59 protein-coding genes and 1 tRNA gene (1 of these 60 running past the window's edge) are annotated in these 57,671 nt (G+C 38.0%); 26 read left to right on the forward strand and 34 right to left on the reverse strand.

The window, feature by feature from the left end:
• Nucleotides 1-103: 103 nt before the first annotated feature.
• From hisC to J2756_RS04180, 3 genes are all read left to right on the forward strand, one after another.
• Nucleotides 104-1,201, forward strand: coding sequence for a histidinol-phosphate transaminase (gene hisC, locus J2756_RS04170; RefSeq protein ID WP_209583208.1), 1,098 nt, complete (start codon nt 104-106; stop codon nt 1,199-1,201).
• A gap of 16 nt (nt 1,202-1,217) precedes the next feature.
• Entirely contained in the window at nt 1,218-1,934 is a 717-nt protein-coding gene (locus J2756_RS04175; RefSeq protein WP_245315924.1) for an anaerobic ribonucleoside-triphosphate reductase activating protein, read from the forward strand.
• A gap of 113 nt (nt 1,935-2,047) precedes the next feature.
• The gene (locus J2756_RS04180) at nt 2,048-3,181 is read left to right on the forward strand and encodes a tetratricopeptide repeat protein (protein ID WP_209583212.1); all 1,134 of its coding nucleotides are present in this window, start codon (nt 2,048-2,050) and stop codon (nt 3,179-3,181) included.
• Nucleotides 3,182-3,227: 46 nt separating this feature from the next.
• On the opposite strand, the gene J2756_RS04185 is transcribed toward J2756_RS04180, so the two are convergent.
• Entirely contained in the window at nt 3,228-3,620 is a 393-nt protein-coding gene (locus J2756_RS04185; protein ID WP_209582867.1) for a tautomerase family protein, read from the reverse strand.
• Between the two features lie 315 nt (nt 3,621-3,935).
• Between J2756_RS04185 and J2756_RS04190 the strand changes: the two genes are divergently transcribed.
• Nucleotides 3,936-4,307 carry a hypothetical protein gene (locus J2756_RS04190; RefSeq protein ID WP_209582869.1) on the forward strand — a complete coding sequence of 124 codons (372 nt, stop codon included), beginning with the start codon at nt 3,936-3,938 and terminating at the stop codon, nt 4,305-4,307.
• Nucleotides 4,308-4,377: 70 nt separating this feature from the next.
• Here J2756_RS04190 and J2756_RS04195 read toward each other — a convergent pair whose 3' ends face one another.
• Nucleotides 4,378-4,617 (reverse strand): hypothetical protein, encoded by a 240-nt coding sequence (locus J2756_RS04195; protein ID WP_209582871.1) that lies wholly within the window; start codon nt 4,615-4,617, stop codon nt 4,378-4,380.
• Nucleotides 4,618-5,013: 396 nt separating this feature from the next.
• Here J2756_RS04195 and J2756_RS04200 point away from each other — a divergent pair, with 396 nt between their 5' ends.
• The 3 genes from J2756_RS04200 (at nt 5,014) to J2756_RS04210 (ending at nt 6,129) form a co-directional block, all read left to right on the forward strand.
• Complete coding sequence (locus J2756_RS04200) at nt 5,014-5,214, forward strand: hypothetical protein (protein WP_209582873.1); 201 nt, start codon at nt 5,014-5,016, stop codon at nt 5,212-5,214.
• Nucleotides 5,215-5,592: 378 nt separating this feature from the next.
• Nucleotides 5,593-5,769, forward strand: a complete 177-nt coding sequence (locus J2756_RS04205; RefSeq protein ID WP_209582875.1) for a hypothetical protein — start codon at nt 5,593-5,595, stop codon at nt 5,767-5,769.
• A gap of 183 nt (nt 5,770-5,952) precedes the next feature.
• Nucleotides 5,953-6,129: a hypothetical protein gene (locus J2756_RS04210; protein ID WP_209582877.1), complete on the forward strand. Its 177-nt coding sequence runs from the start codon at nt 5,953-5,955 to the stop codon at nt 6,127-6,129.
• A gap of 304 nt (nt 6,130-6,433) precedes the next feature.
• Here the strand turns inward: J2756_RS04210 and J2756_RS04215 are convergent.
• From J2756_RS04215 to J2756_RS04290, 16 genes are all read right to left on the reverse strand, one after another.
• Nucleotides 6,434-6,507: transfer RNA gene (locus J2756_RS04215), tRNA-Lys, on the reverse strand.
• Between the two features lie 513 nt (nt 6,508-7,020).
• Nucleotides 7,021-7,338, reverse strand: a complete 318-nt coding sequence (locus tag J2756_RS04220; RefSeq protein WP_209582879.1) for a hypothetical protein — start codon at nt 7,336-7,338, stop codon at nt 7,021-7,023.
• Nucleotides 7,332-7,700, reverse strand: coding sequence for a hypothetical protein (locus J2756_RS04225; RefSeq protein WP_209582881.1), 369 nt, complete (start codon nt 7,698-7,700; stop codon nt 7,332-7,334). The genes J2756_RS04220 and J2756_RS04225 overlap by 7 nt, the downstream gene beginning before the upstream one ends.
• A gap of 212 nt (nt 7,701-7,912) precedes the next feature.
• The gene (locus tag J2756_RS04230; RefSeq protein ID WP_209582883.1) at nt 7,913-9,946 is read right to left on the reverse strand and encodes a heavy metal translocating P-type ATPase; all 2,034 of its coding nucleotides are present in this window, start codon (nt 9,944-9,946) and stop codon (nt 7,913-7,915) included.
• 205 nt (nt 9,947-10,151) lie between these two features.
• Nucleotides 10,152-10,493, reverse strand: a complete 342-nt coding sequence (locus J2756_RS04235; protein WP_209582885.1) for a DUF3566 domain-containing protein — start codon at nt 10,491-10,493, stop codon at nt 10,152-10,154.
• Nucleotides 10,494-10,900: 407 nt separating this feature from the next.
• A complete protein-coding gene (locus J2756_RS04240; RefSeq protein WP_209582886.1) occupies nt 10,901-11,380 on the reverse strand; it encodes a DUF308 domain-containing protein in 480 nt (159 codons plus the stop codon).
• Nucleotides 11,381-11,436: 56 nt separating this feature from the next.
• Complete coding sequence (locus J2756_RS04245; RefSeq protein WP_209582889.1) at nt 11,437-12,984, reverse strand: MFS transporter; 1,548 nt, start codon at nt 12,982-12,984, stop codon at nt 11,437-11,439.
• A gap of 150 nt (nt 12,985-13,134) precedes the next feature.
• Nucleotides 13,135-13,452: a DUF1284 domain-containing protein gene (locus J2756_RS04250; protein ID WP_342593108.1), complete on the reverse strand. Its 318-nt coding sequence runs from the start codon at nt 13,450-13,452 to the stop codon at nt 13,135-13,137.
• A gap of 116 nt (nt 13,453-13,568) precedes the next feature.
• Nucleotides 13,569-14,195 carry a biotin transporter BioY gene (locus J2756_RS04255; RefSeq protein WP_209582893.1) on the reverse strand — a complete coding sequence of 209 codons (627 nt, stop codon included), beginning with the start codon at nt 14,193-14,195 and terminating at the stop codon, nt 13,569-13,571.
• A gap of 231 nt (nt 14,196-14,426) precedes the next feature.
• Nucleotides 14,427-15,791, reverse strand: a complete 1,365-nt coding sequence (gene phrB, locus J2756_RS04260) for a deoxyribodipyrimidine photo-lyase (RefSeq protein ID WP_209582895.1) — start codon at nt 15,789-15,791, stop codon at nt 14,427-14,429.
• A 24-nt stretch (nt 15,792-15,815) separates the two neighbouring features.
• The gene (locus J2756_RS04265; RefSeq protein ID WP_209582897.1) at nt 15,816-16,790 is read right to left on the reverse strand and encodes a YbgA family protein; all 975 of its coding nucleotides are present in this window, start codon (nt 16,788-16,790) and stop codon (nt 15,816-15,818) included.
• A gap of 99 nt (nt 16,791-16,889) precedes the next feature.
• On the reverse strand, nt 16,890-18,086 hold the full coding sequence (locus J2756_RS04270) for an MFS transporter (protein WP_209582899.1): 1,197 nt from the start codon (nt 18,084-18,086) through the stop codon (nt 16,890-16,892).
• Nucleotides 18,087-18,262: 176 nt separating this feature from the next.
• Nucleotides 18,263-19,258: a site-specific tyrosine recombinase/integron integrase gene (gene xerA / locus J2756_RS04275; protein ID WP_209582901.1), complete on the reverse strand. Its 996-nt coding sequence runs from the start codon at nt 19,256-19,258 to the stop codon at nt 18,263-18,265.
• A 38-nt stretch (nt 19,259-19,296) separates the two neighbouring features.
• Entirely contained in the window at nt 19,297-20,808 is a 1,512-nt protein-coding gene (locus tag J2756_RS04280) for an ATP-binding protein (RefSeq protein WP_209582902.1), read from the reverse strand.
• A 134-nt stretch (nt 20,809-20,942) separates the two neighbouring features.
• Complete coding sequence (gene dnaG / locus J2756_RS04285; protein ID WP_209583214.1) at nt 20,943-22,091, reverse strand: DNA primase DnaG; 1,149 nt, start codon at nt 22,089-22,091, stop codon at nt 20,943-20,945.
• Nucleotides 22,092-22,297: 206 nt separating this feature from the next.
• Nucleotides 22,298-22,705, reverse strand: coding sequence for a toprim domain-containing protein (locus J2756_RS04290; RefSeq protein WP_209582904.1), 408 nt, complete (start codon nt 22,703-22,705; stop codon nt 22,298-22,300).
• Between the two features lie 457 nt (nt 22,706-23,162).
• Between J2756_RS04290 and J2756_RS04295 the strand changes: the two genes are divergently transcribed.
• From J2756_RS04295 to J2756_RS04315, 5 genes are all read left to right on the forward strand, one after another.
• Nucleotides 23,163-23,453 carry a DUF211 domain-containing protein gene (locus tag J2756_RS04295; protein WP_209582906.1) on the forward strand — a complete coding sequence of 97 codons (291 nt, stop codon included), beginning with the start codon at nt 23,163-23,165 and terminating at the stop codon, nt 23,451-23,453.
• A gap of 133 nt (nt 23,454-23,586) precedes the next feature.
• Nucleotides 23,587-24,255 carry an RraA family protein gene (locus J2756_RS04300; RefSeq protein WP_209582907.1) on the forward strand — a complete coding sequence of 223 codons (669 nt, stop codon included), beginning with the start codon at nt 23,587-23,589 and terminating at the stop codon, nt 24,253-24,255.
• 28 nt (nt 24,256-24,283) lie between these two features.
• The gene (locus J2756_RS04305; RefSeq protein WP_209582909.1) at nt 24,284-25,342 is read left to right on the forward strand and encodes a UPF0104 family protein; all 1,059 of its coding nucleotides are present in this window, start codon (nt 24,284-24,286) and stop codon (nt 25,340-25,342) included.
• 135 nt (nt 25,343-25,477) lie between these two features.
• Nucleotides 25,478-25,753, forward strand: a complete 276-nt coding sequence (locus J2756_RS04310; RefSeq protein WP_209582911.1) for an H/ACA ribonucleoprotein complex subunit GAR1 — start codon at nt 25,478-25,480, stop codon at nt 25,751-25,753.
• A 56-nt stretch (nt 25,754-25,809) separates the two neighbouring features.
• A complete protein-coding gene (locus J2756_RS04315; RefSeq protein WP_209583216.1) occupies nt 25,810-26,745 on the forward strand; it encodes a transcription initiation factor IIB in 936 nt (311 codons plus the stop codon).
• Between the two features lie 299 nt (nt 26,746-27,044).
• On the opposite strand, the gene J2756_RS04320 is transcribed toward J2756_RS04315, so the two are convergent.
• Both J2756_RS04320 and pyrH read right to left on the reverse strand, forming a co-directional pair.
• On the reverse strand, nt 27,045-27,242 hold the full coding sequence (locus tag J2756_RS04320) for a DUF2116 family Zn-ribbon domain-containing protein (RefSeq protein ID WP_209582913.1): 198 nt from the start codon (nt 27,240-27,242) through the stop codon (nt 27,045-27,047).
• A gap of 116 nt (nt 27,243-27,358) precedes the next feature.
• Nucleotides 27,359-28,036 (reverse strand): UMP kinase, encoded by a 678-nt coding sequence (gene pyrH, locus J2756_RS04325; RefSeq protein WP_209582915.1) that lies wholly within the window; start codon nt 28,034-28,036, stop codon nt 27,359-27,361.
• Between the two features lie 247 nt (nt 28,037-28,283).
• Here pyrH and J2756_RS04330 point away from each other — a divergent pair, with 247 nt between their 5' ends.
• The 3 genes from J2756_RS04330 to prf1 all read left to right on the forward strand — a co-directional run bounded on the left by J2756_RS04330 (nt 28,284) and on the right by prf1 (nt 33,488).
• The gene (locus J2756_RS04330) at nt 28,284-31,028 is read left to right on the forward strand and encodes a PEP/pyruvate-binding domain-containing protein (protein ID WP_209582918.1); all 2,745 of its coding nucleotides are present in this window, start codon (nt 28,284-28,286) and stop codon (nt 31,026-31,028) included.
• Complete coding sequence (locus tag J2756_RS04335; RefSeq protein WP_245315927.1) at nt 30,994-31,923, forward strand: DUF7065 domain-containing protein; 930 nt, start codon at nt 30,994-30,996, stop codon at nt 31,921-31,923. The genes J2756_RS04330 and J2756_RS04335 overlap by 35 nt, the downstream gene beginning before the upstream one ends.
• A gap of 335 nt (nt 31,924-32,258) precedes the next feature.
• Nucleotides 32,259-33,488 carry a peptide chain release factor aRF-1 gene (gene prf1 / locus J2756_RS04340; RefSeq protein WP_209582920.1) on the forward strand — a complete coding sequence of 410 codons (1,230 nt, stop codon included), beginning with the start codon at nt 32,259-32,261 and terminating at the stop codon, nt 33,486-33,488.
• Between the two features lie 220 nt (nt 33,489-33,708).
• On the opposite strand, the gene J2756_RS04345 is transcribed toward prf1, so the two are convergent.
• From J2756_RS04345 to J2756_RS04375, 7 genes are all read right to left on the reverse strand, one after another.
• Complete coding sequence (locus J2756_RS04345; protein ID WP_209582922.1) at nt 33,709-34,308, reverse strand: orotate phosphoribosyltransferase-like protein; 600 nt, start codon at nt 34,306-34,308, stop codon at nt 33,709-33,711.
• A 77-nt stretch (nt 34,309-34,385) separates the two neighbouring features.
• Nucleotides 34,386-35,339 carry a Gfo/Idh/MocA family protein gene (locus J2756_RS04350; protein WP_209582924.1) on the reverse strand — a complete coding sequence of 318 codons (954 nt, stop codon included), beginning with the start codon at nt 35,337-35,339 and terminating at the stop codon, nt 34,386-34,388.
• Complete coding sequence (gene hemC / locus J2756_RS04355) at nt 35,336-36,208, reverse strand: hydroxymethylbilane synthase (protein ID WP_209582926.1); 873 nt, start codon at nt 36,206-36,208, stop codon at nt 35,336-35,338. The genes J2756_RS04350 and hemC overlap by 4 nt, the downstream gene beginning before the upstream one ends.
• 245 nt (nt 36,209-36,453) lie before the next feature.
• Nucleotides 36,454-37,962, reverse strand: coding sequence for a coenzyme F430 synthase (gene cfbE / locus J2756_RS04360; protein ID WP_209582929.1), 1,509 nt, complete (start codon nt 37,960-37,962; stop codon nt 36,454-36,456).
• Entirely contained in the window at nt 37,959-38,798 is an 840-nt protein-coding gene (locus J2756_RS04365; RefSeq protein WP_209582931.1) for an NAD(+) kinase, read from the reverse strand. Before J2756_RS04365 ends, cfbE begins: the two co-directional genes overlap by 4 nt.
• Entirely contained in the window at nt 38,798-39,703 is a 906-nt protein-coding gene (locus J2756_RS04370; protein WP_209582941.1) for a bifunctional fructose-bisphosphatase/inositol-phosphate phosphatase, read from the reverse strand. Before J2756_RS04370 ends, J2756_RS04365 begins: the two co-directional genes overlap by 1 nt.
• Nucleotides 39,704-39,779: 76 nt before the next feature.
• Nucleotides 39,780-40,223 (reverse strand): pyruvoyl-dependent arginine decarboxylase, encoded by a 444-nt coding sequence (locus J2756_RS04375; protein WP_209582943.1) that lies wholly within the window; start codon nt 40,221-40,223, stop codon nt 39,780-39,782.
• Between the two features lie 306 nt (nt 40,224-40,529).
• Here J2756_RS04375 and J2756_RS04380 point away from each other — a divergent pair, with 306 nt between their 5' ends.
• The 4 genes from J2756_RS04380 to ade all read left to right on the forward strand — a co-directional run bounded on the left by J2756_RS04380 (nt 40,530) and on the right by ade (nt 45,433).
• Nucleotides 40,530-40,922 (forward strand): translation initiation factor IF-5A, encoded by a 393-nt coding sequence (locus J2756_RS04380; protein ID WP_209582944.1) that lies wholly within the window; start codon nt 40,530-40,532, stop codon nt 40,920-40,922.
• 55 nt (nt 40,923-40,977) lie between these two features.
• Nucleotides 40,978-41,871, forward strand: a complete 894-nt coding sequence (gene speB, locus J2756_RS04385; RefSeq protein WP_209582946.1) for an agmatinase — start codon at nt 40,978-40,980, stop codon at nt 41,869-41,871.
• Nucleotides 41,872-42,181: 310 nt separating this feature from the next.
• Nucleotides 42,182-43,402, forward strand: a complete 1,221-nt coding sequence (locus tag J2756_RS04390) for an ornithine cyclodeaminase (protein WP_209582948.1) — start codon at nt 42,182-42,184, stop codon at nt 43,400-43,402.
• Nucleotides 43,403-43,813: 411 nt separating this feature from the next.
• The gene (ade, locus tag J2756_RS04395; protein WP_209582950.1) at nt 43,814-45,433 is read left to right on the forward strand and encodes an adenine deaminase; all 1,620 of its coding nucleotides are present in this window, start codon (nt 43,814-43,816) and stop codon (nt 45,431-45,433) included.
• A gap of 120 nt (nt 45,434-45,553) precedes the next feature.
• Here ade and J2756_RS04400 read toward each other — a convergent pair whose 3' ends face one another.
• From J2756_RS04400 to J2756_RS04410, 3 genes are all read right to left on the reverse strand, one after another.
• Entirely contained in the window at nt 45,554-46,174 is a 621-nt protein-coding gene (locus J2756_RS04400) for a DUF447 domain-containing protein (protein WP_209582952.1), read from the reverse strand.
• A 109-nt stretch (nt 46,175-46,283) separates the two neighbouring features.
• Nucleotides 46,284-46,745 carry a DUF2124 family protein gene (locus J2756_RS04405; RefSeq protein WP_209582955.1) on the reverse strand — a complete coding sequence of 154 codons (462 nt, stop codon included), beginning with the start codon at nt 46,743-46,745 and terminating at the stop codon, nt 46,284-46,286.
• Nucleotides 46,746-46,937: 192 nt separating this feature from the next.
• Nucleotides 46,938-47,117 (reverse strand): hypothetical protein, encoded by a 180-nt coding sequence (locus tag J2756_RS04410; RefSeq protein ID WP_209583237.1) that lies wholly within the window; start codon nt 47,115-47,117, stop codon nt 46,938-46,940.
• 237 nt (nt 47,118-47,354) lie between these two features.
• Between J2756_RS04410 and J2756_RS04415 the strand changes: the two genes are divergently transcribed.
• The 4 genes from J2756_RS04415 (at nt 47,355) to guaA (ending at nt 51,983) form a co-directional block, all read left to right on the forward strand.
• On the forward strand, nt 47,355-47,921 hold the full coding sequence (locus J2756_RS04415) for a GMP synthase subunit A (protein WP_209582957.1): 567 nt from the start codon (nt 47,355-47,357) through the stop codon (nt 47,919-47,921).
• A gap of 68 nt (nt 47,922-47,989) precedes the next feature.
• Entirely contained in the window at nt 47,990-49,369 is a 1,380-nt protein-coding gene (locus J2756_RS04420) for a DUF2142 domain-containing protein (protein ID WP_209582960.1), read from the forward strand.
• A 186-nt stretch (nt 49,370-49,555) separates the two neighbouring features.
• A complete protein-coding gene (locus tag J2756_RS04425; RefSeq protein WP_209582961.1) occupies nt 49,556-50,956 on the forward strand; it encodes a DUF2142 domain-containing protein in 1,401 nt (466 codons plus the stop codon).
• 100 nt (nt 50,957-51,056) lie between these two features.
• The gene (gene guaA, locus J2756_RS04430) at nt 51,057-51,983 is read left to right on the forward strand and encodes a glutamine-hydrolyzing GMP synthase (RefSeq protein WP_209582964.1); all 927 of its coding nucleotides are present in this window, start codon (nt 51,057-51,059) and stop codon (nt 51,981-51,983) included.
• A gap of 162 nt (nt 51,984-52,145) precedes the next feature.
• Here the strand turns inward: guaA and J2756_RS04435 are convergent, their stop codons facing one another.
• Nucleotides 52,146-52,475: a cupin domain-containing protein gene (locus J2756_RS04435; RefSeq protein ID WP_209582965.1), complete on the reverse strand. Its 330-nt coding sequence runs from the start codon at nt 52,473-52,475 to the stop codon at nt 52,146-52,148.
• Between the two features lie 170 nt (nt 52,476-52,645).
• On the opposite strand from J2756_RS04435, the gene msrB reads away from it, so the two are divergent.
• The 3 genes from msrB (at nt 52,646) to J2756_RS04450 (ending at nt 55,396) form a co-directional block, all read left to right on the forward strand.
• Nucleotides 52,646-53,110: a peptide-methionine (R)-S-oxide reductase MsrB gene (gene msrB, locus J2756_RS04440; RefSeq protein WP_209582966.1), complete on the forward strand. Its 465-nt coding sequence runs from the start codon at nt 52,646-52,648 to the stop codon at nt 53,108-53,110.
• 89 nt (nt 53,111-53,199) lie between these two features.
• A complete protein-coding gene (locus J2756_RS04445; protein ID WP_209582967.1) occupies nt 53,200-54,369 on the forward strand; it encodes an Nre family DNA repair protein in 1,170 nt (389 codons plus the stop codon).
• Nucleotides 54,370-54,406: 37 nt separating this feature from the next.
• Nucleotides 54,407-55,396, forward strand: a complete 990-nt coding sequence (locus tag J2756_RS04450; RefSeq protein ID WP_209582968.1) for a DegT/DnrJ/EryC1/StrS family aminotransferase — start codon at nt 54,407-54,409, stop codon at nt 55,394-55,396.
• A gap of 92 nt (nt 55,397-55,488) precedes the next feature.
• Here J2756_RS04450 and cgi121 read toward each other — a convergent pair whose 3' ends face one another.
• The 3 genes from cgi121 to J2756_RS04465 form a co-directional block, all read right to left on the reverse strand.
• Nucleotides 55,489-55,998: a KEOPS complex subunit Cgi121 gene (gene cgi121, locus J2756_RS04455; RefSeq protein ID WP_209582969.1), complete on the reverse strand. Its 510-nt coding sequence runs from the start codon at nt 55,996-55,998 to the stop codon at nt 55,489-55,491.
• Between the two features lie 57 nt (nt 55,999-56,055).
• Entirely contained in the window at nt 56,056-56,676 is a 621-nt protein-coding gene (locus J2756_RS04460; RefSeq protein WP_209582970.1) for a hypothetical protein, read from the reverse strand.
• 202 nt (nt 56,677-56,878) lie between these two features.
• On the reverse strand, nt 56,879-57,671 hold the 3' portion of the coding sequence (locus tag J2756_RS04465) for a (R)-citramalate synthase (protein ID WP_209582972.1). The gene runs 710 nt beyond the window's last position; only the last 793 of its 1,503 coding nucleotides appear in the window; the start codon falls outside the window, past its right edge; it ends in the stop codon at nt 56,879-56,881.

Consider the following 57,671-nt stretch of genomic DNA (forward strand, 5'->3'; position numbering starts at 1 on the left):
TTAAGTTTAATTCAGGATTTAGATCAAAATTTTAATGGTTGAAGTTTCAGTTAGGATTTAATATGGAAGTTTTGATTTATGATTTATGGAAGTGATGCACATGATTAAACCACGAAAAGTTGTGGAAGAACTTGACCCCTATATTCCAGGAAGATCAATTGATGAAATAGCATCGGAGTATGGTGTTGAGCTTGATAAGATAATAAAACTTGGATCCAATGAAAACCCCATGGGACCCTCACCCCAGGCAGTTAAAGCCATTGCAGAGAACCTGAATCTTATAAACCAGTATCCTGAATCAGACCTGCAGGACCTACTCGAGGATATAGCAGAATATTCAGGTGTTTCACCATCAAACATCATTGCAGGTGGAGATGGTGCTGATGAAATCCTTGATGTTCTCGGCAAGACATTTGTTGATGAAGGAGATGAATTCATAGTTCCACTACCGTCTTACATGTACTACGAGTTCACACTGAAGATCCATGGAGGAGTGCCTGTATATGCAAGGTGGAATATTGAAGAGAATGTTCTGGATGTGGATTCTGTTCTTGAGGCCATCTCTCCTCGAACCAAACTGATATTCCTCTGTACACCTAACAACCCCACAGGCGGACTCATATCTAAAGGGGATGTTGAAAGAATCCTTGAGGCAACAGAGGCAATAGTTGTTGTGGATGAAGCCTACTTTGAATTTTCAGAGGTGAACAACGTGGAACTCCTTGAGGGCCATCCAAACCTCTTCATACTCCGAACCTTCTCAAAGGTCATGGGACTTGCAGGTATGAGAATAGGCTATGGAATAGCCAATCATGAGTTAATAGAGTACATGTACAGGGTTAGACCAGTGTTCAGCATCACAAAACTCTCACAGGTCGCTGCAAGGGCCACATTGAAGGATAAAGAGTACATCAGAGAATCCACAAAACTCAGCATTGCAAGCAGAGAGTACCTTTACCACGAGATGTCCAAATTCAAAACCTTAAGGGTTTTTCCATCCAAATCCAACTACTTACTGGTTGATTTACACAAAACAGGTATGAAAGCCAAGGATTTAACAACAGCCCTTATGAAGAGGGGAGTTATTGTCAGGGACTGCACTTCCTTCAAGGGTCTTGATGAGTACTGGATAAGGGTCAGTGTTGGGACCATGGAAGAGGATGAAAGGTTCATAGAGATACTAAGGGGAATAGTTGAATAGTTGGAGGTTTAAGATCATGTCAGCAGGTGAAATTGAAATAGGCAGCATTCTTGTATCCTCAATAGAGTATCCAGGAAACCTTTCACTGGTTGTTTTCACAGCAGGCTGCATGTTATGCTGTCCCTACTGCCACAACCCAGACCTCATAGTTGGGGGAGAAACTGTAAAAACCCATGAAATACTCCAAAAGATCGATGAATCCCTTGATTTTATTGATAGCCTCGTTGTAACAGGCGGAGAACCTTTGATGCAGTACGAAGAGGTTTTACACGTCATTAAATATGCAAAATCTAAGGGTTTGAAGGTTAAACTTGATACAAACGGTTACTTCACTGAAAGGCTGCATGAAGTTCTTGAATGGGTTGACTACGTTGCACTGGATGTTAAAGCACCCTTCAACAAGTACAAAGATGTTATTGGGGATGAAATAGGGCAGAATGTTCGGGAGAGCATAAATTTATGCCGTGAATCTCCTGGCACGTGGCTTGAATGCAGAACAACCTACGTTCCAGGAGTTCTAAGTCCGGAGGATGTTGTTGAGATTGGCAGGAGCATAGACTGTGATGAGTACACAATCCAGCAGTTTAAAAACAAGGTGGTTCTGGATGCCAAGCTTGAAGAAACCAGAAATCCAACCCGTGCAGAGCTCATGGAGATTGGAAAACAAGTTAAACCATACCTGGACAGGGTTAAAATAAAAACATCTGAATTTGGTGATGAAATCGTTGATTGAGCTATGTTTCACCTTAAGGGATACTTCGATTTGACATCGTTGAATTTTTTTTGTAAAGGTAACTAACGTTAATATTTGTTTGGTAATGTTAATCATGAATTGGAGGGTTTTAAATACCGATTTTACTATTTGGAAGTCGTCACGTTGAACTTATAACTGGAAAGAAGACAACAACCATCAGGAAGCTCTGGAAAAAGCCTTTGAATCCCGGTGACAGACTGCACTGTTACTGGAACCTGGTTTCCAAGGAGAGAAGGAAGCTCTTTGAAGCAAAGGTCACTGATGTGGAAGTTGTGGAGTTCAAGGACCTGATAACCAATAATTCGCTTGCCCGTGAAGAGGGTTTTGAGAGTGCAGCTGAACTTGAAGCAGATTTCAGGAGAACTTACCCTGATGACACAGCGAACGGATCCCTCTTCCAGGTCATACGGTTTAAAAAACTCCCTGTAGATGAATGGGAGGGTAAAAAGATAGATGAAAAGGCCATGATAACCAAGAGGGCAGATATACTCTTTGACGTGGGTAAGTTCAAAAAGTCGGTTGTATGCTACACTGCAGCATTGAGGATAGACCCTGATGATGTTTACCTCCTGAACAAGAAGGGAGATAACCTTTCAAGACTTGGAAGGTTCCAGGAAGCAATTGAATGCTACAATAAGGCCCTGGAAATAGATCCCAGCAACGAGTTCATCTTAAACAACAAGGCCATAGCCCTTTTAAACTCCAACAAACCAGAAGAAGCATTGAAAGCCAGTGATAAAGCCCTGAAAATTGATGGGGAGAATGTTGTGGTTCTCTACTGGAGGGGTTTCATCCTGGAAATGCTTGGAGATTTCCCAGGAGCACTGAATTGTTACAACAGAATAATTAGGTTGAACCCAGAAGATCCTGAGGTCTGGAATGCCAAGGGCAACATACTGTCTGAAATGAACAGAACAGAGGAAGCAATTGAATGCTACGACAAGGCCCTGGAGCTCTGTCTTGATGAAGAGCCAGATGCTTCAACCTGGAACCGTAAGGGAAATGCCCTGCTGGAACTTGGACGTTTTCCCGAAGCTGTGGAATGCTACAGCGAAGCTGCAAAGCTCGACCCTGAAAATGATGTGATCCTAAGCAACAAGGGCGTTGCCCTCATGGAGCTTGAAAAATTCCAGGAAGCTGTGGAATGCTTCAAAAAAGCTGTACTCCTGAATCCCACCAATGATGATGCCAAGATACTGCGGGACGAGTGTCTGGAGAATCTTTGAGTCATTAAAAGGGTTACATGCATCCAATTAAACATTAAAAGCTGGTTTAAACCTTGATGTTGAATCCCAGATCAACTTCACTTGCAGGTTTACCTCCCCTAACTCCCCAGTTTTCTAAAGGAGGTTCCAACAACACCACTGTGATATCATTTCCATCGATACCCGGATTTTTAGTTAATTTATCATTTATTAACCTGTAAAGTTCTTTTTTGGCTTCAGCAGATCGTCCACGGAACATGTTTATCTCGATTAAAGTGACCTTGTCTGTTTTGGTTTCTGGAAATTCAAAGTTGGTATTATCCAGTTCATATAACCTCTGAAACCTATCATGATCAGGGATTTTAATTGATTCCACCAGTGCCTCATGAACACCGTCCAGCACTGCCTTTTTATATTCCTCTGATTTTCCTTTTATAATTTCTACTTTAACAAGTGGCATTTTCTTAACTTCCGATATTTAGTTTTAATATACAAATTGTTTTATCATATAAGACTATTTTAATATTGCTTTATTAAATTAAGGATCGTTAATTCAGAGAGGGAGAATTAAATGGAGTTATGGAATAGATACGAGCATATATTATCTTAATTATGCCCCCATTATGTTTTAAATGGACATATTCACTTTTTTTGTAAAAAAACTCATTAATATCCGGATTAATAATCATTTAGTAATTTTAATTTCTTTAATATCTTCATAAAATTTATTAGAATAGTTTTATATATTATTAATTGGTACAATGGGGGTAATATTTTGAGTGAAAAGGCTAGAATTGATAATTGGAGTGTAAATCCAGTTGCTGAAAAACGTCAAAAATGGATTAAAAGGCTTACTATTATTGTAGCAATATGGGGAGTTTTGAGTCTTTTATTTTCATCTATGGTATTTGGAGTAATTTTTATTCTATTTGCATTATTGATTCGTGTATTTAGAAGTTTCATGGTCATATATGCGCTTGGAGTTGTTTTGTGGATTTTAGCATTGATACAATTATTAACTGCAACGGGTTTTATTAATATTGGATTTGCAGAAGGTGTTGCTCAAGGAACTGAATTGATTATAATTGCAATTGCTAACTTTGCAATTGGAGGATTGATTATTTATAAAACAAGGAAATTAGAATAGGTTTAGATTTAGAAAAGGAATTAATAACTAGTTTGACTATTTACTCTCCCATCTTTTATTCCCCCATTTTTCAGCGATTTTCACGTGCTTCCTCAGGGCTGATCCTCCTTCCATCACAGTAAAACTGGGATATTATTCTTCTAATTCCCATGTCATCTCCAGGAAATGCTTCAAACCTGTTCAAAGCCCGGATCAGTACAAATTCGGCTGTCCAGAGTCCGATTCCCCCTATTTTACAGAGATCATTAATGATTTTATCAGTGCTTTCGTATGCTTTGAACTTCTCAAGGTTCAGATCTCCACTTTCCACAGCTTTAGCTAATGGTAGAAGTGTTGAAGGTCAAGATCCAGATTAAAAATCTTTTTAACAGTATTTAACGCTAATTTGGAATCATCATCTGTAATTTCATCGTCAGATTGAAGGGTAAGAAATAACTCAGATTCCTTAACTCCTCCCTTTGATTCCAATTCAAGGATGATTGGCTTATTTTTTACCATTATTAATTGTTTAAATCTTTTATTCTCATAGGAATAGGGTTGTTACCTGAAAAAACTTGCAGGCTTATTTCGAAGTTGAAGGGTGGAACGGGTTTGATTGTGAAGTTCATGGTTTTTCTGTTAGAATTTATATTTCAATCAAGATTTATAGTGATGGAAAAATTTAGGTAATATAAAGTTCAAATAAATAACATAAGGGGTTGATTGTATGCCAGATCTTGGACCAATGGGACGTGGTGGAGCTAGAAGAAGAACCAGAAGAAGAATGACAGCCATGAATGAAATGACTAAAGAACAGCCTGAAGAGGTGGTGCAGCCAGAAAGTTCTGATAAATTGGAAAAATTAGCTAAACTCTTGAGAGATAAGGGAGTTATCACCGAAGAGGAGTATAACTTACTATTTGGATAATTTATTTAATTTAAATATTTTTTTTATGTGAACCGTTCTGCAGCTTGGCACTATTAAATCGTAGATACACCCATACAAAATTCTAAACTGATTTTTATATTTATTTCCAGTAGCTCTCACTCAATTGAATTTAAGAGTGGCTTAACATACTAACTTCCTTAAAAGGAGCTGTAATATTATGAGGGTAAGTGTTACTGAAATGGATGAAGATGGGGGAGTTTTCCATAATTTAGGAGTGTTTAAGAAACATGAGAATCTGATTGTTTTCCCATATACACCGAGTTTGAACTTTTCCATGAAGAAATGGAACTTAGATTAAGATGCCTGAGGAATGTGGTTAACGAGGTTTAGAAGAACTGTGGGGATCCTCCTGAATTCATGGGGCATGAGGAATCCCACCTTAAAGCCCTTGAATCTGATTTAAAGGGTTTGATTGATTTTAAAGTCCAGACAACACTGGAATCCTTCAATGAAAAACCAGAGGAAATGAGGGCAGCTAAAAAAATCATTCCAGAGCTGGACGAAGAACCCATACAGTACCTGATTGGGTTATAGCTGAGGCAAAATAACCCTGAATCTTTAGATTTATTATTGAATATCATTTTGATTTGATAACATTAAAAACAAGTGAAAGAGGCGTTTCAGGAGCTAAAAATGGAATTTGACGATTTTAAGCCGTTCCCAAAATATAAGTTAGAGCAGTGATAAATATTGTACCATGACTAATTGGGGGTGAGAATGTTGACCTGGGTGAATTACTTGCTTTACCTTATAGGTATACTAATGGTAATAATGGGGATAATGGCATTTGCAAACAAACCAATAGAGTACACACCAAAAGAACCAGCCTGGCATGCGGCTGTAAAAGTCATATTTGGAATTATAATCCTTTACCTTGGATACATCGTTGTCTAGGATGGGTTCCAGCATTACCCTCTCTCTCCAATACAAAGATATCCCTATTTTTTATTTTTTTTAAAGTTTTAAATCCTGTTTTTATCAGCACATGGGTACAACCTAAAAGCTCTGGAATCTGATCGCAATGGTTTGAATGATTTTGATGTTTAAAAAAAACTTTGAAATCATTTAGTGGGGTTCCCATGATACTAAGAAGCTTGAAGAAACAATTCCAGAAAACAGTTTGTTACCTAAATGGGGATTGGAATATTTTAGGATATAAAAATAATGAAAAAAACAATATTTTACCATAAAATTAGAACGGGCCCGACGGGAATTGAACCCGCGGCAACTTGGTTAAGAGCCAAGCGCTCTGCCAGACTGAGCTACGGGCCCTACAAATGCCTGGCTGAAAATTGAACTGGAGTCATTGACTTGATGTGCCTCCACAGAACCAGGGTAGTAAATGGTTTGTATACCACAATAAAGTGTCTTATTAAAGGTACTTAAATAGTTTTTGGCATTTTTATAAGATTCAAGATATGGAGTTTACTTTTTAGGTTTAGAGTAATAATTAACAGCTTAGAATGCAACTCTAAAAGTCATATTTGAAATTATGATCATTTACCTTGGATATATCGTTGTTTAGGGGGAGTTTCAGGGAATGATATCTCTCCAGGAGGTAATTTCTATTGGTTTTTTCTATTTTTTTTAAATTTTAATTTTAGCATCAGCAATTTCTCATGAATTAATTTTAATAGAAAATGTTCATTAGATCATGAATTGATGTTCAAAAAATTTCATTCCAACATCCAGAATATAGTGGACTTCGTAATATATAGATTTAACGAAATAAATAGGTGTAATTATCCACATTTACAATAAAAAAAAAGAATAGGTGTAGATCTGCTATTCGATTTTTTTAATTCTTTCAGTGGTCACAGTTTTTTCTACACACTTTCCATCACTATCATATTTAACAACAGTTACCTCTTTTTCGGTTTCAGTAGAATCAACGGTTTCTGTATCATCTTCAGTGGCTTCAGTAGTTTTAGTTTCTTCTTTAGCCTTTAAAAAGTCATAATAGCTATTTGCTGTCCTAGAACCAAAGTAAAAAAGGAGTACCGCAGCTACCAGAGCAGTGAAGCTGGTAACAACTGTTTCTGAAAGGGCAACTGTTTGAGGAATCACCTGCACGATAGTTTGATTGGCTGTCTGATTTAGCACAGCAACTCTGATGATGTATTACCCGTTAGTTGGAATTGTAGAATCCCTTGGAATGCCAGTGTAGGTAAAAGACCCAAATAAACAACCAATATGGACACAGTTATGGATTTCCTCATCTCATTTTCATTACTTCCAGGAAGGGCCCTATTAATCCGTAAAACACCAAAAAAGGCAATAATTCCCATTACGACCACTGAAAATGGCACGAAAGCAAAATTCTTTAAATAAAATGCCAAAAAAATTCCAAATCCAAGAATAGATATTATTAAAACAGCCATATAAAGCATTAATTTATACGCTTTCCCATCATCAGGATCATGAGCATCAACTGATGATTTCTTAGGGTTCGGATCATTTGTCAAAATGTCACCTCCCTACTTCAACTGATATATTATATGTCTGATATTATTTAAATATGTCAAAATTAGTGAATTTAGATCCTTAGATATAGATGTGACAGTCCATTTAGACAAGTTTCTCAATTTTTTTAAATTTAGTTTTAAAAATTTAGATTCCCAGGGGATCCAGAAAACCTTCATTTCATGACTTCAGCACATTTTCATCTTCAATTCAACTAATCATTTTTAATCCTCAAAAACCTTGAATTAAATGCAACTATGATGGTACTTACAGACATGAGTATGGCTCCTGCTGCAGGTGTTAAGAGAATTCCATAGCCGTAAAGAATTCCAGCTGCAATTGGGATTGCAAAAATGTTGTACCCTGTTCCCCATACCAAATTCTGCACCATCTTGCTGTAGGTGGACCTTGCAAGTTTTACAGTGTAAACAACATCAAGTGGGTTGCTTCGAACGAGAACAACATCAGCTGATTCAATTGCAACATCCGTACCTGCACCAATTGCGATACCCACATCGGCCTGTGCAAGTGCAGGGGCATCGTTGATACCATCACCTGTCATTGCAACAACTGCACCTTCAGATTGAATTTCCCGGATTTTCTCTGCCTTCTCCTGGGGCAGTACTTCTGCATAATAGTTATCAAGCCCAATTTCCTTTGAAACCCACTCTGCAACCTCTTTTTTATCCCCTGTAATCATTATACAACGAATTCCCATGTCTTTGAGCTTTTTTACCGCTTTTCTTGATTCTTCCCTGATAACATCTGCAAGTGCAACTGCACCCATAATTTCTCCTTCAACAACCACAAACACAATGGTTTTACCCTGTGATGAGAGTTCATTTACCTTCTCATTTGGAACATCAATCTTGCGTTGGGTTAAAAATCCCGGGCTCACCACTTCAACGAGTTTTCCATTGATCCTGCCTTTAACACCTTTTCCAGGGATGGATCTGAAATCATGAACTTCACGGGTTTCCACTGCAGATTTTGCAAATCCCCTGGCAATTGGATGCTCAGAGTATGATTCCAGGGAGGCAGAATAGTTTAAGATATCCTCTTCACCATACTCCGGACTTAAGGCAACAACATCGGTTATACCGAACCTTCCCTCGGTAAGTGTACCTGTTTTGTCGAAGACAACTGCATCAACACCCCTGGACATTTCAAATGAGGCACGATTTCTTATTAAAAGACCATTTTTGGCAGATAATGCTGTTGAAACTGAAACTACCAGAGGTACTGCCAATCCCAGCGCATGGGGGCATGTGATAACCATTACAGTTACAGCCCTCTCAAGTGCAAATTCAAAACCAAAATTCGTGGCCAGTAACCATATTAAAAGGGTTAAAAATCCTCCAGTAAGAGCCAGTACAGTGAGTGCTGTTGCAAAACGATCTGCAAGGTTCTGAGTCTTTGATTTGCTGGCCTGTGCTTCTTCTACAAGATTTATAACCTGGGATAAGAATGAATCCTTTCCTGTTTTTCTGATTTCCACTGTGACGGATCCCTCTCCATTGATTGATCCACCTATGACCTCAGCACCAGTTTCCTTAAAAACAGGTTCTGATTCGCCTGTAAGCATTGATTCGTCAATGGAAGTCTTTCCCTCAATAACTTCCCCATCTGCAGGGATCTTTTCACCGGGTTTGATTATCACCCTGTCTCCCAAGGTCAGATCATCCAAGGGAACATCCATCGTGCTTCCATCAGGCATTAACATGTGTGCATGTGATGGCATGAGTTTTACAAGTTCTTCAAGTGATCTTGAAGCACCCATCACTGATCTCATCTCAATCCAGTGCCCCACAAGCATGATGTCAATCAACGTTGCAAGTTCCCAGAAAAAGACCTCACCTGCAAGCCCAAAAGTAACTGCACTGCTGTATAAATAAGCACTTGTAAGGGCAACAGAAATTAGAGTATCCATTCCAGGAGTTTTGATCTGACTGAAAAATCCTTTAAAAAATGGGTAACCACCGTAAAAATAAACAATTGATGATAAAACAAAAAGAAGGTACATATCCCCTGCAAATCTGATGGATTCACCTAAACCCAATAATTCCTGAATTGTAGGTGATAAAATAAGGATAGGTATGGTTAGGATCAAGGATATCCAGAATCGTTTCTTTAAATCCTCAATCATGCTAGAATGGACATGTTCTCCTTCCATCCTATGTTTTTCAGTTAATTCCTTTCCACACACGACACATTTACCCTTTTCATGGGCTTCATGGTCATGATTCATTTCATGATGAGAACCATGATTAATTTCAATCCCCCCACAAAAATCATAACCTCACTTGATGAACTGGATAATGATAATATTTTCAGGGATCCTGATACATTCCAATCCTTGAAAGGTACTGAATAGGAGTAGTTCCAAAAAAGCGTTTCATCGGGTTTTAAAGACTTAAAAGCTGATCTAATAAAATAAAAAATGAAGGGAGATTTTATTCAAGTTCCAGTTTAATGGCTCCAACCATAGGTGCCAGGTAGTTGTAGAGTAAAGCCACTATTGCTGCCCCAACAAAGGTCAGGATAAAGGTCATTATTGGCCAGATTATAATCAGATACAGGGCCCCCATGGCAGAGATGGAACCGGCAACAGAATTTACAACAGCTGTGGTATTGTTGTTCAAACTAATTATGAATGTACTGAGGTTGTACAAGGCTGCATATCCGGCAATAAAATATATTATTCCCATTATAAAGGTCAAAATCGCCGAGATCAGCGCTATTATCACTGAAAAATCAAACACTGGTATTGATTTTATTTTTTTAATTTCTCCCATATTTTTACCCCCAATGATATGTTATTATTTATTATGAAGATTCTAACTTAAGTTATTTTCTATATTATCTTAATAACTGGGATAAAATATGAAGGATGTTCAAGTATCACATGAAAAAAATGTGATTATACCCATCAAAGACCATAATAACATGTTAAACTTTCAGTGCCATGTTTTCCTGGAAACATCAGGGTAATACTGTTTTCTTTGATATTCCAAATGAATTGAAGTATCAGCATATTTTTTTTTGAAATAATATTTTATTTAAAAGATTAGTGGTATCAGCGAAGATGAGGTTATCTCAGGATCTGAGAACACCCTCTGACCCTCCATGTTGATTGCTTTGCATCATGTATTCTAAAAAAATAGTTGTAAAGCCCAACCTTGCCAGTTGGAGCTTACAGTTTTTAATCCTTCATTAACAGCATCATTATTCCGGTTATTATAAGCCATATACCAATTAATGCCCCCAAAACCGTAGGGTTGGCTATGAAAGTTCCTACGATTATGTAGATTACACCCATGATTATGGCTATTACTCCATTCCATCTGCTGCCGCTAGTTTCTGAAATTAGTCCCATGATACCTGCAATAATCAGGAAAAAGCCCGCAAGCCAGATTAAGAAGCCGGCAAGCCAGCTGAACAGCCCAGGATTAACTATGAATCCTATACCCAGGAACATGGCTATAATTCCTAAAATTAGTTCCAAAATCCCCAAAACTGCACTCTCACCTATTTCCATTGTTCCGCTTAGTACAAGACCAATACCCAGGATCAGGACTATGAATCCCGTCACCAAGCTAAATGGGATTACTCCCAGCACTGGAAAGGCCAGAACAACCAGACCTAAAATAATCAAAGTTAATGCACTAGCCATTTTTTGCATATCTATCCACTCCACTCTTTAAACTCATTTATATATTAAAAATTGTTTAATAGCCCCTAACGTATTAATTTTGTTGTTTTTTTCCTTGAGGGTATGAATATACTGGTGACAAACCCCAAGAAGAAGATCAGTGCCAGCACATTGAAGGTCATCTGCATAGCTGAGCTTATGGTGGAATCCACCATCTGGGTGACCTGAGGAACCAGATTGGCAGGTATGTTCTCAGGACTGGTTGTTTGCATCTTTTCAACGTAGTCGAATAAGCTATCATGAATTTCTTGAGTTGTCATGTTCCCTGCAAGACCAGATGATTCTATGGATGATGTGAGTCCCCAGAATACTCCAAGCAATAGCAAAACCCCAATTAAAGCCGTGCCCATGGAGTATCCAAGGTTCTTGAAGGCATTTAAAAATCCAGCTGCATCCGATTCCTGGTCACTTCTGGCTGCAGACATGGTTAGATTTGTTAGCTGAGACAGTAAAAGTCCCACTCCAACACCGAAGACAATGGTGCCTGGAACGATATCAGCTATCTGGGTGTTGATGTTGAAGGTTCCCCCCAGTATCCAAGTTCCAAGGGCAGATACCAGAAAACCAATCATCAGGATGTACTTTGGATCTAATCTGGATGAGAGTTTGGCACCCAGGAGTGAAAACACCAGTATGGTGATGGATGCCGGTAGAAGGGCCAGTCCTGTCATGAATGCATCTAAGTGGGTTACCTGCTGCAGAAACACTGGGATTATGAAGAGAAAACCTGCAAGGGGTATCTGCTGTATTACGGAGTTTATATTTCCCAGTCCAAAGATACGGTTTTTTAGAAGGGATATGTCAGAAAGGGGTTCCAGACCCTGGTTGATCCTTCTCCTCTGCCATAACAGGAATAACACAAAGAGAATGGAACCTGAAACCACAAGCACAGATACGTAAGCCCAGTTTTGCGGCTTGCTTAAAAGTAGGATACCCAGAACTATTAAAACCAGGGACACTATGGACAATATGGTCCCCACCACGTCCAGATCTTTCCATTTAAGGGTTGGTTGGGATTCTGTAAGGTAACGTCGGAAGATCAGTATTGCAGCAACGAAAATCAGTTCAGAACCAAATACCAGCCTCCATGTGAAATAGGTGGTGAATACTCCCCCAACTATTGGGCCTATGGCAGCGCCCATGGCCGCAATACCTCCCCATATCCCAAAGGCAGTGATTTTATCCTTGCCTTCATAACTGGCCCCTACAATGGTTGTGGTGGCCGGTAACATCAGTGCAGCACCAATACCCTCTAAAACTGCCCATCCAAGAAGCAACATAGGTGCATTGATGCTTAACGTTGCTATGGTGGTTCCAGAGGCATATATGAAAAGTCCGGTTAAAAATGTCTTCTTCCTACCTAGAATATCCTGTAGTTTGCTTCCAAGTAGCATGAATGAAGCAATTATGAGAGCATATAAGGCAATAATTGCCTGAATCATTGATAAAGTAGTATTCAAATCTTTAACAAGTGCAGTGATGGCCACATTCATTGCAGAAGAATCTAAAACTATGATAAAGACTGCAAGGCAGGCAACTATTACCACACCCCATTTATACTGATCTTCACCCATGTTTTTCCCCCTTAAAACATTTATGAATATGAATATAATGGTATTATCCAGTATTTATTTTTTGGGAAAAAGTATTTCAAATGAGGAAGGGATCAACTGTGAAAAAAAATGAATCAACTGCAAAAACAAAAAAAATAATGAAAATAGGTTTTAAATGGGTTTCCCCATGAGCCAAAGGCATTTATCTGCCCACATACAGTCACCACAGACTTTTTGGGCATCTTCAAGTGTCCTGAAGGTTTCGTTCACATCGTCCAGTATACTTCCTGCTTCAACCCTTGAACCTTCCATAATACCCAGTTTTTTAAGAACAGTTTCATCCATTCTTTTTATGTTTTCATCTGCATCCCTGTCTTTGCAGATTTCATCCACATTGTGGGGGCAGTGGATGCATATTTCGTCGCAGGCTGCAGTTAGTTCAAGTTGGAGGTTGGGATTCCCATTTATGTACTCCACCATCAATGCCATGGCTTCTGCAAATTCCCTGCTGTACCCGTAGCCCTGGAATCCCTGCATGCAGAGTAAGTGGTGGGCCCGGATCCGCAGGGGATCAGACCACTCAAAACTAATGCCTTCAAACCCCTTTAATCCCCGTTAAATGGTTCCTTTGGTGTTACTGCCTTGGCGAATGCTGCTGCACCACCGATCTTCACAAGGTCCCCTGCAAGGAAAGGCAGAAGTCCCATCACCATAATGGTCCACATGCCTGGCTGTGATCCTGTTGCAGCGTAGGTCCATGCTCCAAGCTGAAGCATTCCAGGGATGTAGATCAGTGCAAAGTTTGCAAATAACATTAAAGCAAGCATTGGAAGGAAATTCCTTGCCTTTATGAACTTATCTGCGAAGTATCCAAGGAAGAGTGCTGCGAGTACGAATCCTACGAGGTATCCTCCTGTAGCTCCTGTGAGAATTCCTAATCCTCCAGTCATTCCACCGAACCATGGAACACCCGCTACACCAACACCAAGATATATTGCCTGGCTCAATCCTCCCCAGTACCTTCCAAGAAGTATTCCTGCAATGAGAACTGCGAAAGTTTGGGCTGTTACTGGTACAGGGGTCCATGGTAGCGGAATAACCACCTGGGCCATGACACCAGTTATACATGCCATGAAAAATGCTAGGATGATTTTGTTCACGGTTGAGGTTTCGGATCTCCATTTGAAGAATGTGTACCTCCCCCTGAAGTAGTCATCAATTGTTATTTCCATCTGAAATTCCTCCTGATATAAAATTTCATCAAAGATTTTGTTTTTTTAAATATAAAGCAGCAAATTAACATGTTGAACAGAAACTGCTTCAAATAATAAATTATATCTAAAAAGGGCACTTAATATGCCTTGGGGGAATTCAGTATTCACTCCCTTTACTTATTAGGTTCAGATGTTATAAATAGTTTTTTAAGGGATGACATTGAATAGATAACATCTAAATGATAGGTTTCAGGTTTCAATACTCCTCATATCTTCAACGTAACTGTCTATTTTGAATTTTCTTTTAAGGCCATTGGCGTTCATGTATCTGACCTTTCCAAAGATTTTCCTTTCCTTCCATGCCCTGTCATGTTTTCCAAAACACCATAAAACACCAGTGTATCCATTTGGGTCTCTTCCATCAAGTTCGTATTTGTTGTTGAGGTAAAGTGCTGTTTCAAATGCCTTTTGGGGGCTTTCCGTCCATTCAAGCATCTTCTTTCCCCAGTACATTCTCATGTAACCGTGCATCTTACCCTTTAAAACCATTTCCATCTGGGCTGCATTCCAGTAGGGATCATGGGTGTGGGCAGTTTCAAGCTCTTCAAGGGTGTAAATGTAATTTCTTCCATCATGCTCATGTTCTTTCAATGTTTTTATGGCCCAATCCGGTAGGGCATCCAGGCTTCTGTAGTTTGGGTTGTAATGGATGAAGTTCACTGCCAGTTCACGTCTTACTATGAGCTCCTCAAGAAAAGCATCCCTGGAATGACTTTCAGTCCCCATTACCCTGAGTGCTATGTGAACTGGTGATATCTGGCCGAAGTGCAGGTAGGGGCTCATATTTGAGAGATGATCCAAGGAGGGATCATTCCGAAGCTCTGCAAATCCATCTAATTTATCTTCAACAAATTCATCCAAAAATTTTAAGGCGTTGGATGTTCCCCCACGGAAGTGTTCTGTCTTCGGCACGCTTCTGTCAATTTCAAGCCGGGATAAAACTTCATCAATATCCTCAAGGGGTATTTCAGGGATCTTCGTGGATAGTTCCATGGAAGTGGAATTCCTGTCAAGTGAAACCTCCTTCAAGGGCACTAAGAACCTTTCAATCTGAGGTTTTATCCTTCTTCGGAATGTTGCAGAGGAATACTCCTCCTTAAAGGATGCAATTTCAACTGGAACAACCACATCTGATTCAACCTGTACCAGAGGACATTCAATAACCTTAACGACATTTTCCCGCCATTTAACCTGCTCTTTAAGGTATCCTCTGTCAACAACTACCATTACTGCTCTTTTTGAAAGTTCAATCACACCTACATTGGGTGAACATTTTAAAACCAGAAATTTGATATTTCTTTTGATGAGTGAAGATTTTAAATCCTTCAATCCTTCCAGCATGAAGTTATAATGTCTTAAATTGGCTTCAGGATATTTTTCAGTCAGTCCAAAGTAAACTATCAATTGTTTCTGGAGTTGGTTGGCCTTTGAAGCTGCATACTCCAGTGCAGGGTTGTGATGTGCCCGCTGGGATGACTGCATCCAGTAAAGCACATAGTCCCCCTCTTTCAAGGGTTTTTCATTGAGATTTTTTATCCTTTCAGGTTGAACCATATTGAACACCTTTAAGGTCAATTTTCATGCCATTCTATCAAATATGAAGGTTACCTGAATAAGATCTTCGGGGTAGGGTTCGAAAAAGGTCTGTTTTAGAAGATATTCCTCATCAAAGCGTATCATCCATGATTTAAGAAGATTTATGACTGCCAAAAGTGGTAATCTTCCTTCCCGGTACTTCTGGAGTGAATCCTGGAAGAATGCTTTTTCAGGAAACTTCAGGTTATTTGAGAAGTATCCGAAGGCATGCATGAGAACGTTGATGTTGGATGGAACTCCCTGGGGTTCAGCCAGAGCTGCAACCAACATCTCACCGTACTTGTCCTTCATATCCTTAATTGAGTGCTTACCGCGGTTTGAAAGAAGATTTCCCATTTTACGAGTATATTCCTGGTTGTAGGAGAGCAGTAGGAGTTTGTTACGGGTTTGAAAGTCGATGAGATCGTTGAAATCCCCTGATTCCCTGACTTCACGAAAATCTGCAAGTGTGAATATCCTGGTTAAGAAGTTCTCCCTTATCATGAGGTTTCTGAGTCTGCCCTCATCCTCAATGGGTATTTGAGGAAATTTTTCCATGACTGAAGCTGCGAAAAGTCCAACACCATCAGTGAGGGGCCTTGAATTCTCAAAGCCCTTGTAAACCTTGATGCTCTTAATACCACAAGAGGGGGATCTGTTTTTGAGTATGAAACCATCGACAGCATCCAGTGAATTTAAAAAAGATCCTGAAAATTCGTGCATTCTACCTGTGAAGTTCAAACCTGTTGCTGGTTGTATTAAACTTATCCTTCCATCTAACTCTGATACCCTAACAGGTTTTCTGGGAACACCCAGTCCAATCTCAACTTCCGGGCAGATGGGATGGAATTCAACATGTTTTTTAAGGTTTTCAACAACACTGCTCCTTATCAGGAGGCCGTTGTACCTGCAAGCCCCAAATTCAATGCATTTACTTGAAACTATTTTGGGAACTGCGAATTCTCTCAAGGGGATCATCTCAACCTTCATTTTTTTTTATTAGTAATTTTTTTATTCGTTAAACATTAATTAGTTATGCATTCACAAATAAAAAAAAAAGGTTGATGGATGGGGTTATCATGATTTTTGAGCCTTCATTTTCCTTAAACTGAAGAACAGAGGAGTTGAAGCAAGTTGCATGATCATTGAGAATGCAACGAGGTAAAATAAGGATAAACCATAGAGCAAGCCCATAACAACACTTCCTGCAAACCATGAAATTCCATAAACTGTGTTAAAAGCCCCGTAGGCAACTCCTCGTCTTTCAGAAGGTGCCATGAGTGCAACTGCTGCCCTCATTATGGATTCCTGAGCACCCATTCCAACGCCCCAGAGTGCCATTCCAAGGAGTGCTGTGTAGAATCCTCCCAAAAAGATTAGAGGTGCAAAGAGGGAGGATATTACTGCAACCACTACCATGATTGAAACTCCCTCTCTGTCAAATAGCCTGCCGAATACGAGTGCTGCCAGTGCATCAACTCCCATTGCAACTGCATATAATACTGGTATCATTGCCTGTGAAACTATGGCCTGACCTTGGAAATGGTAGGCTATAATTGGGAAGTCCGCAAATCCTGCTGCAAGAAGGGCAACTCCTGCCATGTATATCCAGTAGTTTCTCTTAAATCCCTTCATATCCAACTGAGGCATTGTGCGTTCCATATCGTGTGGTCTGGGGTAAAGAAAACGAGAAACAATTAACACGATTATTGCAAGTAGTGCAGGTACGATAAGCACTGCAAAACCTGTCCTGTAGGTTCCATTCAAGACTAGGACAAGTGCAACGATAAGAGGGCCCAGTATGGCCCCTATCTGATCCATTGCTTCATGTATCCCGAAGCCCCATCCACTACCAACCTGAGATGTTGCATGGGACAACATAACATCCCTTGCGGGTGTTCTAACAGCTTTTCCAAGTCTCTCAGTTATTAAAAGTACGGCTGCAATTTCCCAGCTTCCTGCAAGGGCAATTAGGGGAACTGCAAGAAGGTTTATAATGTACCCTACGATGGTTATTGCCCAGTAGCGTCTGGTTTTATCGCTGAGGTATCCTGAAAAGAATCTGAGGATGTAACCTATGAGTTCTCCAAAACCTGATACAAATGCCACAGTCAGTGCACTGGCCCCTAAAAGTGCCAGATATGGGCCTGTGATACTTCGAGCCCCTTCATAGGTCATGTCCGCAAGTAAACTCACAAATCCTAATAATATTATGAATTTCCATGCATTTGACTTTAAAATATCCCTATTTTCCTCAGATTTTTCATTTTCCATTATTTTTTAATCCCCACTTCATATTTAATCATGATTCCCCATTCAAGTTTATAAAATATTGGATTTATTCGTTAAAATAGGATTCAACAGAAATTTAATTTTTTAAAATAATTTTCAAAAAAATCATAAGCCAATAAAAAAAAGAATAAAAATTCTATCCTATGATGTTCCAGGTTTTAACTCAACTTTGCCCGATCATAAACATCTTTAAGGGTGTGCATATCCACACTCGTGTAGATCTGAGTTGTACTCAGGTTTGAATGGCCCAGAAGTTGTTGTATGGCCCTGATGTCCACTCCATTTTTTAGAAGATGGGTTGCGAATGAATGGCGCAGAATATGTGGTGTTACCCTTTTTTGAATACCTGCAGCTTTTGCATAGTCCTTTATCATCATCTGAATGTAGCGCGGAGTTAAATGGTTTCCTGAACGATTCACAAAAAGATATTCACTATCACAGCTTCTTTTATCAAGGTAACCCTCAAGCATTTCCTTGGTTTCATCATCAAAAAGTACTATTCTATCCTTTTCACCTTTACCCCTTATTCTTAGGGTTCGCTCACGAAGATCAACACTGTTTGTACGAAGGGTTACGAGTTCAGAAACTCTGAGACCTGAAGAATATAAAAGGGCCAGTATTACCTTATTTCTGAGCTTTAAAAACTCTGAATGATGGGTGGAACTGTTTTTAGAATCTCCATCCATTGCATGTATCAAACGTTGAACTTCATCTTCATTAAGAGATTTAGGGAGTGATTTTGTTCTTTTAGGAGTTTTAACATCTTTAAGTACACTTATGCCCCCAAATTCAAAGAATTTTTTCACAACAACTGTTACGAGGTATATGTAATTCTGGGAAACATCTTTATCCCGTTTCAAATACCTTATATACCGTTTGAATGCTCTTAAAACTAATCTTTCATCATATAAATCCTTTTCACCCAATAAAAATCTGTGAAAATTGGTTATTATTGATTTATATGTTTTGATGGTGTTTCCTGAGTAGTTCCTTATCTCAAGTTCAATTAAATAATCTTCTATCATTTCTGGAAAGTCAAATGCATCGAGTATATTCTCTCTCAAGAGGTAACCAGATTCACCTGCAACAGATCTTTCTAAATCTGCAGGACCTCCCTCAGAACTTCTCCAATGTTGATTTGGGTAAGGACTCATGTTATCAGATTGATTTGATATTTTTTCCATTTATAATTTTACATGTAGCTTCTGTCAACATTCTCATTGGGAGTACCATCATTTCCACCAGCCATATGTTGAGAACTGGATACATCCTTTTCCATGGCATTTTGAAAGGAACTGTACCTTTTTATTATTTGATCTTCGATTGAAACAGCATTTTCTATGGCAAAGAACATATGTTTTTCTTCTATGAGGTTGTTACCCTCCATTACTGCCATATCTCCTGCCATCCGTACAACTCCTCCAAGATCACGAAGTCTTAATGTTAATGAGTTACGTTGATCATCAATGGCCTTTGCCCTTCTTTTTGCATCCTGAATCAATATTTCAACAGCAGCCCTGTTTGCATGGGGTATTTTTCCATCCATCTCTATTTCCTGGGCTACGAACTGAGCGATTTTTGATTGATTCTCCTCAGTATCGGGCATTGTAGTTTTCATGAGAATTTCATAGCCTTCACCCTGGATCCTTGAGCGCAGTGGTGGGAGTATGTACTGCACATCACGTATGTTGCATGCTCCAACAAATATGAAATCACAGGGAACATCAGAAACTTTAACGGAACTTCCAGCACTCTGCGGATTCCTTCCAACTATTGGAAAGACTTTATCCTGCATTGCACTCAATATGTAACGTTGTAGTGGTGCTATGTGAACTATTTCATCTATAAAAAGAACGCCTTCATGTGCTTCATGTATTGCACCAGGTACAACCCGTTCATAGGGCTGAGTTCCAAGGTCAGGATGTCCTCCGTAGGGGTCATGTCTAACATCTCCCAGAAGTTCTGTTTCGCTTGCACCTGTTGCCTGTATGAACATCTTCCTTTCAAGGGGCAATATGATGTTTTTGGGCTTTTCTTCAACCATCACCCTTCTCCTCTCAAGGGCGTGCTGATCCAGTATTCTTATTCTGTCTCCATCCACACGTTCGTAGATAACAACTTCTTCCCTTCCATTGAGCATGCGTGTTGTTGTAACCCGCTCCTGTGGAATGTTTATTGCACCTGAGCTCATCTCGAACATACCAAGAAGGTCGCCTAAATGTTTTCTCCGGGCATTTATATGGGCATATTTATCTGCGCCACAGTTAGGGCACATGCTTTGGTAAGCATTGTTGTAACTTCCACAGTTAGCACATCTGAACCCTAATCTTTCTGCAACTGCATCCGGAACATCCTGTGGATTTACAAGATCTCCCTCTGCCCTTTCAAGGTCTTTCTGCTGGTTTTCCATCTCTTTTCTATTTTTAATCTCAACAAAAGGTCTTTCAGGTCTTTCAGGGTTGTGCACAACTGTTACTTCCTCCTGAGACTCTCCAAGATGGAATGATATGGCCTGGGCTATTAAAGATTTGCCTATGCCCGGAGGTCCAACAAGAAGAAGATTTCTTCTTTGTTTTGCAGCGATTTTAACGAATTTTATAATGTCTTCATGGCCTATCACTCTTTCCAGTGGATCTTTAGGTATAAGGATATCTTCCGTCGTTTCAAAATCCTTTAAAAATTCCTTTTTCATGTTAACATACATGGATACCACCTGATTTATGTCTAACACATTATAAAGGGGGGATGATTAAAAAGGAAGTCCCCTGAATTTATGCTTATTTTTTGAACCCATATAATACTGGATTTTATAGAGGTTTGAATGATTATGGTGTGAGCTTACCTTGTTATGACCTTTATTGGGCCTGGTTTTTTCACAACTTCACTCATCCTGACTGCAACTATGTACTTTAAGCCCTTCTCCTTTGCAATATCTATCAATCTCTGGCTTACCACACCATCGAATACAACTGCGTAGGTATTGTTGTTGACGTTTTTAAGTTCCTCGTAAAGATTTTCAACTTTAACTTCCTTGAGGATGTTCATTGCATCGTCAAGAATTTCAGCGTTTCCAGATCCTTCCAGTTCCTTGAGGATGTCCTTTAAAAGATTTATTTTGTCACCGCTTTTTTGTTGTTCAACCTTCTCAACCTTAACACCCATATCCTGGTAAATCTGTTCAACAGGTATTTTATCCCTTAAAGCCACCATTACCTCATCTTTGCTGAGATCTTCAACTTCTTTACCCCTTGGAGCTCGGGTAACGTAGTCAATTTCTCCAACCTGAAGAAGCTCTTTGAGGATGAGGTCGCCCCCCCTGTCTCCATCAAGGAATGCTGTAACTGTTTTGGTTTTGGTTAGTTCTGCAACTGCCTTTGGAACACTTACTCCTTCAACAGCTATTGCATTTTTAACTCCGTATTTGAGGAGGTTTAAAACATCTGCCCTTCCCTCAACCACGAGTATTGCATCCGAACTTATGACGTTTGGGCCGGATGGAAGTTTATCATCACCATAATCCGTTATTTCATGGATCCTCATGGCTTCCTTAACTTCCTCTATCATTTTAAGGCTTTCTGGAGTTACTTCTTCCATCATTCCCTTGTAGAGTTCTTTGGCCCTGTCAACAACCTTTCGCCTTTTAACTGCCCTGACATCTTCAACCTTGGTAACCTGAATGTAGGCTTCGCATGGCCCCACCCTGTTTATTGTTTCAAGTGATGCAGCCAGGATTGCAGTTTCAACCCTGTCAAGGCTTGAAGGGATTACTATTTCTCCTTTAGAACGGCCTGCTTTGGAGTTTATGTTGACTTTTATCCTTCCTATTCTCCCTGTTTTCTGTAATTCCCTTAAATCAAGGTCGTTGCTTAAAAGCCCCTCTGTCTGTCCGAAAATTGCTCCGACAACATCGGGCTTTTCCACAATACCGTTAGCATTTATTTGAGCGTGAATGAGATATTTAGTTGTGCTTATTTCTTCTTTTCCCATGTTTGGGCCTCCTTCATGCACAGATACCCTCATGATATTAACCCACTGATATAATTCGATAACTGGATGATTCCAATCCTCTCAAGGGAAGTTATGATTAAGTATCGTTGTAATTCATTACTCCATTTGATTCATTATCGTAATACCACCTGTAATATCATTGCCATTGGCGTAAGTATCTTAACATAAATTTTGATGAATAGTGACTACCAGCGATCACCATGGGGGCGTTCCTCGAGTTCCAGTTGATCCATGTGCTTTGGAAGACTCTCAATGTCCTTTATATACTTCCTCGTGATTCCCATGATTTTGCGTCTTATACTAAGGTCTGGATGGGAACCAAGACTTTGTATGTCCTCTGAAAGTCTCTTGGCAAGTTCATCGCCTTTTTTATCAAAGTCAGTTAATATTATGACTTTTGAAGATGACTGTGCAGCCATCTCAGCTATTTCAAATAATTTAAGGCCTGAACCTGAGACTTTTATGAAATTACCATTGATACCAAGTTTTTTCAAAGCTTTTTCATCTTTTCTTCCTTCGATCAGTATTGGCATTCCCTCTTCAACGCAGATTTTGAGTTCTTCTATTATACAGGACAATCTTCTAAAACTCATTTGTAAAGCCCTTTGATGATGTCTAAATAGTATCCTACAGAATAATATAACTGATCTAATATATAAAATTGAAGCTATAAAAAAAATTGGATTTAAGGAATTTTCAGGGTTTTTTGTGTGATTAAAAACCATTATTCTCGCTTAATTTAAATATAACGATTATAATGTGGTAATGTATTAGGTATGATCGTGAAAAATTAATATTTTTGATAATAAACCTATGAGATATTGTTTTAATTTCAAGGTAAAGTTTTAAATATTTTTGATTCAAAAGGTAAATGTGAAAAGATTTTTTTTATTGACATAAAAGTTATCTAATCTACTAAAAAAAGTCTATTAAAAAAAGTATTGAAGACAATTTATCATAAAAAAAAATAGTACAGTTGTACCCAGTTAAATGTGGCGAAACAAGGATTACTGTAAAATAAAATTTATTTTAAAAAATGGAGGATTTAAAGTGGCAAAAGGCCTTATAAGAATAGTTCTGGACATACTGAAACCGCATGAACCAACCATCCCTTCTTTTGCAAAATTTTTAAGTGAACTAAGCGGTGTTGACGGTGTTAACATCACACTCATGGAGATAGACAAGGAAACAGAAAACGTTAAAGTCACAATGCAGGGTGACGACCTGGACTTCCAGGAAATAAGCGATGCAATAGAACAGTACGGTGGCTCAATACACAGTGTTGATGAGGTTGTTGCAGGTAAAAAGCTTATTGAAGAAGTTACAACCCCTCAGGATTGATAAAACAGGTTCAAATAGAAGAAGCTTTAAGGAATTGGTACACGTTACGTTAATTAATAAAAAATGAACTGTGTTTTTAAATGCATTTTTGGATGAATGCATTTATTGATTAATTTTTTTGGATTGATAAAAAATGACAGGGAAAGAACTTTCAGCAGAATCCCTATTAAAAAATTTTTCAGCAGAATTAGCCCGCTCAAAACTTTGTAATTCTCGCGTAACAACCTCCAATCTGTCAGATGCCATGAGGCATGTTGCAGGAGAAAATGGTGTCCTTACAGGAGTTAAACCTGTTAAAGAAGGCATCAAAATAATGGGAACAGCAACAACCGTTGAAACTGCTTCTGATGATTGGGGAACAGTTATAAAAGGAATATATTCATCTAAAAGGGGAGATGTTCTGGTTATAAAATGTGATAATGATGATCCTGCAGTCTGGGGAGAACTGGCCTCAAGTACGGCTCAGAAAAGGGGAATAGTTGGAACAGTTATCTATGGATCCGCCAGGGACATTTCAGGCATTAAAAACCTGGATTACCCAGTGTTCTCAAGGAACATCATACCAAATGCAGGTGATGCAAAGGCAGAAGGATATGTGAACGTTCCATTGAACTGTGGAGAAACCCTTGTAAATCCTGGAGACTTTATAATGGGCGATGAATGTGGTGTGGTCTGCGTACCCCACCAGATCCTTGAAGAGGTGTTCAAAGAAGCCTTCAGCATATTGGATAACGAGGATGAGATCGTTGCAAAGATAAAGAAGGGTTCATCTTTTCTGGAGATACTTGGAATAGATAAGTAAATATAGTGAAAGGAAAAAAGTTTTTAAGATGCAGACGAGTTATGAGTTCATCCTGGAACATAAATGGGAAATTGTAATCACATTTATAATCGGAGCATTCATAATCTTTTTAATATCTGTTGCTGTCGGATTGGAAGACATAATCAATGTTTTAAGCCATTCCAACCTTCAGATAATACTTTTAGCCATTTTTCTTGAGTTGATTTTAATAGTAGCATGGACCCTGCGCTGGTCACTGATACTGAAGGTGGTTGATCACTCACCTAGATTTAAGGATCTCTTTTTGATGATGTTCACAAGTCTTTTTGGAAACAACGTAACCCCTGGAGCTGCAGGGGGCGAACCACTTCGAGCTTACCTTGTGAGTAAATTTGAAGGAGTTCCATTTGACCTCGCATTTGTATCTGCAAGTGCTGATAGGGTTTTTGAATTTTTCCCCTTTCTATTGGTTTCCCTCTTTGCAATTTACATGGTATTCACATGGAACATCTCAACCATGAGCGCAGTTGCCCTGAGCATACTCATACTCATAACAATGACATTTTTCGGGCTTTTGATATACGTTGGAATCAACAAGGACATTGCCCAGAGAATAATAATCAGGATTGCGCGTGCAGTCTATCCATTCTTCAGCAAACTCAGTAAAAAGGATGTTAGTTTCTCATACGTAAAGGAAAAACTGATCTACTACGTTGAAAGGTTCACAACTGGTTTTTTAACTGTTCTCAAAAACCATAAAATATTCACCCTGGGCCTTGGAATATCATTTGGAATGTGGGGTATAGATATGGTTCGTATGTACCTCTGCTTTATGGCTGTTGGTTCATATCCACCATTCGTGCCCATGGTGATTATATACAGCATAGCCCTCCTTGTAACCATACTCCCCACACTTCCTGGAGCTCTTGGACTTCGTGAAGGAGTTATGGTTGGGCTTTTCTTAGTGGTGGGCGTTCCAGCAGACGTAGTACTGGCTGCAAGCCTCATAGATCGCGTTATAAGCTATTTAATACCCACAGCAATCGGAGCGATTACAACAGCATATTACGGAAATTTATTAAAAAAGGACGACTCAACCAGCACTTGAAGGGTTTTGATCAGTTAAAATGACATCTTATCCCATAGAACCCCATTTAATGACTACTCTTAAAACTATCGAAATCTTTATATACTAGTTCTAACACCAATAATATTTATATAAAAAACTTTCGGTTTGAGGGTAATGAAAAAACTGGGAAAAATCTCACACATCTCCAATAGAGGCCGTGTTATATTAAGGTCTGACAAAACGCCAGGTTTCGGATTAGCTGTTTTTACAGAAGATAAAAAGAGATTTGGTACTGTTTACGATGTATTCGGTCCAACAAAAGAGCCATACATATCAGTCAAAGTCTATGAAAAAGATCCTAAAAAACTTGAGAAACGAGTTGGGGAGACCCTGTACATATCATCAAAACCTATTAAGAAGTGGGGGCGAGGGAAACGAAAGAAAAAATGAAACACGAAGTTTCACAGATCGAAAATGGAGAGCATGATGTTTCAGAAAAAGAGCAGATGAAACAGGATGTCTCTGAAATTGAGAAAATTGAAACCAAATGTCCAGAATGTGGCTCTAAAAAGCTTATAAATGATCACGAGCGTGGTGAAGTAGTATGTGGAGCCTGCGGTCTAGTGATAGACGACAACATTGTTGACATGGGTCCTGAATGGAGGGCATTCGACCATGAACAGCGAGACAAACGTACAAGGGTAGGTGCACCTATAACCTACACCATACACGACAAAGGTCTCTCAACCATGATCGATTGGAGAAACAAGGACATATACGGCCGTGACATACCTGCAAGGAACCGTGCACAGTGGTACAGGTTAAGGAAATGGCAGAGAAAGATCAGGATCTCCGGTGCAACTGAAAGAAACCTTGCATTTGCACTGAGCGAACTTGACAGGGATTCCTCAAGACTTGGCCTTCCAAGAAGCGTCAGGGAAGCAGCATCAGTTGTCTACAGGAACGCTGTGGAGAACAAGCTCATACGGGGAAGGAGCATAGAAGGAGTGGTTGCAGCATCACTCTACGCAGCATGCAGAAGATGTAACGTACCCAGAACCCTTGATGAGATTGCAGAGGTCTCCAGAGTCAGTAAAAAAGAAGTTGGAAGGACTTACAGGTTTTTAACCCGTGAATTACATATCAAGTTACCACCAACATCTCCTGTGGATTATGTTCCAAGGTTTGCAAGCGAACTGGGACTTTCAGGAGAGGTGCAGTCCAAGGCCATTGAAATAATTGAAAAAGCAATGGAAAAAGGATTGACCTCTGGAAGGGGACCTACAGGAGTTGCAGCAGCCGCACTTTACATTGCATCAGTTCTTCTTGGAGAGAGAAAAACTCAGAGGGACGTTGCAGATATTGCTGGAGTTACTGAAGTAACCATACGTAACAGGTACAAAGAGCTTACAGAACAGCTCGATATGGGTGTAACATTATAGGTTCACCCTAAACTCTTTTTTTATCAATAATTAAATAAATTTACTTTTAATTAATTTAGTGTTTTTTAATTAAAAATTATAATAATAAACATTTTAGAATCCACCTATTTTCTATGGTTTTGAGGTTCTAATGGTTTTAAAATTGTTTATAATTTGAACTTTATAATTTAAAAAAATAAGTAATTTTAACTGGTCTACTCAAATTGAATTTAAATTAAATTAAATTAAAAAATAGGGATCAAGAAAGTATTTATTAACCAAATATGTCCCTAAAATATTTTTAAAACAATTTTTATCCATTAGAACAGTTTACCACGTAGAGTTAGAAGTATCCACACCAGTATGAAAACTATGAAGAGTCCGTAAAGGATTTTTCGTGTTTTGGCAACTTTCTTCTGGTTTTCAGCTGCAATCTGTTCGCAATCCTGTGAGCAGTACCTCTCAGATAGTGGTACTGGCTTTCCACATACAGGACAATGTTTGTGTTGCTCCACCATATTTACACCTCTTATTTTGTAATTTAAATTTTAATAGCTTTTTAAATAGTAGTTTTGATTGGATTTATTTTTGATATTTGATAGCAAGTAGGGATTTAGATCTTTATCCTCATGTTCTACTCTTGGGATACAATGCGCGTTCCTATCTTCTGGGTCAAAGCCCTTTGAATGTTCTGGGCATCGTTACCATTCACTATTACAGTGTTTATTGCTGATCGTTTGATGATCTGTATAGCTGTTGTGTCGAAAAACTCATAGGTCCCTGCCTTGATTTCATTGCTGCTCATGAGTTCCATCATCCTTGAGGGTGTTACCTCAGTGAACATCTGGGCATCTGGGTACTTGTTGGGATCCTTGTTGTAGAGTCCATCCACAGAGGTTGCATTCACGAGTATGTCTGCATTAACGAACTCTGCAAGAATACTTCCAACTGCATCAGTACTGTGTGCCGGCTCTGTTCCACCCATAACAACAATTTTACCAGAGCTTGAAAATTCCATGGCTTCCCTGAAGTTATGAGGGACAGAAGGATAAGCATATTCACCCAAGGCCATTATGAGGAGTCTTGCATTGAGCCGGGTCACATCTATACCCACATCATCACAAAGAGCCTCAGATACTCCCAGACCTCTCGCTATTCCTATATAATCCCGGGCTGTCTTACCTCCACCAACAACCACGAATACTTCGTTTTCTGCTGCCATTTCCTTTAGAACATCAGCATAATCCTTAAATCTTCTGTAATCATGATCCTTTATTATTATTGATCCGCCTACTGTTATGACTATTCGCATCTCATCACCATCAAAGATAATGTTAAATCTAATACAATATAAGGCTGTTTTTTTTGTAAACTTTTATTTAATTTTTTATGATTTTTTAGCACAATCATATTACATGTATTGTAAAACTGTTATGTCCGTAGTTTCATTTTTTTAATTTAAAAAAAAATCATACTGCTTTATATTATACCTACCTTAAAAACAAATACAGAATTCTACTTATTTTAAAAATAGATGGAAAAAATATAGTGATTGTATTGTGAGCACTGATAATATGGTTGATATAAATAATTATGTGATAGATCTTAAAGAAAAAGACCTTAACATAGAAAAAATTGGAGGCAAAGCCTTAAATTTGGCCAAAATGTCATCATCAGGTTTTAATATTCCCTCAGCATTTATTGTTTCAGTAGATGCCTACGATTTTTTTATTAAAAAGGAATTAACAGGTAAAATATCTGAAATTCTTAATTCTATTGATTTTGACAACGAGGATTCTATCTCTCATGGTTGTTCTTCCATTCGAAGCCTAATAAAATCAGAGGAATTACCTTCAGATCTGTTTTTGGAAATCCATAATAAGATAATTAATCTCCCTGAGGGATATTATGCCGTAAGATCATCAGCAGTAGCTGAAGATCTGGCAGATGCCAGTTTTGCAGGGCAACTGGATAGTTTTCTTTATATAAAAAATGAGGATATCCTGGAAAACATTGTTGATTGCTGGGCATCTTACTGGAATGATCGTGCCGTAAAGTACAGGCATGATTCTTCCATAGGACATTTAGACACCGAAATGACCGCTGCTGGAATAGCTGTACTGGTACAGAAAATGGTCAATGCTGATATCAGTGGAGTGACCTTCACAGCTAATCCAGTTAATGGAAATAACCACATTGTTATTGAGTCCACCTGGGGTCTGGGTGAATCTATTGCCTCTGGAATAGTCACCCCAGATATTTTTGTTTTAAGTAGGGATGGAAGTATTGTTGAAAAAAACATTAAAACAAAAAACCAAGGATATTTCCTTAGAAACTGTGAAAACACTTTAATTTCTATCAAAGAAGAGTATAGGAACAAATCAAGCCTCAATGAAAAAATCCTTAAAAAAATACTGGAAACCGGAATAGAACTTGAAAACCTTTTTGGTGTAGCTCAGGATATTGAATGGGCAATAGAATATGAGAGTAATGGATCAAATAAGGATGGAAAGTTAAATAAAAATGAAACAAAATCCCCGAATATCTATATCCTTCAATCCAGACCAGTAACTACCCTTACAGATGACTCTGAAAAAGATGATATCTTATGGACCCGAGCTTATGGAGATGAGTACTGGGCTGATGCCACAACACCTCTGTTTTATGATGTCATGGGGAAAATGCTCACAGATTATGTTAATCATGAAGGTGCCCGGATAATGGGGTACAAAGAAATAACTGACACCAAACTCTTAAAACTCCACAAATCCAGGGTTTATTTTAATAGCTGGGTTTTAGAAAAAACTTTTTCATATTATCCCAAATTTGCCAGATCTAAAGAGTTGTTAAATTATTTCCCATTAGAAGATCAGGAAAGAATATCACAATATCCCTCCATATTACATAAAACCTTACTTTCACAGATTTTAGTAGCCATTCGAGACCCGGATGGAATGATGCACAGAACAGACAAGGCATATAGAAAATGGGCCAAAAAATTCATGGAAAAGTGTGCATATTTCGACAAAACTGATTTAACTGTCTTAAGTGACGCTGAATTATCATTACTTTATAATGATATCGAAACATCCGGTATTAAACACTATCAATTAATAAGATACGGTATGGTTTCTCATTCCATAGCAACCAACTTAATGATCAAAAACTGGCTGGTGAAATGGTTAGATGATAATGATGGTTCCCTTTATGCAGGCTTAATTTCAGGTTTAGAGGATAATAAAACCGTGGAAATGAATATCAAGTTTTCGGATTTGGCTAAAATCATAAGAGAAAACCAGGATTTATTGGCAAAAATAAATTCCATCAACGATTTAAGTTCTTTAAACGAAACAGAGATCAATGAATTAATTGATTCTAATTTAAATTTTAAAAAAGATTTTGAGTTATTTATCCAGAATTATGGACACCGCTCCAATACCCGTGAAATATTATATCCTCGATGGAGGGAAGATAAATCTTATGTCTTAGAAGTTATTAAACTACTATCTTCTTCTGATTTAGATTTAAGAAAAAAAGAAGTAGAAAGTCGTGAAAATAGATTTAAAACCGAGAAAGAAGTTTTTCAGAGAATAAAAAAACAAAAAGGCGGGTTTTTCAAGGCAAAACTATTTGGAGTGGTGCTTAATTTAGCTCAAACATATTTAACCTTCCGTGAAAATCAAAGATTTTATTTAGATCACCTGCTTTTCCGTCAAAGATTGATGTTACAGGAGATGGGAAGGAGGTTAATGATAAAAAATATTGTTGATGAAACAGGTGATGTTTTCTTCCTCTATGAAAAAGAATTATTCAATTTTTTTAATATTAACCCTTCAAAGGTAGAATTAAATGAAAAGATTCCATTATTACCAGATAAAATTCTAAAAAGAAAAAAAGAGTTTTATAGATATAAATCTTCACTTCCACCAAAGTTCTTAAAAAACGGGATTGAATTTGATGATACTGTTATGGAATATGGTAAAAATGCAATTTATGGTGCTGCAGCCAGTCCTGGAATATTCAAAGGTGTAGTCAGAGTGGTAGAATCTATTGAAGAATTATCCCATCTGGAAGATAATGAAATTCTCATAACCAGTAACACAGATCCTGCCTGGACCGCAGTATTTTCAAAGATAGGGGGCCTTATCACCGAAACTGGAGGAATATTATCCCATGGTGCGGTAATTTCCCGTGAATATAGGATACCTGCTGTAACTGCTGTTAAAGGAGCTACTGAACTTTTTAAAACAGGTGAAGAGTTAGTTATAGATGGTAATGAAGGAGTTGTATATAAAAAAGAATAAGGCACGTGGTGATCATATGGATTTTAATTTAGAAACACTAAAAAAACATGAAGAATGGAATGAAAGCTATTATTTTAATTTTCATGACAGAAAAAATGATTTAACTGCTTTTATGCGCATAGGAAACAAGGTTAATAAAAATGAAAAATCAATGTTCTTCTATTTAATGTCCCCCACAATCACCGCTGGAATTAAATTAGAAACTCCCTGTGATGATAAACCATTGAATATCGCAGGTTTAGGTTATCATGAGCTTGAACCTGGAAAATGGAAACTTAAATATGATGGCCCAATTTTTAATCCATTAGATAAAACTGAATTTAGAGTTAAAATGGATGTGACCTGGGAATCTTTAAACCCCATCATGAATTATGTTGATTGTGTTGATGAAAAACAGGTAGAATTATCATCTAATGTGGCATCGGAGCATTATGAACAGTTTGGAAAAGCTGCTGGAAAAGTTGAAATTAATGATGAAACATTTGAAATTGAAGCACTGGGTGAAAGAGATTTAAGCCGCGGAATAAGGGCATGGGGATCTCCTAAGATGTGGATGTGGATTAACTCCGAGTTTTCCAATGCCGAAGCTTTTAACATAACCAAACTTTCCGTTGATGAAGGGGATATAGATGCAGGATATTTCTATACAGGTTCAGTTAATGAACCACTGGTAAAATCGGATATAAGTCTAGAATTTAATAATGGAATCCCCTCTAAGTTTTCAATGAACTTATTTGACAAAAAAGGTTCTGAATATTCAGTTACTGGCGAAGTAGTTCGATTTGGAATGATTCCAGTTGATGAAAAGATGATTCTCATAGAAACCCTTTCCAAATATAACTGGGATGGAAAAGAAGGGCATGGTATAGCGGAGTTTTTAGTTCCTAAACCATAATGACGAATTGCGGGTCCTGAATAGCTGAAATTGTTGGAAACCTAAACCTAGGATCAAAATAGATATCATAGTTAAACTAATATCTAACTTCCATTTAGAGGTGTTACATGGTTTGGAATTGTAGACCATACATAATATAAAGTTTGGATACCAATAGATAATTAAGTTAAAGTACAAGTTATAACTTAAGAATTATTCTATACTAAAATTTTTAAAATACGATTTTAAGTTAACTAGAATGATTGAAACTGATCTGTTAAATCTAAAGGGATACCGCAGAGTAATAACAGATTGAACAATATCAACAATGATTTCAAGTTTTTAGGAGTGATAAAGTGACTGAAGTATCCTCAAAGGAATTGTACGAGGTTAAAAGAACCCTTAAAGAGCTTTCAGATAAGAAAGGTAGGGGAACAGAACTTGTTTCAGTTTATATACCACCAGACCGTCAGATAAGTGATGTTGTAAAGCACATGCGTGAGGAGTTAAGCCAGAGCGCCAACATCAAAAGTAAACAGACAAAGAAGAATGTTCAGTCTGCAATTGAGGTTATAATGCAGAGAATGAAACTCTTCCCACGCCCACCTGCGAAGGGACTTGTTCTTTTCGTTGGAATGATCCCAAGGGGAGGTCCTGGGACTGAGAAAATGGAAACCTACATGTTTGAACCACCAGAACCTGTGCAGACCTACATCTACCACTGTAACTCAGAGTTCTTCCTGGAACCCCTTCAGGAGATAATCGAGGACAAGGAAGTTTATGGTCTTGCAGTTATAGACCGTAAAGAAGCAACAATAGCCCTTCTTCGAGGTAAAAGGATCGATATTGTTAAACACCTTACAAGTGGTGTGCCCGGTAAACACAAAGCAGGTGGTCAGTCACAGAGAAGGTTTGACCGTTTGATAGACCTTGCAGCCCACGAGTTCAAGAAGAGAATTGGAGAACATATGAACGAAGCATTTTTAGGCGTTCCAGAACTTAAGGGTGTTATAGTGGGAGGCCCCGGCCATACCAAGGAAGAGTTCGTTGAGGGAGACTACCTGCACTACGAGATAAAAAACAATATAATAACAACTGTGGACACCTCCTACACCGGTGAATTTGGTATCAGAGAGGTTATTGACAAATCCATGGATGTTCTGGATGAAATTGGTGTCATGAAGGAGAAGAAACTCGTTCAAAAATTTTTAGGTGAACTGGTTGATGATAACGGCCTTGCATCCTACGGTGAAGCTGAAGTCAGGCGAAACCTCAAGATGGGTGCTGTTGAAGTCCTTCTACTATCTGAAGACCTTAAATCCAAAAGGTTGACCTATGAATGTCAGTCCTGCGGACATACCCAGGATAAAACAGTTAAAAAAGCTGTTGAAGAGGAGGATAAAACATGCCCTAAATGTAACGAGAAAATGAAAGTTTCTGAAAGCAGGGATGTTATTGATGACTTCGTTGAAATGGCTGAAGAAGTTGGATCTAATGTTGAGATAATTTCAACAGAAACTGAAGAAGGAATGCAACTTATGAAAGCATTCGGAGGAATTGGTGCCATATTAAGGTACAGAATGTGATTAAAACTCCCTTATTCTTCTTCTGTAGAAAATAGTTCTATCTTCTTCTGTAGAATTTTTTATAAATTATTTTTTTTATTTTGGAAGTTTTTTATTCTTTCTTAAATTAAAGGAAAGTAAAGCAGAAAAAAATATTAGAATTTAAATAAAAATTTAAATATTTATTTTAAATTTAGAAAATATAAAAGAAGTTTAAAAGGGTTTGAAACCTATTAAAAATTTATCCTAACCTGCTTACCCGGATCAGGGATTCCACAGGAACACCTTCAACTTCAGATATTCCCTTTTTATCGATTAGGACAACTGCTGCAAGGGGCTCTGCCCCCACGTCTTTGAAGATCTTTATGGCTTCCCCTATGGTCCTGCCACTTGTTATAACATCATCAACTATAACAACTTTTCTGCCCTCTACAGATGCGAAGTTGCTGCTTACAGCTCCTTTAGCGTCTTCTTCCATTTTTCTGTGTTTTATTGGGTGGAAAACAGATATGTCTGCATCTATTATCTCTGCCATCATGGTTGCAAAGGGTATTCCACTGACAGTTATTCCCACTATAACTTCGGGTTCCCCGTACTGGAGTGCCATATCCACCATGGCTGCTGAAACATATTTCATACGAAAAGAACTGCCTCCAAGACTTTTCCAATTTATTGCAAAATCTAAAGGTGCTGCTCCCTCACTCTCAGCTTTTTTACCGGTTCCCTGCAGTATTAGCCATCTTGCTGTATCCTTTGATACGTTGAGATCATCAGCTATTTCTCCTGTTGTAAAACCTCTATTTCTAAGTTCGTGGGCTTTTTTTATGAGTTTTTCATTCATAGGTCACCAAATCCTTCAGTCAATCCATTCACCCCTACAAGATCACGGGATGAACACTAAAAGCATCGCCATAAACACTAACATTCATTCATGTTCACAGGTATTTTATGTTTAGCAGATTTCATAGCTGCTAAAACCACTTTAAGGGCGTGTATACCATCTTCTCCTGTGATCCTTGGTTCTTCATCATTTGTAACTGCAGATAAAAATGAACCGAGTTCCTCTTTAAGGGGTTCTTTATGGTCAACTTTAACCTTCTGGGCATTTTTTCCGTAGACTTTAACTGTCTGGTCCACGTAATCAATGGATATTATCCCATCAACACCAGTTATATCCAGCTGTCGTTTTTTATAGGGCGTTAACCAGTTAGTTTCCAGAATACCTATAACTCCATTCTCAAATTTCATCATGATCTCTGCATGATCCTCATATTCACATTTTTCAAGTTTACTGCCCATATTAGCGTAAACATTTGATGCTGGACTGTCCAGAAGGTAGAACATAATATCCACTTCATGTATGGCAAGGTCTATTGTGACTCCAACATCCTTTATCCTTGGGGGAAATGGTCCAAGTCTCTTTGCAGAAGCAGAAACAAGATCACCTATTGCCCCTGCATCTATGAGTTTTTTAGCCTCAAGAACTGCCGGGTTGAATCTTTCAACGTGCCCAGTTGCAAGTTTAACCCCTGCATCATGAGCAGCCTCAACCATTTCCTTTGCCTCATCCAATGTGAATGCAATGGGCTTTTCAACCAGAACATTTTTTCCATGTTCTATTGCACTCATAACAACTTCGTAATGGTACGTGGTAGGTACACAAACACTGACTACCTCTATTTCAGGCATTTTAAGAATATTATCATAATCAACAAAACCCACAGTGTTAAATTCCTTGGAAACCTCTGTCATAGTTCCCTTCACAACATCTGAAACAGCCATTAGATTTGCATTCTGAAGTTCAGAATAAACCCTCACATGGTTGTAGCCCATTGCACCAACACCAATAACACCAACATTAACCTTACTCAAACATAATCCTCCATCATACGCTTTGCAACTTCAACACCCAACTCACGGGCGTTAGCTGCAGAACCTTGTAAATTAACCTTTGAAAGGACTTCTCCTTCCTTTGTAAGTAGAATACTTTGAAGATCCAGTAAATCTCCATTCGTTCTTGCAGAAACTCCAAGGGGCCATTGACATCCAACCCCAAGTTCTTCAAGAACTGTTTTCTCAGCAATAACCTCATTTTCAGATTGTGAATGATTTAACTTCCGTAAAACATCCCTTTTATCAGTATCACCTCTTGCAACAACTGCAAGAGCTCCCTGACCTGCTGCAGGGGTGAAATATTCTATGGGAAAAATTTCCTTGATATGCTCTTGAAGACCAAGTCTCTTTAAACCTGCTTCAGCCATTATAGTTGCATGGTAATCTCCATGAATTACCTTCTTAACCCTGGTATCTATATTTCCCCTTATGGGTTTTATGTTAAAATTTTTTTCATGATAACTGCAGAAGGCTTCTCTCCTAAGACTGCTGGTTCCAATCTCTGCACCTTCAGGCAGCTCATCCCAGGAATACTTTGATATGAGAACTTCTCGTGGAGATTCTCTCCTTGGAACTGCAATTATTTCAAGACCATCTGCAAGTTCCGTTGGAAGGTCTTTAAAGCTGTGAACTGCAAAATCAACTTCTCCCTCCAGAACTGCTTTGTCAAGCTCCTTTGTGAATATTCCCTTTGCATCGATGTTGTAAAGTTGAGAATCCTTTATTTTATCTCCGGTTGTTTTGATTAAATTTACCTTTACTTCTTCATCTGTTATTTTAGATAATGAACTGATTATACTTTTTGTCTGGACAACTGCAAGACTGCTTCCCCGAGTACCAACGTTCAAATAATCATCTCCGTGAGTTAGGGGTCTATTTAATTCCCTCAAATAATCTGATAATTACTGATCCAATAATTAAGGAGATTCATAGTTACTTAAAACTTCAATAAAAGTTTCATGAATTCATAAAAATCCGCTTAATAAATATTAATTTTGATTGTTAATTCCCTAAAATCCTTATTCAATGGTTTCTTATGATCTTTAATAAATGTTGCCATGGGTAATCTGCAGCCCCATAAAAAAAACCATATCTACCTTCTCTCCACATCTGAATAATTGGATCTGTAAACAACAAGAACATTCCCAGAACCTGTGAAAAGAGCATGTTTCAATGCATCATCCAAAGTCTTTTTAAAGGTAAAATCCCGGTTTATAAGATTTTTAACATTCTTTCCAAGATCATCGACGAATATAAGATCTGTACGGGGATCCAATCTGTTCAAAACAAAAGATACTGCTTTTTCATCTATTTCTTCACAGGTAACTCCATACTTACCTCCGAAAACCACTGCCGAACCATTATCCTCATCTGAAATAGTGCTTAACATATTAACTGCCTTTTTAACAGCTTCAACATTCAATCCCGGATTGATCTCCTCTATAACCCTAACACCATTGTACTCCCTAATGGATGTCCTGCCATTTATGCCTTTAAAAGATTTTAAACCTTTTTTAATATTTTTTACTGGAGTTTCAAGTGTTAAAGCTGTACATACAACTGATAATATATTTTGAAGGTGGTAGGGTGCAGGTGCAAAGGCTGAAACTTCAAAGGATGTGTTAAGAATGTTTTCATTGACAGTTTTTAAATCAGAGACTTCCACTTGAAATACTGTTTCATAAAATCCAAATTCAATGTTGGATGCTTTGACGTTTGCATCCTGATTTAAACTGAATGTATTGGTTTTATCTTGAATATCTGCCATTAATATTCCATTTTGGAGTCCAGGTGATATTCCATTTTTAACCATCATCTCATTGTAAGCTGGGTTTTCTGCTGTTGAGTTTAAGTAAAATGAGTTGAAGGATTCGAAATCACATGCAACCATACGACTTCTGAATATTTGGGACTTTGCATCTGCAGCACAATTTGTTCCGCCAGCAACGGAGTAGTTTTCCACCACGTTGGTTAACACTCCAACATCAGCTAAACCAGTTCCCCCCAGTGAAGTTTCGAATATGCAGATACCCACTTCAAAGGGATTTTCAGATCTTTCAAGAAATTCTTCAAGAAGTTCCCATGCTTCCACTACACTTGCAGGGGTGATGCTTATGTTACCCTTTAATAAATGGCTTTCACCATTTTCAAGAACTTCAACACCTAAACTGCTTAGAACCAGTGGATTTAAATCCTTAAATATTTCTTTAAGCATTGATACTGTGCTGGTTTTCCCCTTAACACCTGTGACTTCAATAACCGGAACATCTATTCTTTTCCTCATGAGAAAGTCAACTGCCTCATGGTGGGTCATGAACCTTGAAACCTTCCCAGTTCCATTACTGCTTTCAGCAGTATCTGAGTCTTCAATGTATAATCCTAAATTACAATGTACCGGTGCAATTACCCATGAATCTTCATCGAGATCCTTTAAAAATTCAATTCCCACGAATTCCACATTTTTATTTCTTAAGGAGGTTTTAACATCTTCTTTCAGGGTTTGGTAAATGTCCCATGCGTACACATGAAACCCTGGAATTTCTGTAAACTGTGATGCAATCACTGTGCCTCCATGGGTCATGTCCACAATCAATACTTTCATGAACTTATTCCGCCCTTCGTGAGCTTTTCACGTACTTTTCTGTAGAAATCAGTTGTGAGTCTTACGAAGTAAGCATTGTTTTCAGCTTTTTTGAAGATTATCTCATCCATGTAGTTTATTTCTTCTTCGAACTGACCATCTATGACGGCTATTGCCTTTTTACCTTCACGTAACAGTTTTACTTTTATAACACTGTCGTTGGATACAACCGTTGGTCTTGCACCCAGTTTGAAGGGACATATTGGCACTATTATAAAGGCACCAACCCTTGGATCAACTATGGGACCTCCTGCAGACATTGAATATGCAGTTGACCCGCTTGGAGTTGCCACTATAAGGCCATCTGCCCGGAGTTCTTCAACAACTTCATCATCAACCTTTATCTCTATGTGCAGCATTTTAGCAGGTTTTCTGGTCATTAAAACAACTTCGTTGAGTGCTGAATGGAGTTCCTTGTTGTGCCATACCTGCAGCTGTGTACGTTCCTCAACAAAATAGTTACCCTTTAAAACTTCTCCTATTGCAGTTAATGCATTTTCAGGATCGATTTCTGTGAGAAACCCAACTGTACCCATGTTTATCCCAAAAAGAGGTATTTTTTTCTTGTTGATAAAGCTCTGGGTTCTGAGTATGGTTCCATCCCCACCAACCGCTATTACCATATCCACATTCATGTCTTCAAGTTCACAGCTTAATTCTTTATACTCTTTGAGTTCATCTGTCAGGGGTGTGTCAATGAATGTTTCAACATCATTTTCTATTAAAAAATCGACTATCTTTTTGCCGAGTTCAACAGCTTCACCAATATCACTACGGGCTACAACTCCTACACGCATTAAATTCCCCCTAATATTCTTATTATATCCTTGTGAATGTTTTGATTACATGATGCAATTATTGAAGTTCTCTCGAGGACGTTCAACTTACCATCAAGTTCTTTACAGCTTTCATCCGTAACTAAACCCTTTGTTTCCTCTATTATTAGTTTTGCAGCAGATACATCCACTATCCTAAGGGTTCCCCTTATATCAATGAATGCGTCGTAGGTTCCATCTGCAACGTAGCAGAGTTCAATTGCAACGGAACCCAGAATTCTCATCCGTCTAACTGCCTTACAAAGGCCGTCTATTTTACCCATATCTGCCCTGTAGATGTATGCCCCAACCGAAGAGGTTGAAATATCCTGGACTGTTGAAGGGGTGAGTTTTTTTCCATTTAAAGTAGCTCCACAACCCTTTACTCCCTCATAAACATCGCCAGTTGCAAAGTTTTGAACGAATCCAAGTTCAATGTCCTTGATTGTGAGGTTATCTGTTCCTCCAGTACTGGGGTCCCTAAATGGGGAGGATTTAAGTTCTGATTGTGTTGATTTTATTGTTTTAGACTCTTTGGATGCATCTGCAACTGCAACTGATATTCCATAGGCAGGTATGTTTTTTATGGCATTGCTTGTACCATCAAGGGGGTCAACAACAAAAACAACTTCAGAAGCACCTTCTCCAATTTTAAGTTCACCTATCTCCTCACTTATCAAAGTTACAGGCCTTCCAGTAGCTTCTAAAATTTCAACCACCTTATTTTCTGCAGCTATATCAATTAATTTTGTTGGAGTGCCATCTGCACCCATTTTAACTATTTCCCCACCTTTTTTAGTACCTACCAATGGAGAAATAACTTCTGAAGCTTCATGCATCATATCCAGTGATACATCACTCCAGAACTTGATATCTTTTTCATTCATTATTATTACCCCGTTAAAGTTTTTAGGTATAAAACACACTGCAAATCCCCATTTAAACAACTTTTATCATGGAATGTTATTTCAGGTAAACAACGGATGCAACCACTGCACCTTGCTTTTTAACTCTATGACTTTCATGTGCCATTAGTATTTCCTTTATCTCAAGACCTCTGATGTCCATCATGTATCGAACCATCTCTTCTGCTTCTTTTTTTACATCTTCTACGTCCCTGTTGACACCAGAACTCTCCACAACACATCCAAAATCATCAGACGTTGCAAGGGCCACAGCAGCAGATATGAGATCACCCTCGTTATCTGATGAAGCATAGGAAAGAACACAGTTCACCATTTCCCCTGCAGGAAATTCTGGGAGTTCAACTACTTTGGTACCTGCAGGAAGTATGCTTGAAACTTTTATGAGATTTATATCGCCTATTCCCGCATCTAAAAGTGCATTATCAAATGCATTGAGTTTTGTTGGGCCTTCTGCCCTTCCGGAGGTTATTGAAACTTTCATTTGTATCACTTGATTGACCATTGGCTATGCTTCAAGCATATTTTAATGGCTTGGTAACTTAAAAACTTAAATATTGAAAAAAATATACGTAAATCTATACCTATTCTATATCAAGGAGTATCTATAATAACTTTGCATGTATAAACATAACAGAGGTACATCCTATTGATGGAACATTGGTTGTTTTACGTTTTCAGAAATTTGAACCTAAACAAGGATTCAATCTAATTGAATGTAAAATATGTCTTAATATATCTTAATTGTTCTTGATTAAGAATTAAGAAGATTACACTGGAGGTAAATAATATGTCAAAGAAGGTAGTGGAAGTTAAAACCTTAAAAGTCGGTAAATATGTAATATTAGGTGATGAAGCATCAAAAATCACACACATACAGACATCATCCCCTGGAAAACACGGTGCTGCAAAGGCAAGGATTGAAGCAGTTGGAGTATTCGACAACCAGAAAAGAAGCCTGGTCAAACCTGTTGACGCAAAGATAGACATTCCAATGATAGACAAACGTGCAGCTCAGGTTCTTGCTTTAATGGGAAGCGATGTTCAGCTTATGGATCTTGAAACCTATGAAACATTTGAGCTGCCTATCCCTGATGAACTAAAAGATAAGCTCATAGAAGGTGTTGAAGCCGATTATATCGTTGCAATGGGCAACATGAAGCTCATGAGAGTAAAAGGGTAAGTGGTTACCAACCAAATAACTACTTCCTCCTTGGGATCATCTGAAGGTATGATAAATGCTTTTTTATACAGAAAGTCCATTAAAATTTGCTTTTTCAAGAGAAGCTAATGATTTTAATTACAATGCCCTTGAAAAATCCGTAGATGATCCGCAGAAACCCGTGTTCGGTATTGTAGGTGTGCCCTTTGACAGCACAACAACCTACAAACCAGGCGCAAGGTTCGGTCCTCGATTCGTGAGGGAAGCATCTTACAACTTTGAAAGGTACAACTTCATTTTAAATAAAAATCTCGATGCTGAAGTCTACGATCTAGGGGATGTTGAAGTTGTCCATGGAAACTTCCAAAAAACTTCCAAAAACGTTGAATCAACCATTTCAGAAATTCTTGACATGGAAATGGTTCCAGTGACAATTGGAGGCGAACACAGCATAAGTTACAGTGTTTTGAAAGCCATTGCAAATGAAGACGTGACTGTTATACATTTCGATGCCCACTGTGACCTCATAGACAGGTACATGGATGAAAAATATTCCCATGCAACTGTTATGCGGAGAATATTCGATTTGAATCCAAGGGAGATCATCCAGATAGGTGTGAGATCTGCTTCAGAGGAAGAAGCATTCTTAGCATCAAAAGAGGTTATCAAACAGTTCAAACCCAATGAAGTTAGAAATAATCTTGATGCCGTTGAAAGGGTCATAAAATCTGTTGATGGGCCAGTATACGTGAGCCTGGACCTGGACGTTCTAGACCCTGCCTACGCACCATCTGTTGGAACACCTGCACCCTGCGGTCTGAACCCCCATGAACTTGAAAGACTCATATTCAGCTTAAAAAATAAGGATATTATTGGATTTGACCTTGTTGAAGTTTCATCAACACAAATGGGAGATATAACTTCAATAAACGGTGCAAAAGCCATATACGACTTTTTATGTTTGAACTGAATTTTCTCTGAAAAAATGATCTGAGAAAAATTGAGTAACTTGAATGATCTCGCTTTTTTAGCTTTTCTTTTATTTATGGTTAATTCAACCAAAATTTAATATCATACATCGGATACAGATATAAGAATCTAATTACTAAAAGCCATGAAAAAAGGATGGATTAAAAATTTGATGTAAAATTCCATTTAAACCTTATTTCTTGCTTTACATTATTCATTGAAAAAATAAGTTTAAAAATAATTAATAATTAAGATAAATAATAATTGAAGTACTTAAAAACAGTTGATTAAAAATTTGAAGGTGGATAACTATGTACACAAGAGAAGTCACACTTTCCGGCCATATAATAGACTCCCTGGCCCTTCCAAAAACCCTGGATCTCATAATGGATAAGGGGGGAGACTTCAAAATACTGGAATTTGAAGTGGGTAAACGAAAAAAAGATTCAAGTACTGCACGTATACGTGTTGCAGCAGAAAGCGAGTCTCTTCTCGGAGAAATACTCGATGAACTCAGTGAAATTGGTGCACTTGTTGTAGAAATAAAGGAAGTTCAGTTTTTAAGATCCGAGAAAGATAAAACACTTCCACCTGATTTTTATTCAACAACCCACCATCCAACCTACATACATTGTGAAGGCGAGTGGATACCTGTGGAAGACATAGAAATGGACTGCATGATAGTTTTCAACCCTGAAACAAAAAGTGCGTTCTGCAAGCCAATTGGACGGATCAGGAAAGGAGATCTGGTTGTTGTTGGAAGGGAAGGTATAAAGGTTGTACCTCCAGAAAGGCCAAGGGGTAAAAAAGGTGTCTTCGAATTCATGTCAAGTGAAGCATCCTCTGAAAAGCCAATAAAGTCCACAGTGCGAAAGATAGCATCTGAAATAAAGGAAATAAAACGGAACAATGGCAAAATAGCAGTTGTTGCAGGACCTGCAGTTGTTCACACTGGCTCAGCACCGGTACTGGCCCAGATGATAAAGGATGGAATTGTTGATGTGATCTTTGCAGGTAACGCCCTTGCAACCCATGATATAGAAAGTGCACTCTACGGCACATCCCTTGGAATATGTGTGAAAAGTGGTGAAGCCACTGTAAGAGGACATAAACACCATATATATGCAATAAACGAAATAAATAAGGCAGGATCCATAAGGGAAGCTGTTGAAAGTGGTGTTCTTAAAAAGGGAATAATGTACGAATGTATAAAAAATAACGCACCCTATGTTCTTGCAGGTTCCATAAGGGACGATGGTCCACTTCCTGATGTCATAACAGATGTTATCGATGCTCAGGATGAGATGAGAAAGTACGTGAAGGACGTGGATATGGTTATAATGATCTCAACCATGCTACACTCCATAGCAGTTGGAAATATCCTCCCATCACACGTTAAAAGTATATGTGTGGATATAAACCCCGCAACAGTTACAAAACTCGCAGACAGGGGGAGTGCTCAGGTTGTAGGTATTGTAACGGATGTTGGAGCCTTTCTGCCAATGCTCAATGAGGAATTGAAAAGGGATTAAGGGGATTTAAAACCTTAATTCCCAAACCTCAAAAAGATAATTTGGTTCTATTTTTTTAGCTTTTTTTTAATTTTTCAAGTTTATTGTAACTTCGATACACAGGGGACGTTACATCTCCTTAAAGGTAATTTCCCCTTATATTCTGAAATTATTTCAATAAAACAATTTTTAAGTTACTTCAATTTAATCTGTGCATTTCATAGCTCCTTTTAAATGTATCCTGGAATTTAAGATTGTATCAACTAATAAAAATTATTAAAAATTATCAGTAGAAACTCGATTTAATTATATAAATTGAGGGTAAATTAAACAATAATTCAAAAAAAAAGTTTGAACCTTCTCCCACCTATTAAAATTTAATCAAATAAAGGGCATGACACTATCATTAATCCATTAAATGGAGCTAAAAAAATGATCAAAGGCAATATGTTAAATGTATTCACTGAAGAGATATATCCTGCAGAGTTAAAAGTTAAAAATGGAATCATAACCTGTGTAAAACCTGTAAAAAAAAGCTTTGACAATATAATTATTCCAGGCCTCATAGATGCTCATATACACATCGAAAGCTCCATGCTCACACCTTCACGCTTTGCAGAGACAGTTGTGCCCCATGGAACCACTGCAGTTGTTTCAGATCCCCATGAAATTGCAAATACCATGGGTCTTGACGGGATCCAGTACATGATGGATGATGCAGCCAACGTTCCCCTTAAAACATACTTCACAGCCCCATCATGCGTCCCCGCAACCTCCTTTGAAACATCCGGTGCCATAATCGGCCCAGAAGAAGTTGAAAAACTCCTTAAAATGGATGGTATCGTTGCCCTTGGTGAGATGATGAACTTTCCAGGGGTTTTAAATGAAGACCCCCATGTTCTTGGAAAGATAGATGCTGCAAAAAGGTTCAAAAAACCTGTTGATGGTCATGCACCCCTGTTATCCGGTTCAGAACTCTGTAAATATGTTAGTTCCGGAATATCAACAGAACATGAGTGCACAGAGATTGGTGAAGCCCTTGAGAAGAAACGATTGGGTATGAAGCTCATGCTGCGTGAAGGTTCATCAGCAAAGAACCTCAAGGACCTCTTCACTGCAGGGGGCGAATTCATTGTATCCGATGACAAGCACCCAGAAGACCTGCAGATGGGACATGTGGATGTTATGATTCGGAATGCTGTGGAATATGGAGTTGATCCAGTTGAAGCAGTTAAAATGGTCACACTAAACCCTTCAAATCATTACGGCCTTAATTCAGGATCCATATCCCATGGAAAACCTGCAGATCTTGTTTTTGTGGATGATCTTGAGAACTTCAAGGTTGAAAGGGTTTTCATAAATGGAGAACTCGTTGCAGAGGAAGGTAAACCACTCTTCAAAGTCAAACCCCTTGATATTAAGGGCACATTCAACTTTAAACCTAAAACAGCCCAGGATTTTCAGGTTAAATCAATACAGAATAATGTTAAAGAAACAGTCAGGGTGATCGAGGTTCTGGAGGGTCAGCTTTTAACCCTTGAATCTGAAGCCATTTTAAACGCACCCAAGGGATCCATAGAGGCTGATGTAACAAATGACATCCTTAAAATTGCGGTTGTAGAACGTTATGGGCATAACAGAATCTCGAATGCATTTGTAAAGGGTTTTGACCTTAAAAAAGGAGCTATTGCATCCAGTGTTGCCCATGATTCCCACAACATAGTGGTTGTTGGAACAACAAGCCATGACATGGCAGAAGCTGTTAACAAACTTTTAAAAATTAATGGAGGCATTGTAGCTACTGCAGATGGTGAATTTTCAGTTTTAAATCTTCCAATAGCTGGTTTAATGAGTAAAAGCCCTGTTGATGAAGTTGCAGATAAATTGAATGAACTTCATGGTTTTGTAAGGAATATGGGTTCCAAGCTGAAATCCCCCTTTATGACCATGTCCTTCATGGCACTGCTTGTAATTCCAAAGCTTAAAATAAGTGATCAGGGATTGTTCAATGTTGAAACCTTTGAATTCGTTGATGTTGTTAAGAAGGATTAAGAAGGTTCTAAAGGGAAGGTTGTCTGAAAATAATTATAAAAATAGATTTGAAAAACTTTAAAAAATATTAAAAATGCCTTAAAATGGATTAAATTTAAAATAGGTCCAATTCATGTAGTATTACTCGTACTTGCTGAATGCATCTGAAATTCTCTTCATAGCCCGTTTATGTTCCAAACCACCTACCTTGTTCACTATCCGTGAGATCTCCCTCATACGGTGGCGGTAAAGTTTCTCCATATCCCCTGAAACCATTTCCATCCGTGTGAGATAAACAAGTGCTTCTATAACTCCATAAATTGCCCTGTTCAATGGTTCAACATGATCTTTTTTCTTCACAATTTCCTGAACCTTCGCATTGATCACAGTGGTTGTGGAAACCCCGAACTGGTCTTCCCTCTCAACATCACGCATACGCAGAACTTCCACCACCAAAAATGCATCTGTCCCCTTTATATAGTAACCATTATCAAAATGCTCAAAAGATTCTTGAGAAGGATTTCCCAGGGTTGATTCCACAAAAACCATTGGATCTTTGGTTATGTTAACAAGGAATTTTTCTTCCCTTTTTACGTTCATCACAGTTTGGGATCCCTGGTGCAGGTACAGTACAACCTCATTTTCATTCTTACAGATGACACCCATTGGGGCTGCATTAGGTGTTCCATCCTCGTTTCTTGTGGTCACAACTGTCTCGTAGAGAAGACCCCTTTCCATTCCAACAGATTCCAGGTTCAACAAAATTCAGCCACCTTTTTTTTAGTTATGAAATTTATCTTTGCAAATCTTTACATAGCCTGTATGGATGTGGGTCACCAAGAGACCTGAGACTGTCAGTTTCAAGGTCACCTTATTTTTTAAGGACGTAACCCTCAAGATTTCCATTGATTATGCAGTCAAATTCAATTTCCTTGTCCCACCCTGCGTTCTGGAACATCCTGTTGTAACAGAGACCCAGGAGTTTTCCATCCTTTTTGAGTATCTTGGAAACCATTGCATTCACATCTTCTGGTTTTATATTCGCCTTTGGAAGTGTTAATCCCCCAAGAATAGCCACAACATCTGCATGAGGATCTGCATCCCCTGAAAACTGCATTCCTTGAGGTGTTAGTTCTACCTTACGTGCCGTGCTCAGATCTAGGCCAGTTACAAATACAGATTCCTTGTCCCTTACAGCATAGGCAAAAAGCTCTGCAAATGGGCTGCAAACACCGGACATTCCTGCAAATGTGATTTTCTGGGCTTCAGCCACTTCTTCCTTAAATGCTAAGATGTTCTCTGTAATTCCACTAAATTCCTTTACCTTCCTCATTGTATCGCCTTGATCCTTATTTGAATCAAAGGTTTATATTAATGGTTGGGTTAATATTGAGGGGCAACCATCTCAAATTTGAAAGGTAAAAAGAATTTTGTTAGTTAGGATTATCCATTATGATTTTAAATCTTCTAAAATTTGGTGGAAATAATAAAATGAGGTAAGATAAATGGTATGAAGCTTGAGGATTCAGAAGTTATTCGAAGCCCCTTTCATTATTATATAGATTATGTAAGCAATTATAAGAATTATTATAACTGGTAAAAGCCATATCAGAAGATAAAAAACTGCAACAGCCAGTACAATAGCCACTATTATATATGCAATTTCTCTAAGCTCCATGTTCTTTTCTAAGTGGTGGCGATACATAAATATATTTCTATAAAAAATCTATATTCCTATAAAAAAATAAGATCGATCCATTCAGAACACAGCTTAGATTAACTCTTAAATCAATTGATCAAAACCAAGGGATGGATCATGAAAATAAGAATTTTTACAATGTTCCTATGGAAACTGAAACAAATTAAGTAAATAATGTTTCAAAGGGACATAATACATTAATTACAGGATTAAAATAATTAAATCAAAATAAGGAGAGTTTATATGAAGATATTGGTTGTTAACAATCACGGACAGTACAATCACAGAATTTACAGGACTCTGCACTACCTCAAGATACCTGCAGAGATGATACCCAACACAACAACTTTAGATGAAATAAAGGAAAAAGAAGCTGCAGGAATAGTTTTAGGTGGTGGCCCATCCATTGAAAGGGCAGGAAACTGTGCAGAGTACATCAAAAATCTGGATATTCCCATACTTGGAATATGTCTGGGTCACCAGATCATAGCACAAACCTACGGTGGAGAAATAGGTGCTGCGGGTGTTGAAAGCTATGCCAAAATTAAACTGGATATAATCGATGAAAATGAGATTTTCAAGGGACTTGGACCTGAAATGGAAGTATGGGCATCCCACAAAGATGAGATTAAAACAGTTCCTAAAGGATTTAAACTCCTTGCATCTTCTTCGATATGCAGTGTTGAGGCAATGAAACATGAAACTAAGCCTATCTATGGAATACAATTCCATCCTGAAGTTCATCATACTGAGAACGGTGAGAAGATCTTCGAGAATTTTTATGGGGTTTGTAAGGACCTCCATAAATAATAAATTTTTCTTAATAATCGTTATATTAAATGGAAAGCTTTATAATTCAATGATAACGAGTTATTTTAATGATTAACAAAATTAGGGAAATCCCTCCGCAGAAGATCTTTTTAATAATTGGAATAATCTATGGAATACTCTTTCTGATTGTAACACCCCCATTCCAGGTTCCAGATGAACCTGCACACTTTTACAAATCTTACCTTTTAAGCCAAGGCACAATTGCACCAGAGAAAGTCGGAGATCAAAATGGATTTTATCTGCCTAAAAATGTTAGGGAAACTGTGATTAAATTTGGTTACCTCAGTTTCAACCCTGCACAAAAGATAAGCTTTAAGAAAATTGTATCACTATCACAGCCTTTCGATAGGAGTGATAGAATGTTTCTGAGTAAATTAGCAACTGCAGGGTATCCTCCGCTTCCGTATGTTGCTTCTGCAGTTGTGATGGCATTTCTTAACCTGTTTAACTGTTCCGTGCTCACATTGATGTACGCAGGCAGACTAATCAACCTCTTAGTATGGTTAACACTCGTCTACCTGGCAATAAAAATAACACCCATCCACAAATGGGTCTTCACACTACTAGCACTAATGCCCATGACACTAGCCCAAGCAGCCTCACTCTCAGCAGACAGCTTCACAATAGCAATATCCTTCCTAACAATAGCAACAATACTCAAATACACATTCCAAACCACAAAAATCGGAAAAAAACAGATTATCACCCTCCTACTCCTAACAATAACCCTAACACTATCAAAAACAGGATACTTCCTAATACTACTACTACTCCTCATAATACCCAAAGATAAGTTAGGTGGACTAATAAAGAAGATGACCCTAATTATCTCCCTATTTTTAACGTCCATTATTACCAATCAGTTATGGACTTATTTATTGAAGTTATTGACCCCTAAAACAACTGCAACCGCCCTGGGTACCAACACTTTATCCTCCATAATTACAGATCCCCTTAACTTTGGAGGAATATTCCTTCATACTTTAAGTGTTTACTCAAAAGATTATGTCATATCATTTGTTGGGAGCTTTGGCTGGTTGGATACACCCCTACCCTATGATTTAACCCTCGTTTATTTGATCGTATTAGTATTAGTTGCTTTGCTCGATAAAGAACAGTTAAAAATGCTTTTAAAACAAAAAATAATCGCCATTACAGGATTCATTATCCCCTTTAGTTTAATACTGGTAAACCTGTACACATCATGGACTCCTTTGGGTGCAAATGTAATATCAGGAGCCCAAGGAAGGTACTTCATCCCAATAGCCCCAATGCTCTTCCTAATATTCTACAACAACAGGGAAAAAATAGTGTTAAAGGGTAAAAAAATAAATTTAAGCCCTAACCTGTCTTTATTCACCACAATTGTTGTGTTAATATTTTTAACCATTTCAATTCGTGTAATAGCTCTTAGATTTTATTTTTAAATTTCATATTTTTTTAAAAAAATATAACCATAAGAAAGGTTTTATCTAGTTTTTATCTGTTTAGCACTTTAATATCATTTTTTTACAAATATACATGAAATAAACTTGATTATTTTAGAATAAAACCTTTAAATGAGGGTTTTATTAAAAAAGTTTTTATAATACATAAGGAAATAGTAATATTCCATGCTAACTGCAATAAAGGAAATGCCCCCGCAGAAGATCTTTTTAATAATTGGAATAATCTATGGAATACTCTTTCTGATTGTAACACCCCCATTCCAGGTTCCAGATGAAGAGGTGCACTTTTACAAATCTTACCTTTTAAGCCAAGGCACATTTACTCCAGAAAAGGTAGGAAATCAAGCAGGATTCCATGTTTCAGGAGTTTTAAAAGATACAACCCGTGAATTTAGATACCTACGATATCCAGATAGTAAAGTTCCGTTAAAATTAATTTTTTCCGCCCTATCAGAACCAGTTGGGACAAATAAAAATGTTTTAATACATCCAGACAATCTAAACTGCCCCATACCCATATCTTATCCTCCGCTTCCGTATGTTGCTTCTGCAGTTGTGATGGCATTTCTTAACCTGTTTAACTGTTCCGTGCTCACATTGATGTACGCAGGCAGACTAATCAACCTCTTAGTATGGTTAACACTCGTCTACCTGGCAATAAAAATAACACCCATCCACAAATGGGTCTTCACACTACTAGCACTAATGCCCATGACACTAGCACAAGCAGCATCACTCTCAGCAGACAGCTTCACAATAGCAATATCCTTCCTAACAATAGCAACAATACTCAAATACACATTCCAAACCACAAAAATCGGAAAAAAACAGATCATCGCCCTCCTACTCCTAACAATAACCCTAACACTATCAAAAACAGGATACTTCCTAATACTACTACTACTCCTCATAATACCACAGGAAAACTTTGGGAACAAAATGAGAAAAATAGTGGTACTTCTGTCCACCTTACTAACAGCCATAACAATTACTGGATTGTGGGATTATCTACTGAAGATAGCAACACCCATTTCAACGATCAATCAAGCGCAGAATAATACAGTAACCCACATACTAATAGATCCTATCCACTTCACAAACATATTGATCAACACAATAACCAGTAACTTCACTTTTTATTTAAACAGTTTTGTTGGTTGTTTTGGATGGTTAAACAGTCCCCTACCTCTTTTCATGGTATTTGGTTATTTAAGTGTGCTTATTTTGGTTTCGTTGCTAGATAAAAATCAATTAAAAATCAAAACAAAACAAAAAATAATCACAATGATCCCCTTTTCCATTATTTCATTTTTAATTTTCCTTGCTATTTATACAACATGGGGGCAAATAAGTGCATACCTAATCGGAGGAGTGCAGGGAAGATATTTCATCCCAATAGCCCCAATGTTCTTCCTAATATTCTACAACAACAGAGAAAAAATAGTGTTAAAGGGTAAAAAAATAAATTTAAGCCCTAAAAACTTACCATTATTCATAATAATCATATTATCAATATATCTATCATTTTCTATCTTCCAAATTGTAACACGATTCTATATGATATGAGGGGGTATACGACTTCCATCAAAAAAAAACATCCCCATCATATACCTAAAAATTTATACTTGTTCCCCTAAAAATAGATCATAATATTTAAGGTGAAAAAATGTTCGATCCATCTGATTTTATAACAGAATCCATAGAAGAAATAAAAAGGAAAATAGGCGATAAAAAAGCCATAATAGCATTATCTGGAGGAGTTGACAGTTCTGTAGCATCTGTTTTAACATCTAGAGCAATAGGAAACCAGTTACTTGCAGTCTTCGTTGACCACGGACTTTTACGTGAAGGAGAAGCAAATTACGTTCAAAAAACATTTGAAAATAGGCTCAATTTCGTTTCTGTAGATGCTAAAGATGAATTTCTGGGAAGGCTTGAGGGTGTTGAGGACCCTGAAGAAAAACGGAAGATCATCGGTGAAGTATTCATAAGGGTTTTTGAAAGAATTGCAGAAGAAGAAGGAGCTGAATTCCTTGTTCAGGGCACAATAGCTCCGGACTGGATAGAAAGTCAGGGAAACATCAAATCCCATCACAACGTTGCACTGCCCCATGGACTTGTTCTTAAGGTTGTTGAACCCATAAGAGAACTTTACAAGGATGAAGTCAGGTTACTGGGAAGTGAAATGGGCCTTCCTGATGAAATGATATCAAGACAACCTTATCCGGGGCCGGGACTTGCTGTGCGTATTGCAGGAAAGATAACTCCTGAAAAAATAGAGGTATGCCGGAAAGCAAACGCAATAGTTGACGAAGAAGTCAAGAAGGAAGGGTTAGATAAAACTCTGTGGCAGTACTTTGCAGTTTTAACAGATACCAAAGTTACAGGAGTTAAGGGAGATATAAGGGACTATGGATACCTTGTTGTAATACGTATGGTTGAGTCACTGGATGCCATGACTGCAGATGTACCAGAACTCCCATGGAACATGGTTAAAACAATTTCACAGCGAATAACTGCTGAAATATCCGAAGTAACCCATGTTGCACTTTCTGTAAGTGATAAACCACCAAGCACCATTGAACTGGCTTAAAACCTCTTTTTTTATTAAATTTTTTTTAATATTTTTTTTTGCAGCTTCATTAGGGTTTCTGATGTTTTTTTCTAATTTTCTGTTGATTGAAAAAGAGAAAAAAGTGTTCTATAAAAAAATCTTAGTCCTTTTAATGGTTTTATTTCAATCCAGAGTAATTTACTAAATGTAATCTTTCCTAACTGGAGAGAAAACTTCAATGGCAACTGAATCTTCCTTTATTTCAGCCCCATGTTCTATATTCCCTTTGATGGACCAGCTGTCACCAGGTTTCATGTTATAATACTCACCATCTATCTTTAAAATTATGTTTCCAGATACAAGGTATCCTGTCTGTTCCTCCAGATGTTTGTGCATTGGCAGATTATTCCCACCATCCAGTACAAACTCCGTTAACAATGTTTTAGAACCGTAAACCAATGTTTTGCGCTTAATACCCTCAGAAACTTCTATGTAATCTTTTTTATCAGTACTAACTTCATGGTTGGACATATCTTCACCCAAAAATATAAATTATTAAGGTAGTTATTAGGTAGTTATTAAGATATTTAGATGTTTAATTAGTTGATTTTATAACTTTTAAAGGTTTATCTTATGAATTCTTTCAGTGATTTTTCTAAAATAAAAAAAAAGTTATGATAAAAAATCAAAATATATTATCTATGAAAAGCTCAAGTTCCCATGATTCTGAAAGGATTCCAATATACTCCCACAAAACCCGTGAAGTAGAAATTGTGGAAAAAATTGAAAAAACCCCTGAAGAATGGAGAAAACTTCTTACTCCAGATTCTTACAGGGTTTCAAGGGAAAAAGGTACGGAAATTGCTTTTACTGGGAAGTACCATGACTGCCATGAGGATGGTATATACAGGTGTGTTTGCTGTGGAACGGATCTCTTCGATTCAAAAACGAAATTCGATTCAGGGACAGGATGGCCAAGTTTCTGGGCACCCATTGCAGAAGAAAATGTTCAAACGAAATCAGATCGAAGCCTTCTTATGGTGAGAACCGAGGTTCTCTGCGCCAGATGTGATGCACATCTTGGACATGTCTTCGATGATGGTCCAGAGCCCACAGGTAAAAGGTACTGCATGAATTCAGCATCCCTGACCTTTGTAAAAAGGTAGGATGGATTGATCAAAAACTCCAACTTTCATGAATACTTATCAACTCCTCACTAATTTTTTATTGAATAAAATGGATACTATTTAACAACATGATAAACGGAAAAACAGCTTACCTCAAAAAATTGACATCACGGATGAAGATGCAGTCTGTGGATGTTGGTAAAGAACTTGAGGGCAGTACCCCTCCATCTGTTTTTATAGGAAGCTGGAACTACCCCAAGGTATATGCAGGCCCAATGATTGCACCTCTTCAGGGAGATACAACTATAATGGACACTCCTGAGTCCTGGATCCCCCAGGAGAAAACTCAGGAGGACATAATTGGTTACAGGCTCAACCTGGTTCGTGGAAAGCAGCTTGTGGGGATAAGGGATCTTGAAAACAATTTTGTGGAGAAGCTTCAGGAGATATCCCTTGCATCCAACTCAATAGACAGTGCAGCGGAGTTTGGAAACAAACCTCGTGGACTTTCTTTCAGCGATGAACATGCACCCCACGGCCCAAGTGCCCTTATACAGAAGTTCGATATTGACAGTGTGAAGTGGGATCATGAACTTGAGAAAACTTACTACGACAGTGATTTAAAGGCTTCAGATGCCCTGATGGATCTTCACAATAAGGATGTTCCATTTTCCAACATGCAGAAGGCATTTTCTGTGGGTGCAATGGGTGTTGGTAAACGAAGGCGTCTTGTACCAACCAGATGGTCCATTACAGCATGTGATAGTACCATAGCCGATCATCTCTTAAAAGAGGTTAGATACAATGATCTAATAGATTCCCACAGGGTCTATGAATTTTCAAGCCTCAACAACTACTACGCCATACTCCTCCTACCCCTTGAGTGGCAGTACGAGTGGATGGAAGCATTTTTACATGTTTTAAATCGTGAAGAATTGATATTCTCAGATTATGAAGAAAATAGTGGCAAAAAAGGATATTCAAGGGTTGGGGGATGTTACTACACCTGCAAAATGGCTGTGCTGGAAGAACTTACCCGTATGAAAAAACAGGCAGGAGCCATAGTTTTAAGGGAAGCTTACAATGGATACGTTCCCCTCGGAGTTTTCAACGTGCGTGAGAATGTTAGACATGCAATGAACCAGCCTTACCAGGAATTTGAGGATATGAAGTCTGCACTCAACTACATATCAACGAAGTTAAAACTACCAATGGACAGGTTCGTTAAACAGAGCGACCTTTTAAAAGAGCTTTTACAGTCAAGACAGACAACTCTTGATGCTTTCATACCTAAATAGATTTTTGAATATCTTTTGAAATAAATGGAGGATTTAATTGAAACTCGTTTTTAGAAGACCATCAAAGGCTACAAGAGAAGCCATGTGTAAATCTGCCCTCAACATCAGACACGTGCCTGGAAGTAGATACGAAGAAGTATCTGCTGCAGAAGAGATCGTATCAAAAACAACAGGGCATGAATACGCTAAAATTGTTGGAAGCGGTAACTCTGCAATACTTGCAGTTATGAGCAGCTTCAAAGAAAGGATAATGGTTCCAGATCAGGGAGGTTGGAGTGGTTTCAGGAAGATGGCAGATTTCAAGAGTATTGAAACTGTTGAGGTACCCACAAATATGGGAATAATAAACCCTGATGTTTTAAGTGAACATGTCAAATTTCAAAACCCTGAAGCATTCTTTATAACAAGTTTTGCGGGTTACATGGCAGAACAACCAGTTAAGGAGATATATGAAGTTTGTGATGACAATGGAGTTGTGCTGGTTGAGGATGCATCTGGATCCATTGGCTATCCTGAGAAAATGCTTGCAAATGGAAACCATGCACATGTTATAATTGCATCCACTGGATCTCCAAAGACAGTGAATGTTGGAAGTGGAGGATTCATCACAACCAACAATAAAAAGATTTTATATAGTTCTAATTACATTTTAAAGAGCTTGAAAGCTGATCCTGTGACATGTGCAGGTATAGCTGAAGAAATAAAAAATGCTCCAGAGATAGTTTCAAAGACCTTGAAATCCTGTAAAATTTTGAAAGAAAAACTGAGTGAACTCAAAATATATCACAGGGATAAAAGGGGCATTAATGTGTGCATAGCTTCGGATGATCCCAAAAAGTTGGGTTATGAACTCAGGCACGGCTTTGATGTTGATGGTGGTGGAATTGTAACAGTTTGTCCACGTTACGATAGGTTAAAAGAAAAGGCTGTGTGTGTAGAGATGAAAAATCTTGATGTTGACTGTTTGAATAATGAAAACATCACAAAGATCTCTGAGATTATTCTTGAAACTCTTAGATCATCCTAAATCTGTAAAAAAAGTTAATTTTATAAGTATTTCCTATTTTATAGATTGTAAAAATTATTTTATTTAATTATTTCTTGAATTTCATTCCCTTTTCATTTACCAATCACAAGTAAAGCTGTTCTCTCAATAAGTACCCTTGAAATTGTTCCTGCAGCTTCAATTTCAGTGTCATTGATGTTGTAAATTTTTTTTAGAAGGTTTTCATCGGGTTCAAATACCTGATGGTCCCTTTCACCGAGTACAAGTTCAAGCTTTGGCATAACATCCTCACTACAGCCCACAGCAACTGCACAGATATCCATCTCTCCTTCCTTTATCCCGAGAATATGGAGTGCACGGGATATCTGCCTCTGGGCTGATGCACGCAGACATATTTCAAGGCCCAAATCCTTTGCAATATTTTCCTTCCGTTGGAACGCATTTAATGCCTGCAGTGCAGCATTCACAGCATTTTTTTTGCCTGCAACTGCCCTTGCGTCCATTAATTGTACTGTGCAGTTCAGGTTTAAATCATCCATCTTCTGCATCAGATCTTGAAAACTTTCAACCCTGTATCTGAAACCTGCAACCTGTATTTTGGGATAAATAATTTTAGAGTCCATTTTAATCGTCCCTGTTGATTTTTACTTATAATTTTACTTTAATAATTGATTTTATTGTTATTCAATCGATAAATCCTGTTCATTATCTTTTTTATTATTTTTTTTTACTTTTAAAATTTTTTCCTGCCCTGATTGAATGATCGATGCAAATCCTTCTATTCTGAATGTCCAGTAAACTTTCGTAACTCCCTTGAAGAATTTTGAAAGTGCAAACACTATCTCAAAAATAACTACTATCTGGAAGATGAAGATTAGAACTCCTAAAAGATCGTTCCAGTTCAAAGATAATTTTAAGGTTGATACTGGAAGAAATCCAATTCCAAAAGAGTTTAAAACAAATAGGAGGAACAAACCCACAATGAACTGCACTGTTGACATGAAAAACAGTTCCCCTGCACTTAAAATAGATTTTAAAACCTTTTCTTTCATGTTCTCCAGTGCCATTACATACGTGAAGGAGAGAAGTGAGAGTGTGGCTGCAACAAGAACAAAAACTTCTATAAGGTTGATTATTTCATTAAAGTTCTTTGAATTAATTGCTGTAGCTATAAGGGGTATGAGAAACCCTATTGTGAGCAATCTACTAAGATACGTGGTTAAAAAGTGATTCAATACCCTAAAAAACTTTGAAATAATTATAAATAACTTGTTAGTTTTTATCCTTCCTTCCAGCCCCATATTATTCCCTTTTAAATGTTGTTTAAAGTTATTATTTTATTTTAAACTCATTATCTTAAATAAATTAAAACAAATCATGATTTGGATCTTAAACAAATCTTAAATAAGATTCTTTCTAGTGTTCATTAATTTAATTTAGTGCTCATTAAGTTTAAGTTATTAAAATAAAAAAATGATTTAAAATGGTTTTTAAAGGATATTTTCAGTTGGAATCTCCCCTAGATTCCCTGATCTTTTTATCACTCAATATTTTATTTATTCCACCCAGAACTGCCTCTACACTGGCCATTATGATGTCCGGCTGGGTGCTTCTTGCACTCACTATGTTCTCCCCGTTCCGAAGCTTGATAACAACATCTATAAGTGCGTCTGTACCGCCGGTTATTGCATCCACGTGGTATTCTTCTAGGGTTATGTCTGCAACGCCAGCCATACTCTTTCTTATGGCAACTATGGCTGCATCTACCGGTCCAACACCCACACCGGCTTCGAGTTTGTCCATGCCCTCCACATTGAGTTTGACTGATGCCGTTGGTGTGACCTTGTTTCCTGAGACGATTGTGAGCTCTTCAAGTTCCACTGGTTTTTCAGGAAGAACTCCAAGAACGTCCTCAGCAATTGCTTGAAGATCAACATCTGTAACACACTTCCCCATATCACCCAAGGCTTTTATCCTGGAAAATATCTGCTGGAACCTGTCCTCATCCACCCTGAGGCCCATTTCATCTATCTTCTGCCTTATGATGTGGGAGCCCACATGTTTACCCATTACAAATCTGCGCTTGTGTCCAACGAGTTCTGGCGTTATAGGTTCATATGTTTCTGCCTTTTTCATAACTCCATCTGCATGTATTCCTGATTCATGTGCAAATGCATTTTCGCCCACTATTGCCTTGTTTGGCTGGAGGTATATTCCAGTCATCCTTGCAACGGTCCTTGACATGTCGTAGAGCATTCCTATGTTGACCCCTGTTTCAACGTTGTAAAGGGAGTGC

The sequence above is a fragment of the Methanobacterium aggregans genome (genome assembly GCF_017874455.1).
Classification (GTDB): domain Archaea; phylum Methanobacteriota; class Methanobacteria; order Methanobacteriales; family Methanobacteriaceae; genus Methanobacterium_C; species Methanobacterium_C aggregans.

Excerpts from the sequence above, each read along its gene's own strand:
- J2756_RS04175 (WP_245315924.1), top strand. The coding sequence starts at position 1,218 with ATGTCAGCAGGTGAAATTGAAATAGGCAGCATTCTTGTATCCTCAATA.
- J2756_RS04185 (WP_209582867.1), bottom strand. The coding sequence starts at position 3,620 with ATGCCACTTGTTAAAGTAGAAATTATAAAAGGAAAATCAGAGGAATAT.
- J2756_RS04200 (WP_209582873.1), top strand. The coding sequence starts at position 5,014 with ATGCCAGATCTTGGACCAATGGGACGTGGTGGAGCTAGAAGAAGAACC.
- J2756_RS04205 (WP_209582875.1), top strand. The coding sequence starts at position 5,593 with ATGGGGCATGAGGAATCCCACCTTAAAGCCCTTGAATCTGATTTAAAG.
- J2756_RS04210 (WP_209582877.1), top strand. The coding sequence starts at position 5,953 with ATGTTGACCTGGGTGAATTACTTGCTTTACCTTATAGGTATACTAATG.
- J2756_RS04230 (WP_209582883.1), bottom strand. The coding sequence starts at position 9,946 with ATGAATCATGACCATGAAGCCCATGAAAAGGGTAAATGTGTCGTGTGT.
- J2756_RS04235 (WP_209582885.1), bottom strand. The coding sequence starts at position 10,493 with ATGGGAGAAATTAAAAAAATAAAATCAATACCAGTGTTTGATTTTTCA.
- J2756_RS04240 (WP_209582886.1), bottom strand. The coding sequence starts at position 11,380 with ATGCAAAAAATGGCTAGTGCATTAACTTTGATTATTTTAGGTCTGGTT.
- J2756_RS04245 (WP_209582889.1), bottom strand. The coding sequence starts at position 12,984 with ATGGGTGAAGATCAGTATAAATGGGGTGTGGTAATAGTTGCCTGCCTT.
- J2756_RS04250 (WP_342593108.1), bottom strand. The coding sequence starts at position 13,452 with ATGGCATTGATGGTGGAGTACATAAATGGGAATCCCAACCTCCAACTT.
- J2756_RS04255 (WP_209582893.1), bottom strand. The coding sequence starts at position 14,195 with ATGGAAATAACAATTGATGACTACTTCAGGGGGAGGTACACATTCTTC.
- phrB (WP_209582895.1), bottom strand. The coding sequence starts at position 15,791 with ATGGTTCAACCTGAAAGGATAAAAAATCTCAATGAAAAACCCTTGAAA.
- J2756_RS04265 (WP_209582897.1), bottom strand. The coding sequence starts at position 16,790 with ATGATCCCCTTGAGAGAATTCGCAGTTCCCAAAATAGTTTCAAGTAAA.
- J2756_RS04270 (WP_209582899.1), bottom strand. The coding sequence starts at position 18,086 with ATGGAAAATGAAAAATCTGAGGAAAATAGGGATATTTTAAAGTCAAAT.
- xerA (WP_209582901.1), bottom strand. The coding sequence starts at position 19,258 with ATGAGTCCTTACCCAAATCAACATTGGAGAAGTTCTGAGGGAGGTCCT.
- J2756_RS04280 (WP_209582902.1), bottom strand. The coding sequence starts at position 20,808 with ATGTATGTTAACATGAAAAAGGAATTTTTAAAGGATTTTGAAACGACG.
- dnaG (WP_209583214.1), bottom strand. The coding sequence starts at position 22,091 with ATGGGAAAAGAAGAAATAAGCACAACTAAATATCTCATTCACGCTCAA.
- J2756_RS04290 (WP_209582904.1), bottom strand. The coding sequence starts at position 22,705 with ATGAGTTTTAGAAGATTGTCCTGTATAATAGAAGAACTCAAAATCTGC.
- J2756_RS04300 (WP_209582907.1), top strand. The coding sequence starts at position 23,587 with ATGACAGGGAAAGAACTTTCAGCAGAATCCCTATTAAAAAATTTTTCA.
- J2756_RS04305 (WP_209582909.1), top strand. The coding sequence starts at position 24,284 with ATGCAGACGAGTTATGAGTTCATCCTGGAACATAAATGGGAAATTGTA.
- J2756_RS04310 (WP_209582911.1), top strand. The coding sequence starts at position 25,478 with ATGAAAAAACTGGGAAAAATCTCACACATCTCCAATAGAGGCCGTGTT.
- J2756_RS04315 (WP_209583216.1), top strand. The coding sequence starts at position 25,810 with ATGAAACAGGATGTCTCTGAAATTGAGAAAATTGAAACCAAATGTCCA.
- J2756_RS04320 (WP_209582913.1), bottom strand. The coding sequence starts at position 27,242 with ATGGTGGAGCAACACAAACATTGTCCTGTATGTGGAAAGCCAGTACCA.
- pyrH (WP_209582915.1), bottom strand. The coding sequence starts at position 28,036 with ATGCGAATAGTCATAACAGTAGGCGGATCAATAATAATAAAGGATCAT.
- J2756_RS04335 (WP_245315927.1), top strand. The coding sequence starts at position 30,994 with ATGGTAATGAAGGAGTTGTATATAAAAAAGAATAAGGCACGTGGTGAT.
- J2756_RS04345 (WP_209582922.1), bottom strand. The coding sequence starts at position 34,308 with ATGAATGAAAAACTCATAAAAAAAGCCCACGAACTTAGAAATAGAGGT.
- cfbE (WP_209582929.1), bottom strand. The coding sequence starts at position 37,962 with ATGAAAGTATTGATTGTGGACATGACCCATGGAGGCACAGTGATTGCA.
- J2756_RS04365 (WP_209582931.1), bottom strand. The coding sequence starts at position 38,798 with ATGCGTGTAGGAGTTGTAGCCCGTAGTGATATTGGTGAAGCTGTTGAA.
- J2756_RS04370 (WP_209582941.1), bottom strand. The coding sequence starts at position 39,703 with ATGAATGAAAAAGATATCAAGTTCTGGAGTGATGTATCACTGGATATG.
- J2756_RS04375 (WP_209582943.1), bottom strand. The coding sequence starts at position 40,223 with ATGAAAGTTTCAATAACCTCCGGAAGGGCAGAAGGCCCAACAAAACTC.
- J2756_RS04380 (WP_209582944.1), top strand. The coding sequence starts at position 40,530 with ATGTCAAAGAAGGTAGTGGAAGTTAAAACCTTAAAAGTCGGTAAATAT.
- speB (WP_209582946.1), top strand. The coding sequence starts at position 40,978 with ATGCTTTTTTATACAGAAAGTCCATTAAAATTTGCTTTTTCAAGAGAA.
- J2756_RS04390 (WP_209582948.1), top strand. The coding sequence starts at position 42,182 with ATGTACACAAGAGAAGTCACACTTTCCGGCCATATAATAGACTCCCTG.
- ade (WP_209582950.1), top strand. The coding sequence starts at position 43,814 with ATGATCAAAGGCAATATGTTAAATGTATTCACTGAAGAGATATATCCT.
- J2756_RS04405 (WP_209582955.1), bottom strand. The coding sequence starts at position 46,745 with ATGAGGAAGGTAAAGGAATTTAGTGGAATTACAGAGAACATCTTAGCA.
- J2756_RS04410 (WP_209583237.1), bottom strand. The coding sequence starts at position 47,117 with ATGTATCGCCACCACTTAGAAAAGAACATGGAGCTTAGAGAAATTGCA.
- J2756_RS04415 (WP_209582957.1), top strand. The coding sequence starts at position 47,355 with ATGAAGATATTGGTTGTTAACAATCACGGACAGTACAATCACAGAATT.
- J2756_RS04420 (WP_209582960.1), top strand. The coding sequence starts at position 47,990 with ATGATTAACAAAATTAGGGAAATCCCTCCGCAGAAGATCTTTTTAATA.
- J2756_RS04425 (WP_209582961.1), top strand. The coding sequence starts at position 49,556 with ATGCTAACTGCAATAAAGGAAATGCCCCCGCAGAAGATCTTTTTAATA.
- guaA (WP_209582964.1), top strand. The coding sequence starts at position 51,057 with ATGTTCGATCCATCTGATTTTATAACAGAATCCATAGAAGAAATAAAA.
- J2756_RS04435 (WP_209582965.1), bottom strand. The coding sequence starts at position 52,475 with ATGTCCAACCATGAAGTTAGTACTGATAAAAAAGATTACATAGAAGTT.
- msrB (WP_209582966.1), top strand. The coding sequence starts at position 52,646 with ATGAAAAGCTCAAGTTCCCATGATTCTGAAAGGATTCCAATATACTCC.
- J2756_RS04445 (WP_209582967.1), top strand. The coding sequence starts at position 53,200 with ATGATAAACGGAAAAACAGCTTACCTCAAAAAATTGACATCACGGATG.
- cgi121 (WP_209582969.1), bottom strand. The coding sequence starts at position 55,998 with ATGGACTCTAAAATTATTTATCCCAAAATACAGGTTGCAGGTTTCAGA.
- J2756_RS04460 (WP_209582970.1), bottom strand. The coding sequence starts at position 56,676 with ATGGGGCTGGAAGGAAGGATAAAAACTAACAAGTTATTTATAATTATT.